33 protein-coding genes, 1 pseudogene and 1 riboswitch are annotated in these 40,512 nt (G+C 53.7%); of the genes and pseudogenes, 21 read left to right on the top strand and 13 right to left on the bottom strand.

Annotated features, from left to right (window positions below; all coding sequences use genetic code 11):
- Positions 1-340 precede the first annotated feature (340 nt).
- The 5 genes from leuL to leuD all read left to right on the top strand — a co-directional run bounded on the left by leuL (position 341) and on the right by leuD (position 5,201).
- A complete protein-coding gene (leuL, locus tag ACUU1M_RS05950) occupies positions 341-427 on the top strand; it encodes a leu operon leader peptide (protein WP_001300467.1) in 87 nt (28 codons plus the stop codon).
- A 92-nt stretch (positions 428-519) separates the two neighbouring features.
- Positions 520-2,091, top strand: coding sequence for a 2-isopropylmalate synthase (gene leuA, locus ACUU1M_RS05945; protein ID WP_000082854.1), 1,572 nt, complete (start codon positions 520-522; stop codon positions 2,089-2,091).
- A complete protein-coding gene (gene leuB / locus ACUU1M_RS05940; RefSeq protein ID WP_000042382.1) occupies positions 2,091-3,182 on the top strand; it encodes a 3-isopropylmalate dehydrogenase in 1,092 nt (363 codons plus the stop codon). The genes leuA and leuB overlap by 1 nt, the downstream gene beginning before the upstream one ends.
- 2 nt (positions 3,183-3,184) lie before the next feature.
- Positions 3,185-4,585, top strand: coding sequence for a 3-isopropylmalate dehydratase large subunit (leuC, locus tag ACUU1M_RS05935; protein ID WP_001140652.1), 1,401 nt, complete (start codon positions 3,185-3,187; stop codon positions 4,583-4,585).
- Positions 4,586-4,595: 10 nt separating this feature from the next.
- Positions 4,596-5,201, top strand: a complete 606-nt coding sequence (gene leuD / locus ACUU1M_RS05930; protein ID WP_000818230.1) for a 3-isopropylmalate dehydratase small subunit — start codon at positions 4,596-4,598, stop codon at positions 5,199-5,201.
- A gap of 48 nt (positions 5,202-5,249) precedes the next feature.
- Here the strand turns inward: leuD and setA are convergent, their stop codons facing one another.
- Together setA and sgrT are read right to left on the bottom strand one after the other, a co-directional pair.
- Positions 5,250-6,428, bottom strand: a complete 1,179-nt coding sequence (setA, locus tag ACUU1M_RS05925; RefSeq protein WP_152028851.1) for a sugar efflux transporter SetA — start codon at positions 6,426-6,428, stop codon at positions 5,250-5,252.
- Positions 6,429-6,529: 101 nt separating this feature from the next.
- Positions 6,530-6,661, bottom strand: a complete 132-nt coding sequence (gene sgrT, locus ACUU1M_RS05920; protein ID WP_001248770.1) for a glucose uptake inhibitor SgrT — start codon at positions 6,659-6,661, stop codon at positions 6,530-6,532.
- A gap of 88 nt (positions 6,662-6,749) precedes the next feature.
- Here sgrT and sgrR point away from each other — a divergent pair, with 88 nt between their 5' ends.
- The 4 genes from sgrR to thiQ all read left to right on the top strand — a co-directional run bounded on the left by sgrR (position 6,750) and on the right by thiQ (position 11,820).
- A complete protein-coding gene (sgrR, locus tag ACUU1M_RS05915; RefSeq protein WP_005072569.1) occupies positions 6,750-8,405 on the top strand; it encodes a DNA-binding transcriptional regulator SgrR in 1,656 nt (551 codons plus the stop codon).
- 33 nt (positions 8,406-8,438) lie between these two features.
- A riboswitch (TPP riboswitch) is annotated at positions 8,439-8,538 on the top strand.
- A gap of 30 nt (positions 8,539-8,568) precedes the next feature.
- Positions 8,569-9,552 (top strand): thiamine ABC transporter substrate binding subunit, encoded by a 984-nt coding sequence (thiB, locus tag ACUU1M_RS05910; protein ID WP_001295536.1) that lies wholly within the window; start codon positions 8,569-8,571, stop codon positions 9,550-9,552.
- A complete protein-coding gene (gene thiP, locus ACUU1M_RS05905; protein ID WP_152028852.1) occupies positions 9,528-11,138 on the top strand; it encodes a thiamine/thiamine pyrophosphate ABC transporter permease ThiP in 1,611 nt (536 codons plus the stop codon). Before thiB ends, thiP begins: the two co-directional genes overlap by 25 nt.
- On the top strand, positions 11,122-11,820 hold the full coding sequence (thiQ, locus tag ACUU1M_RS05900; RefSeq protein ID WP_000916316.1) for a thiamine ABC transporter ATP-binding protein ThiQ: 699 nt from the start codon (positions 11,122-11,124) through the stop codon (positions 11,818-11,820). The genes thiP and thiQ overlap by 17 nt, the downstream gene beginning before the upstream one ends.
- A gap of 113 nt (positions 11,821-11,933) precedes the next feature.
- On the opposite strand, the gene ACUU1M_RS05895 is transcribed toward thiQ, so the two are convergent.
- Positions 11,934-12,698, bottom strand: coding sequence for a DedA family protein (locus ACUU1M_RS05895; protein WP_001148403.1), 765 nt, complete (start codon positions 12,696-12,698; stop codon positions 11,934-11,936).
- 85 nt (positions 12,699-12,783) lie between these two features.
- Positions 12,784-13,662: an arabinose operon transcriptional regulator AraC gene (gene araC, locus ACUU1M_RS05890; protein WP_005072565.1), complete on the bottom strand. Its 879-nt coding sequence runs from the start codon at positions 13,660-13,662 to the stop codon at positions 12,784-12,786.
- Positions 13,663-14,000: 338 nt separating this feature from the next.
- Between araC and araB the strand changes: the two genes are divergently transcribed.
- The 6 genes from araB to rluA all read left to right on the top strand — a co-directional run bounded on the left by araB (position 14,001) and on the right by rluA (position 24,277).
- Complete coding sequence (gene araB / locus ACUU1M_RS05885) at positions 14,001-15,701, top strand: ribulokinase (RefSeq protein WP_000951782.1); 1,701 nt, start codon at positions 14,001-14,003, stop codon at positions 15,699-15,701.
- A 10-nt stretch (positions 15,702-15,711) separates the two neighbouring features.
- Positions 15,712-17,214, top strand: a complete 1,503-nt coding sequence (gene araA, locus ACUU1M_RS05880; protein ID WP_000151752.1) for an L-arabinose isomerase — start codon at positions 15,712-15,714, stop codon at positions 17,212-17,214.
- Positions 17,215-17,413: 199 nt separating this feature from the next.
- Positions 17,414-18,109 carry an L-ribulose-5-phosphate 4-epimerase gene (gene araD / locus ACUU1M_RS05875; protein WP_152028853.1) on the top strand — a complete coding sequence of 232 codons (696 nt, stop codon included), beginning with the start codon at positions 17,414-17,416 and terminating at the stop codon, positions 18,107-18,109.
- 74 nt (positions 18,110-18,183) lie between these two features.
- Positions 18,184-20,535 carry a DNA polymerase II gene (polB, locus tag ACUU1M_RS05870; protein ID WP_000035615.1) on the top strand — a complete coding sequence of 784 codons (2,352 nt, stop codon included), beginning with the start codon at positions 18,184-18,186 and terminating at the stop codon, positions 20,533-20,535.
- 164 nt (positions 20,536-20,699) lie between these two features.
- Positions 20,700-23,606: an RNA polymerase-associated protein RapA gene (gene rapA, locus ACUU1M_RS05865; RefSeq protein WP_001116996.1), complete on the top strand. Its 2,907-nt coding sequence runs from the start codon at positions 20,700-20,702 to the stop codon at positions 23,604-23,606.
- A gap of 11 nt (positions 23,607-23,617) precedes the next feature.
- Positions 23,618-24,277 (top strand): bifunctional tRNA pseudouridine(32) synthase/23S rRNA pseudouridine(746) synthase RluA, encoded by a 660-nt coding sequence (rluA, locus tag ACUU1M_RS05860; RefSeq protein ID WP_000525176.1) that lies wholly within the window; start codon positions 23,618-23,620, stop codon positions 24,275-24,277.
- A 116-nt stretch (positions 24,278-24,393) separates the two neighbouring features.
- On the opposite strand, the gene djlA is transcribed toward rluA, so the two are convergent.
- Complete coding sequence (djlA, locus tag ACUU1M_RS05855) at positions 24,394-25,209, bottom strand: co-chaperone DjlA (protein ID WP_001200573.1); 816 nt, start codon at positions 25,207-25,209, stop codon at positions 24,394-24,396.
- A gap of 254 nt (positions 25,210-25,463) precedes the next feature.
- Between djlA and lptD the strand changes: the two genes are divergently transcribed.
- Genes lptD through apaH form a run of 6 tightly spaced genes read left to right on the top strand, consistent with a single transcriptional unit; the run spans position 25,464 to position 32,193 of the window.
- Positions 25,464-27,818 (top strand): LPS assembly protein LptD, encoded by a 2,355-nt coding sequence (gene lptD, locus ACUU1M_RS05850; protein WP_000746138.1) that lies wholly within the window; start codon positions 25,464-25,466, stop codon positions 27,816-27,818.
- A 52-nt stretch (positions 27,819-27,870) separates the two neighbouring features.
- Complete coding sequence (gene surA, locus ACUU1M_RS05845) at positions 27,871-29,157, top strand: peptidylprolyl isomerase SurA (protein WP_000800457.1); 1,287 nt, start codon at positions 27,871-27,873, stop codon at positions 29,155-29,157.
- Positions 29,157-30,146 (top strand): 4-hydroxythreonine-4-phosphate dehydrogenase PdxA, encoded by a 990-nt coding sequence (gene pdxA, locus ACUU1M_RS05840; RefSeq protein ID WP_000241261.1) that lies wholly within the window; start codon positions 29,157-29,159, stop codon positions 30,144-30,146. The genes surA and pdxA overlap by 1 nt, the downstream gene beginning before the upstream one ends.
- Entirely contained in the window at positions 30,143-30,964 is an 822-nt protein-coding gene (gene rsmA / locus ACUU1M_RS05835) for a 16S rRNA (adenine(1518)-N(6)/adenine(1519)-N(6))-dimethyltransferase RsmA (protein WP_001065383.1), read from the top strand. Before pdxA ends, rsmA begins: the two co-directional genes overlap by 4 nt.
- Positions 30,965-30,966: 2 nt before the next feature.
- Positions 30,967-31,344 (top strand): Co2+/Mg2+ efflux protein ApaG, encoded by a 378-nt coding sequence (apaG, locus tag ACUU1M_RS05830; protein ID WP_000610901.1) that lies wholly within the window; start codon positions 30,967-30,969, stop codon positions 31,342-31,344.
- 6 nt (positions 31,345-31,350) lie between these two features.
- Complete coding sequence (gene apaH / locus ACUU1M_RS05825) at positions 31,351-32,193, top strand: bis(5'-nucleosyl)-tetraphosphatase (symmetrical) ApaH (RefSeq protein ID WP_000257186.1); 843 nt, start codon at positions 31,351-31,353, stop codon at positions 32,191-32,193.
- 77 nt (positions 32,194-32,270) lie between these two features.
- On the opposite strand, the gene folA is transcribed toward apaH, so the two are convergent.
- The 8 genes and pseudogenes from folA to ACUU1M_RS05785 form a co-directional block, all read right to left on the bottom strand.
- Positions 32,271-32,750, bottom strand: a complete 480-nt coding sequence (folA, locus tag ACUU1M_RS05820) for a type 3 dihydrofolate reductase (protein ID WP_000624376.1) — start codon at positions 32,748-32,750, stop codon at positions 32,271-32,273.
- 190 nt (positions 32,751-32,940) lie between these two features.
- Positions 32,941-34,803 (bottom strand): glutathione-regulated potassium-efflux system protein KefC, encoded by a 1,863-nt coding sequence (gene kefC, locus ACUU1M_RS05815; protein ID WP_000377186.1) that lies wholly within the window; start codon positions 34,801-34,803, stop codon positions 32,941-32,943.
- Complete coding sequence (gene kefF, locus ACUU1M_RS05810; protein ID WP_000600741.1) at positions 34,796-35,326, bottom strand: glutathione-regulated potassium-efflux system oxidoreductase KefF; 531 nt, start codon at positions 35,324-35,326, stop codon at positions 34,796-34,798. Before kefF ends, kefC begins: the two co-directional genes overlap by 8 nt.
- Positions 35,327-35,373: 47 nt before the next feature.
- A pseudogene (locus ACUU1M_RS05805) lies at positions 35,374-36,768 on the bottom strand (MFS transporter).
- Positions 36,769-36,826: 58 nt separating this feature from the next.
- Positions 36,827-37,114, bottom strand: coding sequence for a ferredoxin-like protein FixX (fixX, locus tag ACUU1M_RS05800; RefSeq protein WP_000203747.1), 288 nt, complete (start codon positions 37,112-37,114; stop codon positions 36,827-36,829).
- Positions 37,111-38,397, bottom strand: a complete 1,287-nt coding sequence (locus ACUU1M_RS05795; RefSeq protein ID WP_001287729.1) for an FAD-dependent oxidoreductase — start codon at positions 38,395-38,397, stop codon at positions 37,111-37,113. Before ACUU1M_RS05795 ends, fixX begins: the two co-directional genes overlap by 4 nt.
- A gap of 50 nt (positions 38,398-38,447) precedes the next feature.
- Positions 38,448-39,389 (bottom strand): electron transfer flavoprotein subunit alpha/FixB family protein, encoded by a 942-nt coding sequence (locus ACUU1M_RS05790; protein ID WP_001091480.1) that lies wholly within the window; start codon positions 39,387-39,389, stop codon positions 38,448-38,450.
- Between the two features lie 14 nt (positions 39,390-39,403).
- Complete coding sequence (locus tag ACUU1M_RS05785) at positions 39,404-40,174, bottom strand: electron transfer flavoprotein FixA (RefSeq protein WP_000692206.1); 771 nt, start codon at positions 40,172-40,174, stop codon at positions 39,404-39,406.
- Between the last annotated feature and the right edge of the window lie 338 nt (positions 40,175-40,512).

Here is a 40,512-nt window from a genome sequence, read left to right as displayed (position 1 = left end):
TTAATTGATCAATAATATTCACCAAATCAATATCAAAAAAAAATCGCAAAACATATAATTCAATACAAATCATCAGGATAGGTTTTGCAACGCGTGCATTTTGTCCCCTTTTTCCTCGTTGATTAGATACAAAAATTTATGCTGAAATATGTCAACCGATGAAAAGCGTCGGTAGTTAAGCAGAAATTAATATCGCTTACTTTAACCACCGTAGCACAATTAGCTAATTTTACGGATGCAGAACTCACGCTGGCGGGACGTTTTTATTGCGTCAGGGTTGACATCCGTTTTTGTATCCAGTAACTCTAAAAGCATATCGCATTCATCTGGAGCTGATTTAATGACTCACATCGTTCGCTTTATCGGTCTACTACTACTAAACGCATCTTCTTTGCGCGGTAGACGAGTGAGCGGCATCCAGCATTAAGCCAGCACGCAGTCAAACAAAAAACCCGCGCCATTGCGCGGGTTTTTTTATGCCCGAAGCGAGGCGCTCTAAAAGAGACAAGGACCCAAACCATGAGCCAGCAAGTCATTATTTTCGATACCACATTGCGCGACGGTGAACAGGCGTTACAGGCAAGCTTGAGTGTGAAAGAAAAACTGCAAATTGCGCTGGCCCTTGAGCGTATGGGTGTTGACGTGATGGAAGTCGGTTTCCCCGTCTCTTCGCCGGGCGATTTTGAATCGGTGCAAACCATCGCCCGCCAGGTTAAAAACAGCCGCGTATGTGCGTTAGCTCGCTGCGTGGAAAAAGATATCGACGTGGCGGCCGAATCCCTGAAAGTCGCCGAAGCCTTCCGTATTCATACCTTTATTGCTACCTCCCCAATGCACATCGCCACCAAGCTGCGCAGCACCCTGGACGAGGTGATCGAACGCGCTATCTATATGGTGAAACGTGCCCGTAATTACACCGATGATGTTGAATTTTCTTGCGAAGATGCCGGGCGTACACCCATTGCCGATCTGGCGCGAGTGGTCGAAGCGGCGATTAATGCCGGTGCCACCACCATCAACATTCCGGACACCGTGGGCTACACCATGCCGTTTGAGTTCGCCGGAATCATCAGCGGCCTGTATGAACGCGTACCTAACATCGACAAAGCCATTATTTCCGTACATACCCACGACGATTTAGGCCTGGCGGTCGGCAACTCACTGGCGGCGGTACATGCCGGTGCACGCCAGGTGGAAGGTGCAATGAACGGGATCGGCGAGCGTGCCGGTAACTGTTCGCTGGAAGAAGTCATCATGGCGATTAAAGTTCGTAAGGATATTCTCAACGTCCACACCGCCATTAATCACCAGGAGATATGGCGCACCAGCCAGTTAGTTAGCCAGATTTGTAATATGCCGATCCCGGCAAACAAAGCCATTGTTGGCAGCGGCGCATTCGCTCACTCCTCCGGTATCCACCAGGATGGCGTGCTGAAAAACCGCGAAAACTACGAAATCATGACACCAGAATCTATTGGTCTGAACCAAATCCAGCTGAATCTGACCTCTCGTTCGGGGCGTGCGGCGGTGAAACATCGCATGGATGAGATGGGGTATAAAGAAAGTGAATATAATTTAGACAATTTGTACGATGCTTTCCTGAAGCTGGCGGACAAAAAAGGTCAGGTGTTTGATTACGATCTGGAGGCGCTGGCCTTCATCGGTAAGCAGCAAGAAGAGTCGGAGCATTTCCGTCTGGATTACTTCAGCGTGCAGTCTGGCTCTAACGATATCGCCACCGCCGCCGTCAAACTGGCCTGTGGCGAAGAAGTCAAAGCAGAAGCCGCCAACGGTAACGGTCCGGTCGATGCCGTCTATCAGGCAATTAACCGCATCACTGACTATAACGTCGAACTGGTGAAATACAGCCTGACCGCCAAAGGTCACGGTAAAGATGCGCTGGGTCAGGTGGATATTGTCGCCAACTACAACGGTCGCCGCTTCCACGGCGTCGGCCTGGCCACCGATATTGTCGAGTCCTCCGCCAAAGCCATGGTGCACGTACTGAACAATATCTGGCGTGCCGCAGAAGTCGAAAAAGAGTTGCAACGCAAAGCTCAACACAACGAAAACAACAAGGAAACCGTGTGATGTCGAAGAATTACCATATTGCCGTATTGCCGGGAGACGGTATTGGTCCGGAAGTGATGACCCAGGCGCTGAAAGTGCTGAATGCCGTGCGCAACCGCTTTGCGATGCGCATCACCACCAGCCATTACGATGTAGGCGGCGCAGCCATTGATAACCACGGGCAACCACTGCCGCCTGCGACGGTTGAAGGTTGTGAGCAAGCCGATGCCGTGCTGTTTGGCTCGGTAGGCGGCCCGAAGTGGGAACATTTACCACCAGACCAGCAACCAGAACGCGGCGCGCTGCTGCCGCTGCGTAAGCACTTCAAATTATTCAGCAACCTGCGCCCGGCAAAACTGTATCAGGGGCTGGAAGCATTCTGTCCGCTGCGTGCAGACATTGCCGCTAACGGCTTCGACATCCTGTGCGTGCGCGAACTGACCGGCGGCATCTATTTCGGTCAGCCAAAAGGCCGCGAAGGTAGCGGACAATATGAAAAAGCGTTTGATACCGAGGTGTATCACCGTTTTGAGATCGAGCGTATTGCCCGCATCGCGTTTGAATCTGCTCGTAAACGTCGCCACAAAGTCACCTCAATCGACAAAGCTAACGTGCTGCAATCCTCTATTTTATGGCGTGAAATCATCAACGAGATCGCCACGGAATACCCGGATGTCGAACTGGCGCATATGTACATCGACAACGCCACCATGCAGCTGATTAAAGATCCATCACAGTTTGACGTTCTGCTGTGCTCCAACCTGTTTGGCGACATTCTGTCTGACGAGTGCGCAATGATCACTGGCTCGATGGGCATGTTGCCTTCCGCCAGCCTGAACGAGCAAGGTTTTGGACTGTATGAACCGGCGGGCGGCTCGGCACCAGATATCGCAGGCAAAAACATCGCCAACCCGATTGCACAAATCCTGTCGCTGGCACTGCTGCTGCGTTACAGCCTGGATGCCGATGATGCGGCTTCCGCCATTGAACGCGCCATTAACCGTGCATTAGAAGAAGGCATTCGCACCGGGGATTTAGCCCGTGGCGCTGCCGCCGTTAGTACCGATGAAATGGGCGATATCATTGCCCGCTATGTGGCAGAAGGGGTGTAATCATGGCTAAAACGTTATACGAAAAATTATTCGACGCTCACGTAGTGTACGAAGCCGAAAACGAAACCCCGCTGTTATATATCGACCGCCACCTGGTGCATGAAGTGACCTCACCGCAGGCGTTCGATGGTCTGCGCGCCCACGGTCGCCCGGTACGTCAGCCGGGCAAAACCTTCGCCACTATGGATCACAACGTCTCTACCCAGACCAAAGACATTAATGCCTGTGGTGAAATGGCGCGCATCCAGATGCAGGAGCTGATTAAAAACTGCAAAGAATTTGGCGTCGAGCTGTATGACCTGAATCACCCGTATCAGGGGATCGTCCACGTAATGGGGCCGGAACAGGGCGTCACCTTGCCGGGGATGACCATTGTCTGCGGCGACTCGCATACCGCCACCCACGGCGCGTTTGGCGCACTGGCCTTTGGTATCGGCACTTCCGAAGTTGAACACGTACTGGCAACACAAACCCTGAAACAGGGCCGTGCGAAGACCATGAAAATTGAAGTCCAGGGCAAAGCCGCGCCGGGCATTACCGCAAAAGATATCGTGCTGGCAATTATCGGTAAAACTGGCAGCGCAGGCGGCACCGGGCATGTGGTGGAGTTTTGCGGCGAAGCAATTCGTGATTTAAGCATGGAAGGTCGTATGACCCTGTGCAATATGGCGATCGAAATGGGCGCAAAAGCCGGTCTGGTTGCTCCTGACGAAACCACCTTTAACTATGTCAAAGGCCGTCTGCATGCGCCGAAAGGCAAAGATTTCGACGACGCCGTTGCCTACTGGAAAACCCTGCAAACCGACGAAGGCGCAACTTTCGATACCGTTGTCACTCTGCAAGCAGAAGAAATTTCACCGCAGGTCACCTGGGGCACCAATCCCGGCCAGGTGATTTCCGTGAACGACAATATTCCCGATCCGGCTTCGTTTGCCGATCCGGTTGAACGTGCGTCGGCAGAAAAAGCGCTGGCCTATATGGGGCTGAAACCGGGTATTCCGCTGACCGAAGTGGCTATCGACAAAGTGTTTATCGGTTCCTGTACCAACTCGCGCATTGAAGATTTACGCGCGGCAGCGGAGATCGCCAAAGGGCGAAAAGTCGCGCCAGGCGTGCAGGCACTGGTGGTTCCCGGCTCTGGCCCGGTAAAAGCCCAGGCGGAAGCGGAAGGTCTGGATAAAATATTTATTGAAGCCGGTTTTGAATGGCGCTTGCCTGGCTGCTCAATGTGTCTGGCGATGAACAACGACCGTCTGAATCCGGGCGAACGTTGTGCATCCACCAGCAACCGTAACTTTGAAGGCCGCCAGGGGCGCGGCGGGCGCACGCATCTGGTCAGCCCGGCAATGGCTGCCGCTGCTGCTGTGACCGGACATTTCGCCGACATTCGCAACATTAAATAAGGAGCACACCATGGCAGAGAAATTTATCAAACACACAGGCCTGGTGGTTCCGCTGGATGCCGCCAATGTCGATACCGATGCAATCATCCCGAAACAGTTTTTGCAGAAAGTGACCCGTACGGGTTTTGGCGCGCATCTGTTTAACGACTGGCGTTTTCTCGATGAAAAAGGCCAACAGCCAAACCCGGACTTCGTGCTGAACTTCCCGCAGTATCAGGGCGCTTCCATTTTGCTGGCACGAGAAAACTTCGGCTGTGGCTCCTCGCGTGAGCACGCGCCCTGGGCATTGACCGACTACGGTTTTAAAGTGGTGATTGCGCCGAGTTTTGCTGACATCTTCTACGGCAATAGCTTTAACAACCAGCTGCTGCCGGTGAAATTAAGCGATGCAGAAGTGGACGAACTGTTTGCGCTGGTGAAAGCCAATCCGGGGATCCATTTCGACGTGGATCTGGAAGCGCAAGAGGTGAAAGCGGGAGAGAAAACCTATCGCTTTACCATCGATGCCTTCCGCCGCCACTGCATGATGAATGGTCTGGACAGCATCGGCCTGACCCTGCAGCACGACGACGCTATTGCGTCTTATGAAGCAAAACAACCTGCGTTTATGAATTAGACCCCTTGCCCGGTCAAATGACCGGGCTTTCCGCTATCGTCCACGTCATCAAACGTCTTTAACCTTTGCGGTTAAAAATAATGCGACAACAGAAATAATCGCAATTACCCAGTAGACAGCAAAGTGCCCCCAACTTTGTGCAATTGCTCCCTGAATAACACCAGCCAGAATTACCCCGGTAGAGATAGTGTTGGTAAATAAGGTGGTAGCTGCCCCCGCTCTTCCAGGCATTAAATCCTGAAACCATAGCATCCCAATACCCGCAACAATGCCGATAAATACAGCGTTAAAAAGTTGCAGCGTCATCAACGCCATACGGCTATGAAAGAAAATCAATCCAGTGTAAAACAGCACTCCTGCCACCACTGCAATGACCATCATTCGCCGCTTACCATAACGTTTGACATAGTAGCCAGCCAGAATCATTGCTGGTATTTCCAGTCCAGCTGCCGTCCCCATCAGGAAACCCGCCAGTTTGTCTGGCAATCCTAAATCGCTACTGATCCACAACGGCATATCAATAATGTACATAGTGTTGCAGGTCCACATTAACGTCGAGGCGACAAATAACATCCGTACGTTACTATCCTGCCAGTCACCTTGCATTGATAAAGCATTTTCCGACGGCAGTTCTACCCGCGCCACAGACGGAAGCATAAATGCAATCAATACCAGACTGAGTGTGAATATCCCGGCGGCAATCGAAAACATCACTGTAAAGCCGTAATTCAACGCCAGCATAAAGGCCAGCGGTGGACCGATTACCCATGCCAGAGAAAGCTGCGCACGCATCACCGAGCTAAATATCACCACTTCTCGCGCCGAGTTATCCGCGTATTCCCGCGTCAGAGCAAATAACTGTGGCATTGCCGTATTGGCCAGAGATGCCAGAAGCACACCACAGGTGATAAGCGTCAGATAATGACGATTAAATGCAAACAGTAGCGCATTGCCAATAGCCATCAAACAGCAAAATATAATCAGTTTTCGCCGATCGCCCTGACTGTCAGAACGTTTTGCCAACCAGAGGCTTACGCCGATCCCAGCAATAGCATTCACCGTATAAAAGAGTCCGATCCAGAAAGGTTGCGCGCCAACCTCACGACTCAGAAATAAGCTCAATGTAGGAGCCTGTAGCGCCCCGGCCCCCCCCATCATAAAAGCGACCAGCATAAATGCCGCGTAAACACCGTTCATACGGCGAGCCATCGTCATTATCCAGATCATACGCTCCCTTTTTAGCGCGGCGAGAATAAAAAAAACCAGCAGGTATAATCTGCTGGCGGGTGATTTTACACCAATACTCAGTCACACATGATGCAGGCAAGTCAACTTTCAGAATTGCGGTCATCCCACTGCATCAGTCCTTCAAGCATGGTTAATCGTTGTGGGACGCTTAACCAACGCAACCAGCACAACTTCGCTGTCGCGGTAAAATAGTGCTGATAAAACTGACGCATGGGGCACCTCCTTGCTTCATCGTTAGGAATTATTGACTTAATATAGGGAAAATAAAATTGCTGTCTTTTGCGCAGGAGTTCCCCTTTTATGCCATCTGCTCGTCTGCAACAACAGTTCATCCGCCTGTGGCAATGCTGCGAGGGTAAATCGCAGGACACAACGCTCAACGAACTGGCAGCGTTATTGAGCTGCTCGCGTCGTCATATGCGTACCCTGCTCAACACCATGCAGGATCGCGGCTGGCTGACGTGGGAAGCGGAAGTCGGGCGCGGTAAACGCTCGCGTCTGACATTCCTCTATACCGGGCTGGCGCTTCAGCAACAGCGGGCGGAAGACCTGCTGGAGCAGGATCGTATCGACCAACTAGTGCAGTTGGTTGGCGACAAAGCGACTGTGCGGCAAATGCTGGTTTCTCATCTGGGCCGCAGCTTCCGCCAGGGGCGGCACATCCTGCGCGTGCTCTACTATCGTCCGTTGCGTAATCTGCTACCTGGCAGCGCATTGCGCCGTTCCGAAACCCATATTGCCCGGCAAATCTTCAGTTCGCTAACGCGCATAAATGAGGAAAATGGGGAACTGGAAGCAGACATCGCCCACCACTGGCAGCAAATATCACCGCTTCACTGGCGTTTCTTTTTGCGTCCAGGAGTCCATTTTCATCATGGTCGTGAACTGGAAATGGACGACGTGATCGCCTCTTTAAAACGAATCAATACGCTGCCGCTCTATTCGCATATTACGGACATTGTGTCGCCGACGCCCTGGACGCTGGATATCCATCTCACGCAGCCGGACCGCTGGTTGCCGTTACTGCTGGGGCAAGTTCCGGCGATGATCCTGCCGTGCGAATGGGAAACCCTCAGTAACTTTGCCAGCCATCCTATTGGCACCGGTCCGTATGCGGTGATTCGCAACAGCACCAATCAACTGAAAATTCAGGCATTCGATGACTTCTTCGGTTACCGGGCATTAATCGACGAAGTTAACGTCTGGGTTCTGCCGGAAATTGCCGACGAGCCAGCCGGTGGTCTGATGCTAAAAGGTCCACAGGGCGAGGAAAAAGAGATTGAAAGCCGCCTGGAGGAAGGTTGCTACTATTTACTGTTCGACAGCCGCACCCATCGCGGGGCGAATCAGCAAGTCAGGGACTGGGTAAGCTATGTGCTTTCTCCAACTAATCTGGTCTATTTCGCTGAGGAACAGTACCAGCAACTGTGGTTCCCAGCTTATGGACTGCTCCCCCGTTGGCACCATGCCCGCACCATAAAGAGCGAAAAACCGGCTGGCCTGGAAAGCCTCACCCTGACCTTTTATCAGGATCACAGTGAGCATCGGGTGATTGCCGGGATCATGCAGCAGATTCTGGCAAGTCACCAGGTCACGCTGGAAATCAAAGAGATCAGCTACGATCAGTGGCATGAAGGAGAGATCGAGAGCGATATCTGGCTTAATAGCGCCAACTTTACGCTGCCGCTGGATTTTTCGCTGTTCGCGCACTTGTGCGAGGTGCCGCTGCTCCAACACTGTATTCCGATCGACTGGCAAGCCGACGCCGCCCGCTGGCGCAATGGCGAAATGAACCTGGCGAACTGGTGCCAGCAACTGGTCGCCAGTAAAGCAATGGTGCCGCTTATCCACCACTGGCTGATCATTCAGGGACAACGCAGTATGCGCGGCCTGCGTATGAATACCCTCGGCTGGTTCGATTTTAAATCAGCGTGGTTTGCGCCACCGGATCCATGATTGCTGGTAGATAACAAAATCACTACACTAACGCCGTTCTCAACGGGGTGCCACGCAAACGCGTGCGCTGAGAAAATACCCGTCGAACCTGATCCGGATAACGCCGGCGAAGGGATTTGAGGCTCCTTCTCAAGTCCTTTGCCACTCTTTTTTGAGGTGCAAAGTGTTAAAAAAATGTCTTCCCCTGCTGTTGCTGTGCACAGCGCCCGTTTTCGCTAAACCCGTTCTGACTGTTTATACCTACGATTCCTTCGCCGCCGACTGGGGGCCTGGTCCAAAGATCAAAAAAGCTTTTGAAGCCGACTGTAACTGCGAACTGAAACTGGTGGCGCTGGAAGATGGCGTTTCGCTTCTCAACCGTCTACGGATGGAAGGCAAAAATAGTAAAGCCGATGTGGTGCTGGGGCTGGATAACAATCTGTTAGACGCCGCCAGTAAAACCGGACTATTTGCCAAAAGCGGTGTGGCAGCGGATGCCGTTAACGTTCCCGGCGGCTGGAATAATGACACTTTCGTCCCGTTTGATTACGGCTATTTCGCCTTCGTCTATGACAAGAACAAACTGAAAAACCCGCCGCAAAGCCTGAAAGAATTGGTTGAGAGCGATCAGAACTGGCGGGTGATTTATCAGGATCCGCGTACCAGCACGCCGGGGCTGGGTCTGCTGTTGTGGATGCAAAAAGTCTATGGCGATGACGCCCCACAAGCCTGGCAAAAACTGGCGAAGAAAACCGTCACGGTCACCAAAGGCTGGAGCGAAGCCTACGGCCTGTTTTTAAAAGGTGAAAGCGATCTGGTACTGAGTTACACCACCTCTCCGGCTTATCACATTCTCGAAGAGAAAAAAGATAACTACGCCGCCGCGAACTTTAGCGAAGGTCACTATCTGCAGGTGGAAGTCGCCGCCCGCACCGCTGCCAGCAAGCAGCCGGAGCTGGCGCAAAAATTCCTCCAGTTTATGGTTTCTCCTGCTTTTCAGAATGCGATCCCAACCGGTAACTGGATGTATCCGGTGGCAAATGTCACGCTGCCTGCCGGGTTTGAACAATTGACCAAACCGGCCACCACGCTGGAGTTCACACCAGCTGAAGTGGCGGCACAACGTCAGGCATGGATTAGCGAATGGCAACGCGCCGTCAGCCGTTAATTCCCGGCTGGTTAATTCCAGGTGTAAGCGCCGCCACGCTGGTGGTAGCGGTTGCGCTCGCGGCGTTTCTCGCCCTGTGGTGGAACGCGCCGCAGGGTAACTGGGTGGCAGTCTGGCAGGACAGCTACCTGTGGCATGTGGTGCGCTTCTCCTTCTGGCAGGCGTTTCTCTCGGCGCTACTCTCTGTCGTACCCGCGATATTCCTCGCCCGCGCCCTCTATCGCAGGCGCTTTCCGGGTCGGCTGGCGCTGTTGCGTCTGTGCGCAATGACCTTGATCCTCCCGGTGCTAGTTGCTGTTTTCGGCATTCTTAGCGTCTATGGTCGTCAGGGCTGGCTGGCATCGCTCTGCCAATCGCTCGGTCTGGAGTGGACCTTTTCGCCCTACGGCCTGCAAGGCATTTTGCTGGCGCACGTATTTTTTAATCTGCCGATGGCGAGCCGCTTATTACTCCAGGCACTGGAAAACATTCCCGGCGAACAACGTCAGCTTGCCGCCCAGCTTGGGATGCGCGGCTGGCATTTTTTCCGCTTCGTCGAATGGCCGTGGCTACGGCGACAAATCCCGCCGGTTGCCGCGCTTATCTTTATGCTCTGTTTCGCCAGCTTCGCCACCGTGCTATCGCTGGGCGGCGGTCCGCAGGCAACCACTATCGAGCTGGCTATTTATCAGGCGCTGAGTTACGACTACGATCCTGCCCGCGCGGCGATGCTGGCGCTGCTCCAGATGGTGTGTTGCCTTGGGCTGGTGCTGTTGAGTCAGCGACTAAGTAAGGCCATTGCGCCCGGCACCACGCTGCTGCAAGGCTGGCGCGATCCGGACGATCGTCTGCATAGCCGCATTTGCGACACGGTGTTAATAGTGCTGGCGCTGCTGCTGTTGCTGCCACCGTTGCTGGCGGTGATCGTCGATGGGGTAAATCGCCAGTTGCCGGAAGTGCTGGCACAACCGGTGCTGTGGCAGGCGCTGTGGACCTCGTTGCGTATTGCGCTGGCGGCAGGTGTATTGTGCGTAGTGCTGACCATGATGCTGCTATGGAGCAGTCGCGAACTGCGGGCGCGGCAGAAAATGCTGGCGGGTCAGGCGCTGGAGATGAGCGGCATGTTGATCCTCGCCATGCCGGGGATTGTGCTGGCTACCGGCTTCTTTTTACTGCTCAACAACACTATCGGCCTGCCACAATCTGCTGACGGCATTGTGATTTTCACCAATGCGTTAATGGCGATCCCTTATGCGCTGAAAGTACTGGAAAACCCGATGCGCGATATCACCGCCCGCTACAGTATGTTGTGTCAGTCGCTGGGCATTGAAGGCTGGTCGGGCTTAAAAGTGGTCGAGCTGCGCGCCCTGAAACGTCCACTGGCGCAGGCGCTGGCTTTTGCCTGCGTGCTGTCGATTGGTGATTTTGGCGTAGTGGCGTTGTTCGGTAACGATGATTTCCGTACCCTGCCGTTTTATCTCTACCAGCAAATTGGCTCCTATCGCAGCCAGGACGGCGCGGTCACCGCGTTAATTCTGCTACTACTCTGTTTTCTGCTGTTTACCGTGATTGAAAAACTACCGGGGCGAAATGTTAAAACTGACTGATATCACCTGGCTTTATCACCATTTGCCGATGCGTTTTAGCTTAACGGTAGAACGCGGCGGGCAGGTGGCAATCCTCGGGCCAAGCGGCGCGGGTAAAAGTACCCTGCTGAATTTGATTGCCGGTTTTCTGACGCCAGCCAGCGGTTCGCTGACTATCGATGGCGTTGATCACACCACGACGCCGCCGTCACGCCGTCCGGTGTCGATGCTGTTTCAGGAGAACAACCTGTTCAGCCACCTGACGGTCGCGCAGAACATCGGGCTGGGGCTAAATCCGGGGTTGAAACTGAACGCGGCACAGCAGGAGAAAATGCACGCGATTGCCCGTCAGATGGGGATTGATAATTTAATGGCGCGGTTACCGGGCGAGCTTTCCGGCGGTCAGCGACAGCGCGTGGCGTTAGCGCGTTGTCTGGTGCGCGAACAGCCGATTTTATTGCTCGATGAACCGTTCTCTGCGCTCGATCCGGCGTTACGTCAGGAGATGCTGACGCTGGTGAGCACGAGCTGCCAGCAGCAAAAAATGACGCTATTGATGGTGTCGCACAGTGTGGAAGATGCGGCGCGGATCGCCACACGCTCGGTGGTGGTCGCCGACGGGCGCATCGCCTGGCAGGGTAAGACTGAAGAATTGTTGAGCGGTAAGGCGAGTGCTTCGGCAATATTGGGGATTACGGGTTAGTATGCACTGTCAGATGCGGCGTGAACACCTTATCCGACCTACGGACAGTGCGTTTTGTAGGCCTGATAAGACGCGGTCAGCGTCGCATGAGGCAACCCGCACAAGACAATCCCCTAAACCCCAACCACTTTACGCAAAATATCGATATACACCGGCATCAACGGGTGGCGAATTAACACCACCAGCGCCACCACGCCGATGGCAGAAATCAACGGCGTCAGCCACAACAAACGGCCGCGCGACAAATAATGACTTAAACGATCGGTTGCTTTACCGCTGCGCCATAACCGCCAGCACAGCCAGCCACCAACCCACAAAAATACCGCCGTCGCCAGCAGCAACCATTTAAACTCGCCGCTCTGCATTCCGGCTGGAATATCGATCGCCGCGCCCGCCAGAATCCCAGGCAGGAAGTAAAACGGTGGCCACAGCAGGCAGCCGATAATATTCGGCGTAATGAATTTTGCCACCGGCAGATCCAGCATTCCCGCCACCATTGGCACCAGCGGACGCGTCGGGCCAACAAAGCGACCGACCAGAATGGTGAACATGCTGTGTTGATGCAACGCATGTTCAGTTTTATCGAGTAATGCTTTGTTTTTCTTCAGAAATGACCAGCGATGCAACGGCTTTTTAAAACGCCAGCCCAGCCAGAAGGAGATCCAGTCGCCCAGCAGACAACCGACAATCCCTGCCAGCCAGGCGTGCCAGAAACTTAACTCGCCGCTGCCAATCAGCGCTCCCAGCCCCGCCATCAGCACCGTACCGGGTAGAATCAAACCGACCAGCGCCAGCGACTCCAGAAAGGCCACCAACACCACCGCCATCAATGAATACACGGTAGATTGGGTAATAAAGTGTTCCAGCAATGCTTGCATAATGTGCCTGTCAAATGGACGAAGCAGGGATTCTGCAAACCCTATGCTACTCCGTCAAGCCGTCAATTGTCTGATTCGTTACCAATTATGACAACTTGACGGCTACATCATTCACTTTTTCTTCACAACCGGCACGGAACTCGCTCGGGCTGGCCCCGGTGCATTTTTTAAATACCCGCGAGAAATAGAGTTGATCGTCAAAACCAACATTGCGACCGACGGTGGCGATAGGCATCCGGGTGGTGCTCAAAAGCAGCTTCGCCTGGCTGATACGTTGGTCCTCGCGCCAGCTTAAGACGCTAATCCCTAACTGCTGGCGGAAAAGATGCGACAGACGCGACGGCGACAAGCAAACATGCTGTGCGACGCTGGCGATATCAAAATTGCTGTCTGCCAGGTGATCGCTGATGTACTGACAAGCCTCGCGTACACGATTATCCATCGGTGGATGGAGCGACTCGTTAATCGCTTCCATGCGCCGCAGTAACAATTGCTCAAGCAGATTTATCGCCAGCAGCTCCGAATAGCGCCCTTCCCCTTGCCCGGCGTTAATGATTTGCCCAAACAGGTCGCTGAAATGCGGCTGGTGCGCTTCATCCGGGCGAAAGAAACCCGTATTGGCAAATATTGACGGCCAGTTAAGCCATTCATGCCAGTAGGCGCGCGGACGAAAGTAAACCCACTGGTGATACCATTCGCGAGCCTCCGGATGACAACCGTAGTGATGAATCTCTCCTGGCGGGAACAGCAAAATATCACCCGGTCGGCAGACAAATTCTCGTCCCTGATTTTTCACCACCCCCTGACCGCGAATGGTGAGATTGAGAATATAACCTTTCATTCCCAGCGGTCGGTCGATAAAAAAATCGAGATAACCGTTGGCCTCAATCGGCGTTAAACCCGCCACCAGATGGGCATTAAACGAGTATCCCGGCAGCAGGGGATCATTTTGCGCTTCAGCCATACTTTTCATACTCCCGCCATTCAGAGAAGAAACCAATTGTCCATATTGCATCAGACATTGCCGTCACTGCGTCTTTTACTGGCTCTTCTCGCTAACCCAACCGGTAACCCCGCTTATTAAAAGCATTCTGTAACAAAGCGGGACCAAAGCCATGACAAAAACGCGTAACAAAAGTGTCTATAATCACGGCAGAAAAGTCCACATTGATTATTTGCACGGCGTCACACTTTGCTATGCCATAGCATTTTTATCCATAAGATTAGCGGATCCTACCTGACGCTTTTTATCGCAACTCTCTACTGTTTCTCCATACCCGTTTTTTTGGATGGAGTGAAACGATGGCGATTGCAATTGGCCTCGATTTTGGCAGTGATTCTGTGCGAGCTTTGGCGGTGGACTGCGCCAGCGGTGAAGAGATCGCCACCAGCGTAGAGTGGTATCCCCGTTGGCAAAAAGGGCAATTTTGTGATGCCCCGAATAACCAGTTCCGTCATCATCCGCGTGACTACATTGAGTCAATGGAAGCGGCACTGAAAACCGTGCTTGCAGAGCTTAGCGTCGAACAGCGCGCAGCTGTGGTCGGGATTGGCGTTGACAGTACCGGCTCGACGCCCGCACCGATTGATGCCGACGGTAACGTGCTGGCGCTGCGCCCGGAGTTTGCCGAAAACCCGAACGCGATGTTCGTATTGTGGAAAGACCACACTGCGGTTGAAGAAGCGGAAGAGATTACCCGTTTGTGCCACGCGCCGGGCAACGTTGACTACTCCCGCTATATTGGCGGTATTTATTCCAGCGAATGGTTCTGGGCAAAAATCCTGCATGTGACTCGCCAGGACAGCGCCGTGGCGCAATCTGCCGCATCGTGGATTGAGCTGTACGACTGGGTGCCAGCTCTGCTTTCCGGTACCACCCGCCCGCAGGATATTCGTCGCGGACGTTGCAGCGCCGGGCATAAATCTCTGTGGCACGAAAGCTGGGGCGGCTTGCCGCCAGCCAGTTTCTTTGATGAGCTGGACCCGATCCTCAATCGCCATTTGCCTTCCCCGCTGTTCACTGACACCTGGACTGCCGATATTCCGGTGGGCACCTTATGCCCGGAATGGGCGCAGCGTCTCGGCCTGCCTGAAAGCGTGGTGATTTCCGGCGGCGCGTTTGACTGCCATATGGGCGCAGTTGGCGCAGGCGCACAGCCTAACGCACTGGTAAAAGTTATCGGTACTTCCACCTGCGACATTCTGATTGCCGACAAACAGAGCGTTGGCGAGCGGGCAGTTAAAGGTATTTGCGGTCAGGTTGATGGCAGCGTGGTGCCTGGATTTATCGGTCTGGAAGCAGGCCAATCGGCGTTTGGTGATATCTACGCCTGGTTTGGTCGCGTACTCGGCTGGCCGCTGGAACAGCTTGCCGCCCAGCATCCGGAACTGAAAGCGCAAATCAACGCCAGCCAGAAACAACTGCTTCCGGCGCTGACCGAAGCATGGGCCAAAAATCCGTCTCTGGATCACCTGCCGGTGGTGCTCGACTGGTTTAACGGTCGTCGCACGCCAAACGCTAACCAACGCCTGAAAGGGGTGATTACCGATCTTAACCTCGCTACCGACACTCCGCTGCTGTTCGGCGGTTTGATTGCTGCCACCGCCTTTGGCGCACGCGCAATCATGGAGTGCTTTACCGATCAGGGGATCGCCGTCAATAACGTGATGGCGCTGGGCGGCATCGCGCGGAAAAACCAGGTCATTATGCAGGCCTGCTGCGACGTGCTGAATCGCCCGCTGCAAATTGTTGCCTCTGACCAGTGCTGTGCGCTCGGTGCGGCGATTTTTGCTGCCGTCGCCGCGAAAGTGCACGCAGACATCCCATCAGCCCAGCAAAAAATGGCCAGTGCGGTAGAGAAAACCCTGCAACCGCGCAGCGAACAGGCACAACGCTTTGAACAGCTTTATCGCCGCTATCAGCAATGGGCGATGAGCGCCGAACAACACTATCTTCCAACTTCCGCCCCGGCACAGGCTGCCCAGGCCGTTGCGACTCTATAAGGACACGATAATGACGATTTTTGATAATTATGAAGTGTGGTTTGTCATTGGCAGCCAGCATCTGTATGGCCCGGAAACCCTGCGTCAGGTCACCCAACATGCCGAGCACGTTGTTAATGCGCTGAATACGGAAGCGAAACTGCCCTGCAAACTGGTGTTGAAACCGCTGGGCACCACGCCGGATGAAATCACCGCTATTTGCCGCGACGCGAATTACGACGATCGTTGCGCTGGTCTGGTGGTGTGGCTGCACACCTTCTCCCCGGCCAAAATGTGGATCAACGGCCTGACCATGCTCAACAAACCGTTGCTGCAATTCCACACCCAGTTCAACGCGGCGCTGCCGTGGGACAGTATCGATATGGACTTTATGAACCTGAACCAGACTGCACATGGCGGTCGCGAGTTCGGCTTCATTGGCGCGCGTATGCGTCAGCAACATGCCGTCGTTACCGGTCACTGGCAGGATAAACAAGCCCATGAGCGTATCGGCTCCTGGATGCGTCAGGCGGTCTCTAAACAGGATACCCGTCATCTGAAAGTCTGCCGATTTGGCGATAACATGCGTGAAGTGGCGGTCACCGATGGCGATAAAGTTGCCGCACAGATCAAGTTCGGTTTCTCCGTCAATACCTGGGCGGTTGGCGATCTGGTGCAGGTGGTGAACTCCATCAGCGACGGCGATGTTAACACGCTGGTCGATGAGTACGAAAGCTGCTACACCATGACGCCTGCCACACAAATCCACGGCGAAAAACGACAGAACGTGCTGGAAGCGGCGCGTATTGAGCTGGGGATGAAGCGTTTCCTGGAACAAGGTGGCTTCCACGCGTTCACCACCACCTTTGAAGATTTGCACGGTCTGAAACAGCTTCCAGGTCTGCCCGTACAGCGTCTGATGCAGCAGGGTTACGGCTTTGCGGGCGAAGGCGACTGGAAAACCGCCGCTCTGCTTCGCATCATGAAGGTGATGTCAACCGGTCTGCAGGGCGGCACCTCCTTTATGGAGGACTACACCTATCACTTCGAGAAAGGTAATGACCTGGTGCTCGGCTCCCATATGCTGGAAGTCTGCCCGTCGATTGCCGTAGAAGAGAAACCGATCCTCGACGTTCAGCATCTCGGTATTGGTGGTAAGGACGATCCTGCCCGACTGATCTTCAATACCCAAACCGGTCCAGCGATTGTCGCCAGCCTGATTGATCTCGGCGATCGTTACCGTCTGCTGGTTAACTGTATCGACACGGTGAAAACACCGCACTCCCTGCCGAAACTGCCGGTGGCGAATGCACTGTGGAAAGCGCAACCGGATCTGCCAACTGCTTCCGAAGCGTGGATCCTCGCTGGTGGCGCGCACCATACCGTCTTCAGCCATGCGCTGAACCTCAACGATATGCGCCAGTTCGCCGAGATGCACGACATTGAAATCACGGTGATTGATAACGACACCCGCCTGCCAGCGTTTAAAGACGCACTGCGCTGGAACGAAGTGTATTACGGATTTCGTCGCTAAGTAGCCACATCAGGTATGTAACGCCTGATGCGACGCTGACGCGTCTTATCTGGCCTACACGCTGCGATTTTGTAGGCCGGATAAGCAAAGCGCATCCGGCATTCAACGCCTGATGCGACGCTGGCGCGTCTTATCAGGCCTACGCGCTGCGATTTTGTAGACCGGATAAGCGAAGAGCATCCGGCACGAAGGAGTCAACATGTTAGAAGATCTCAAACGCCAGGTATTAGAAGCCAACCTGGCGCTGCCAAAACACAACCTGGTCACGCTCACATGGGGCAACATCAGCGCCGTTGATCGCGAGCGCGGCGTCTTTGTGATCAAACCTTCCGGCGTCGATTACAGCGTCATGACCGCTGACGATATGGTCGTGGTTAGCATCGAAACCGGTGAAGTGGTTGAAGGTACGAAAAAGCCCTCCTCCGACACGCCAACTCACCGGCTGCTCTATCAGGCATTCCCCTCCATTGGCGGCATTGTGCATACGCACTCGCGCCACGCCACCATCTGGGCGCAGGCGGGTCAGTCGATTCCAGCAACCGGCACCACCCACGCCGACTATTTCTACGGCACCATTCCCTGCACCCGCAAAATGACCGACGCAGAAATCAACGGCGAATATGAGTGGGAAACCGGTAACGTCATCGTAGAAACCATTGAAAAACAGGGTATCGATGCAGCGCAAATGCCCGGCGTTCTGGTCCATTCCCACGGCCCGTTTGCATGGGGCAAAAATGCCGAAGATGCGGTGCATAACGCCATCGTGCTGGAAGAGGTCGCTTATATGGGGATATTCTGCCGTCAGTTAGCGCCGCAGTTACCGGATATGCAGCAAACGCTGCTGGATAAACACTATCTGCGTAAGCATGGCGCGAAGGCATATTACGGGCAGTAATGACTGTATAAAACCACAGCCAATCAAACGAAACCAAGCTATACTCAAGCCTGGTTTTTTGATGGATTTTCAGCGTGGCGCAGGCAGGTTTTATCTTAACCCGACACTGGCGGGACACCCCGCAAGGGACAGAAGTCTCCTTCTGGCTGGCGACGGACAACGGGCCGTTGCAGGTTACGCTTGCACCGCAAGAGTCCGTGGCGTTTATTCACGCCGATCAGGTTCCCCGCGCTCAGCATATTTTGCAGGGTGAACAAGGCTTTCGTCTGACACCGCTGGCGTTAAAGGATTTTCACCGCCAGCCGGTGTATGGCCTTTACTGTCGCGCCCATCGCCAATTGATGAATTACGAAAAGCGCCTGCGTGAAGGTGGCGTTACCGTCTACGAGGCCGATGTGCGCCCGCCAGAACGCTATCTGATGGAGCGGTTTATCACCTCACCGGTGTGGGTCGAGGGTGATATGCACAATGGCACTATCGTTAATGCCCGTCTGAAACCGCATCCCGACTATCGTCCGCCGCTCAAGTGGGTTTCTATAGATATTGAAACCACCCGCCACGGTGAGCTGTACTGCATCGGCCTGGAAGGCGGCGGGCAGCGCATCGTTTATATGCTGGGGCCGGAGAATGGCGACGCCTCCTCGCTTGATTTCGAACTGGAATACGTCGCCAGCCGCCCGCTGCTGCTGGAAAAACTCAACGCCTGGTTTGCAAACCACGATCCCGATGTGATCATCGGCTGGAACGTGGTGCAGTTCGATCTGCGAATGCTGCAAAAACATGCCGAGCGTTACCGTCTTCCGCTGCGTCTTGGGCGCGATAATAGCGAGCTGGAGTGGCGCGAGCACGGCTTTAAAAACGGCGTCTTTTTTGCCCAGGCTAAAGGTCGGCTAATTATCGACGGTATCGAGGCGCTGAAATCCGCGTTCTGGAATTTCTCTTCATTCTCGCTGGAAACTGTCGCTCAGGAGCTATTAGGCGAAGGAAAATCTATCGATAACCCGTGGGATCGAATGGACGAAATTGACCGCCGTTTCGCCGAAGATAAACCTGCGCTGGCAACTTATAACCTGAAAGATTGCGAGCTGGTGACGCAGATCTTCCACAAAACTGAAATCATGCCATTTTTACTCGAACGAGCAACGGTGAACGGCCTGCCGGTGGATCGGCACGGCGGTTCGGTGGCAGCGTTTGGTCATCTCTATTTTCCGCGAATGCATCGCGCTGGTTATGTCGCGCCTAATCTCGGCGAAGTGCCGCCGCACGCCAGCCCTGGCGGCTACGTGATGGATTCACGGCCAGGGCTTTATGATTCAGTGCTGGTGCTGGACTATAAAAGCCTGTACCCGTCGATCATCCGCACCTTTCTGATTGATCCCGTCGGGCTGGTTGAAGGCATGGCGCAACCTGATCCAGAGCACAGTACCGAAGGTTTTCTCGATGCCTGGTTCTCACGGGAGAAACATTGCCTGCCGGAGATTGTGACTAACATCTGGCACGGGCGCGATGAAGCCAAACGTCAGGGTAATAAGCCGCTTTCGCAGGCGCTGAAGATCATTATGAATGCCTTTTATGGCGTGCTCGGCACCACCGCCTGCCGCTTCTTCGATCCGCGCCTGGCATCGTCGATCACCATGCGTGGTCATCAGATCATGCGGCAGACCAAAGCATTGATTGAAGCGCAGGGCTACGACGTTATCTACGGAGATACCGACTCGACTTTTGTCTGGCTAAAAGGTGCACATTCGGAAGAAGAGGCGGCGAAAATCGGTCGTGCACTGGTGCAGCACGTTAACGCCTGGTGGGCGGAAACGCTGCAAAAACAACGGCTGACCAGCGCATTAGAACTGGAGTATGAAACTCATTTCTGCCGTTTTCTTATGCCAACCATTCGCGGAGCTGATACCGGCAGTAAAAAGCGCTACGCCGGGCTGATTCAGGAGGGCGACAAGCAGCGGATGGTGTTTAAAGGGCTGGAAACCGTGCGCACCGACTGGACGCCGCTGGCCCAGCAGTTTCAGCAGGAGCTGTACCTGCGTATCTTCCGCAACGAGCCATATCAGGAGTACGTCCGCCAAACCATCGACAAACTGATGGCGGGTGAACTGGATGCGCGGCTGGTTTACCGTAAACGCCTTCGCCGTCCGCTGAGCGAATATCAGCGTAATGTTCCGCCTCATGTACGCGCCGCTCGCCTTGCCGATGAAGAAAATCAAAAGCGCGGTCGCCCCTTGCAATATCAGAATCGCGGCACCATTAAGTACGTATGGACCACCAACGGCCCGGAGCCGCTGGACTACCAACGTTCACCACTGGATTACGAACACTATCTGACCCGCCAGCTACAACCCGTGGCGGAGGGAATACTCCCTTTTATTGAGGATAATTTTGCTACACTTATGACCGGGCAACTTGGGCTATTTTGAGCAAAAAAAAGAGTTCGCCAGATACCATTTTGATGCGTGACGAATGCTTTGCCATCCAGTACCATAGCGCCCTTTCCATTCCTGGACCTGAATAACACCACTACCTCATAAGCACGGTAGCGGGTGGTTATTGCCTGCAATTAAAGATATAGAGCCGAACACATATGCCTTTTACACTTGGTCAACGCTGGATCAGCGATACAGAAAGCGAATTGGGACTTGGAACCGTTGTCGCGGTGGATGCGCGAACTGTCACTTTACTTTTCCCATCTACTGGTGAAAACCGCCTGTACGCACGCAGTGATTCCCCCGTGACCCGCGTGATGTTCAACCCTGGTGATACCATTACCAGCCATGACGGCTGGCAGATGCAAGTCGAAGAAGTAAAAGAAGAAAATGGCTTGCTGACCTATATCGGTACTCGCCTGGATACTGAAGAGTCCGGCGTAGCCCTGCGTGAAGTTTTCCTTGATAGCAAACTGGTGTTCAGCAAACCGCAGGACCGTCTGTTTGCCGGGCAGATTGACCGTATGGACCGCTTTGCGCTGCGTTATCGCGCGCGTAAGTATTCCAGCGAACAGTTCCGTATGCCGTACAGCGGCCTGCGCGGTCAGCGTACCAGCCTGATCCCGCATCAGCTCAACATCGCTCATGATGTTGGTCGCCGCCACGCGCCGCGCGTCCTGCTGGCTGACGAAGTGGGTTTAGGGAAAACCATTGAAGCCGGGATGATCCTGCATCAGCAACTGCTCTCTGGCGCTGCTGAACGTGTGCTGATTATCGTCCCGGAAACCTTACAGCATCAGTGGCTGGTAGAAATGCTGCGCCGTTTCAACCTGCGCTTTGCTCTGTTTGATGATGAGCGTTATGCCGAAGCTCAGCACGATGCTTACAACCCGTTTGACACCGAACAGCTGGTGATTTGCTCGCTGGATTTTGCCCGTCGTAGCAAACAGCGCCTGGAACATCTCTGTGAAGCCGAATGGGACCTGCTGGTGGTCGATGAAGCGCATCACCTGGTGTGGAGCGAAGATGCGCCAAGCCGTGAATATCAGGCCATTGAACAACTGGCAGAGCACGTGCCGGGCGTTCTGCTGCTGACCGCGACCCCGGAACAGCTGGGGATGGAAAGCCACTTCGCCCGTCTGCGTCTGCTGGACCCGAACCGTTTCCACGATTTTGCGCAGTTCGTTGAAGAGCAGAAAAATTATCGTCCGGTTGCGGACGCCGTTGCCATGCTGCTGGCAGGTAACAAACTGAGCAATGACGAACTGAACATGCTCGGCGAGATGATCGGCGAGCAGGATATCGAGCCGCTGTTGCAGGCAGCAAACAGCGACAGCGAAGATGCCCAGAGCGCCCGTCAGGAGCTGGTTTCGATGCTGATGGATTGCCACGGCACCAGCCGCGTGCTGTTCCGTAACACGCGTAACGGTGTGAAAGGATTCCCGAAACGCGAGCTGCACACCATTAAGCTGCCGCTACCGACGCAGTATCAGACGGCTATTAAAGTCTCCGGCATTATGGGCGCACGTAAAAGTGCGGAAGATCGTGCTCGCGATATGCTCTACCCGGAGCGTATTTATCAGGAATTTGAAGGTGATAACGCCACCTGGTGGAACTTCGATCCGCGCGTTGAGTGGCTGATGGGCTACCTGACCAGCCATCGCTCTCAGAAAGTGCTGGTGATCTGCGCCAAAGCTGCCACTGCGCTGCAACTGGAGCAGGTACTGCGCGAACGTGAAGGTATTCGCGCTGCGGTGTTCCACGAAGGTATGTCGATTATCGAACGTGACCGCGCTGCCGCCTGGTTTGCCGAAGAAGACACCGGCGCACAGGTACTGCTGTGCTCAGAAATCGGTTCTGAAGGACGTAACTTTCAGTTCGCCAGCCACATGGTGATGTTTGACCTGCCATTCAACCCGGATCTACTGGAGCAGCGTATTGGTCGTCTGGATCGTATCGGCCAGGCGCACGATATTCAGATCCATGTGCCTTATCTGGAGAAAACCGCTCAGTCGGTGCTGGTGCGCTGGTATCACGAAGGTCTGGATGCATTTGAGCACACCTGCCCGACCGGACGCACTATTTACGATAGCGTATACAACGATCTGATTAACTATCTGGCTTCACCGGATCAAACCGAAGGCTTTGACGATCTGATCAAAAACTGCCGCGAGCAACATGAAGCGCTGAAAGCACAGCTGGAACAGGGTCGTGACCGCCTGCTGGAAATCCACTCCAACGGTGGCGAAAAAGCCCAGGCACTGGCAGAAAGCATTGAAGAGCAGGATGACGATACCAACCTGATCGCCTTCGCCATGAACCTGTTCGATATTATCGGTATCAATCAGGACGATCGCGGCGACAACATGATCGTGCTGACGCCGTCCGATCATATGCTGGTGCCGGACTTCCCTGGCCTGTCGGAAGATGGCATCACCATCACCTTTGATCGTGAAGTGGCGCTGGCGCGTGAAGATGCACAGTTTATTACCTGGGAGCATCCGCTGATCCGCAACGGTCTGGATCTGATCCTTTCTGGCGATACCGGTAGCAGCACGATTTCACTGTTAAAAAACAAAGCGTTGCCGGTAGGTACGCTGTTGGTGGAACTGATTTATGTGGTTGAAGCCCAGGCTCCGAAGCAGTTGCAGCTCAACCGCTTCCTGCCACCGACGCCGGTACGTATGCTGCTGGATAAAAACGGCAACAACCTGGCGGCGCAGGTAGAGTTTGAAACCTTTAACCGCCAGCTTAACGCGGTTAACCGTCACACCGGCAGCAAACTGGTTAACGCCGTGCAGCAGGATGTTCACGCTATCCTTCAACTGGGTGAAGCGCAGATCGAGAAATCTGCCCGTGCATTGATTGATGCAGCGCGTAACGAAGCCGACGAAAAACTGTCTGCCGAGCTGTCTCGTCTGGAAGCTCTGCGTGCAGTGAACCCGAACATTCGTGACGACGAACTGACCGCCATTGAGAGCAACCGTCAGCAGGTAATGGAAAGCCTGGATCAGGCAGGTTGGCGTCTGGATGCCCTGCGTTTGATCGTTGTAACGCATCAGTAACGGAGCCGAAAATGGGGATGGAAAACTACAATCCACCGCAGGAACCCTGGTTGGTTATCCTGTATCAGGATGACCATATTATGGTGGTCAACAAGCCGAGCGGTTTGTTGTCAGTGCCGGGTCGTCTGGAAGAGCACAAAGACAGCGTGATGACGCGCATTCAGCGTGATTATCCGCAGGCAGAATCGGTGCATCGTCTGGATATGGCTACCAGCGGCGTGATTGTAGTGGCGCTGACCAAAGCCGCGGAGCGGGAGTTAAAACGCCAGTTCCGCGAGCGCGAGCCGAAAAAGCAGTATGTGGCCCGCGTCTGGGGGCATCCATCCCCCGCAGAAGGTCTGGTGGATCTGCCGCTGATTTGCGACTGGCCAAACCGCCCGAAACAGAAAGTCTGTTACGAAACGGGTAAACCTGCGCAGACGGAATATGAAGTGGTGGAGTATGCGGCGGATAACACGGCAAGAGTGGTGTTAAAACCGATTACCGGGCGTTCGCATCAATTGCGTGTGCATATGCTGGCGCTGGGGCATCCGATTCTCGGCGATCGTTTTTATGCATCACCAGAAGCGAGAGCGATGGCACCGCGTTTGTTGCTACATGCAGAGATGTTGACGATTACCCATCCGGCGTATGGCAATAGTATGACGTTTAAAGCGCCAGCGGATTTTTAATCGTCACGCTGGCGCAGTTCGGTAGGCGGATAAGGCGTTCACGCCGCATCCGGCAATTGTGCGCCGATTGCCTGATGCGACGCGGGCCGCGTCTTATCAGGCCTACAGTTTAAAACTTATTTAAACCCTTTCTGCTGCTTTATCAGCTCATATGCCTGCTGAATTTCCTGCGCTTTCTGCTTCGCCATCTCCATCATCTCAGGCGGCAAACCTTTCGCCACCAGCTTATCGGGATGGTGTTCACTCATCAGCTTACGGTAGGCACGTTTGATGGTGGTCGCATCATCCGTCGGCTTCACGCCCAGCACATTACAGGCATCTTCCAGCGTCGGGCCACGCTGCGCTTGCTGCCAGTTACCACCGCCAGATTGCTGCTGATAACCGCCGCCAAACTGTGCACCGCCCTGCATCATGCGCAAAAACTGGTCAAACTGGGCGCGGGAGATCCCTAATTCTTCAGCAATGACATACAGCACCGCCCGTTCATTCGGGTGCAGTGAACCATCAGCAAACGCCGCCTGAATCTGGATCTCCAGAAACATACGAATTAAGTCAAAACGACCAAAGCAGACACTGCGAAACTGGCGCATCTTTTCGCGCAGCGGGTAATTATCTGATTTTCCCACCCGGAACGCGTTTTGCGCCGCAGTACGGGAAGCGCCATGAAGGTTCATTCGGTCCATCAACTGGCTGGCGATATGAATATCAGCCTCCGTGACGCGACCTTTGGATTTGGTTAAATGCCCCATCACTTCAAAAGTGGTGGCAAAAAACAGCGCCTGACGCTCACGCTGGTTGGCGAACCACGCCATTTTACGGCTACGGGCTTTATCAAACATATGGCCAATTAACAGGCCTAACACTACGCCCCAAAAGCCGCCGCCCATCAGTAAGGCCACGGCCACGCCAATGATTTTTCCCCAATACTGCATATATTCCCCAAATCGACACACGGATATCAGGGCTATCTCCCACAATATAAAGGTGCTTTTACCGTTTTCCGGCTGCGGTCAATTGTGGGACATCGCCTATAATTTGCATTATCATACCTGTCATTCAATGCCGTGCCTAACACCACTGACGCTATTCGGACAGGATTAACACTAGCGTAGAGATGACGAGTACGTTAGTCTCTGACCGTTTGTCACGCGCAACGTTACCGATGATGGAACAATAAAATCAACGTATGAAAAAACGTATCCCCACTCTCCTGGCCACCATGATTGCCACCGCCCTTTATAGTCAACAGGGACTGGCAGCCGACCTCGCCTCACAGTGCATGTTGGGCGTGCCAAGCTATGACCGTCCTCTGGTACAGGGCGATACCAATGACTTACCCGTGACTATCAATGCTGACCACGCGAAAGGGGACTACCCGGATGACGCCGTGTTTACTGGCAGCGTGGATATCATGCAGGGTAACAGCCGTCTGCAGGCCGACGAAGTGCAGCTCCATCAAAAAGAGGCACTAGGACAACCGGAGCCGGTACGTACCGTTGATGCGCTCGGTAATGTCCATTACGACGATAACCAGGTGATCCTCAAAGGGCCGAAAGGCTGGGCGAATCTGAACACCAAAGATACCAACGTCTGGGAAGGTGATTACCAGATGGTGGGTCGCCAGGGTCGCGGTAAAGCGGACCTGATGAAACAACGTGGCGAAAACCGCTATACCATTCTGGATAACGGTAGCTTTACCTCCTGTCTGCCGGGTTCTGACACCTGGAGCGTGGTAGGTAGCGAAATTATTCATGACCGCGAAGAACAAGTTGCGGAGATCTGGAACGCCCGCTTTAAGGTGGGTCCGGTACCGATCTTTTATAGCCCCTATTTGCAGTTGCCGGTGGGTGACAAACGTCGCTCTGGTTTCTTGATCCCGAACGCCAAGTACACCACCACCAACTACTTTGAGTTCTACCTGCCATATTACTGGAACATCGCGCCAAATATGGATGCCACCATCACGCCGCATTATATGCATCGTCGTGGCAACATCATGTGGGAGAACGAATTCCGCTACCTCTCCCAGGCGGGCGCTGGCTTGATGGAACTGGACTATCTGCCTTCAGATAAAGTCTATGAAGATGAACACCCGAACGATGACAGTTCACGTCGTTGGTTATTCTACTGGAACCACTCCGGGGTCATGGATCAGGTGTGGCGTTTCAACGTCGACTACACCAAGGTCAGCGATCCTAGCTACTTCAATGATTTCGATAACAAGTACGGTTCCAGTACTGACGGCTACGCAACGCAAAAATTCAGCGTTGGCTATGCGGTGCAAAACTTCAATGCCACCGTTTCAACCAAGCAGTTCCAGGTTTTCAGCGAACAGAACACCAGTAGCTACTCGGCAGAGCCGCAGTTAGACGTTAATTACTACCAGAATGATGTTGGTCCGTTTGATACGCGTATTTACGGCCAGGCAGTGCACTTTGTTAACACCAGAGACGACATGCCTGAAGCAACCCGTGTTCACCTGGAACCGACCATCAATTTGCCGCTCTCTAATAACTGGGGCAGCATCAATACCGAAGCGAAGTTTCTGGCAACCCATTATCAGCAAACCAATCTTGACTGGTATAACTCCAGAAACACGACCAAGCTGGACGAATCCGTTAACCGCGTAATGCCGCAATTCAAAGTTGACGGCAAAATGGTCTTTGAACGCGATATGGAAATGCTGGCTCCGGGTTATACCCAAACGCTGGAACCGCGCGCGCAGTATTTGTACGTGCCGTATCGCGATCAGAGCGACATCTATAACTACGACTCGTCTCTGCTGCAATCTGACTACTCTGGCCTGTTCCGGGACCGGACTTACGGCGGTCTTGACCGTATTGCCTCCGCTAACCAGGTGACGACCGGTGTCACATCTCGCATATATGATGATGCTGCCGTTGAACGTTTTAATATTTCCGTTGGTCAAATCTACTATTTCACGGAGTCTCGCACTGGCGATGACAACATAACATGGGAGAATGACGACAAAACGGGCTCACTGGTGTGGGCAGGCGACACCTACTGGCGTATCTCCGAGCGTTGGGGATTGCGTGGCGGGATTCAGTACGATACACGTCTGGATAACGTAGCGACCAGTAACTCCAGCATTGAATACCGTCGGGATGAAGACCGTCTGGTACAGCTGAATTACCATTACGCCAGCCCGGAATATATTCAGGCTACACTGCCTAAGTACTATTCCACTGCTGAGCAATATAAGAATGGTATTTCGCAGGTAGGTGCTGTCGCCAGCAGGCCAATTGCCGATCGTTGGTCCATTGTTGGGGCCTACTACTACGACACCAATGCGAACAAGCAAGCCGACTCTATGTTAGGTGTGCAATACAGCTCCTGCTGCTATGCAATTCGCGTCGGTTACGAGCGGAAGCTGAACGGTTGGGATAACGATAAACAACATGCGGTATATGACAACGCAATCGGCTTTAACATCGAACTTCGCGGCCTGAGCTCCAACTACGGTCTGGGTACGCAAGAGATGCTGCGTTCGAACATTCTGCCGTATCAAAACACTTTGTGATTTGTTGATTTACCACGTAATCCGCAGTGCGGTTAATTGAAATGGAAAAAGTATGAAGAACTGGAAAACGCTGCTTCTCGGTATCGCCATGATCGCGAATACCAGTTTCGCTGCCCCCCAGGTAGTCGATAAAGTCGCAGCCGTCGTCAATAACGGCGTCGTGCTGGAAAGCGACGTTGATGGATTAATGCAGTCGGTAAAACTGAACGCTGCGCAGGCAAGGCAGCAGCTTCCTGATGACGCGACGCTGCGCCACCAAATCATGGAACGTTTGATCATGGATCAAATCATCCTGCAGATGGGGCAGAAAATGGGAGTGAAAATCTCCGATGAGCAGCTGGATCAGGCGATTGCTAACATCGCGAAACAGAACAACATGACGCTGGATCAGATGCGCAGCCGTCTGGCTTACGATGGTCTGAACTACAACACTTATCGTAACCAGATCCGCAAAGAGATGATTATCTCTGAAGTGCGTAACAACGAGGTGCGTCGTCGCATCACCATCCTGCCGCAGGAAGTCGAATCCCTGGCGCAGCAGGTGGGTAACCAAAACGACGCCAGCACTGAGCTGAACCTGAGCCACATCCTGATCCCGCTGCCGGAAAACCCGACCTCTGATCAGGTGAACGAAGCGGAAAGCCAGGCGCGCGCCATTGTCGATCAGGCGCGTAACGGCGCTGATTTCGGTAAGCTGGCGATTGCTCATTCTGCCGACCAGCAGGCGCTGAACGGCGGCCAGATGGGGTGGGGCCGTATTCAGGAGTTGCCGGGGATCTTCGCCCAGGCATTAAGCACCGCGAAGAAAGGCGACATTGTTGGCCCGATTCGTTCCGGCGTTGGCTTCCATATTCTGAAAGTTAACGACCTGCGCGGCGAAAGCAAAAATATCTCGGTGACCGAAGTTCATGCTCGCCATATTCTGCTGAAACCGTCGCCGATCATGACTGACGAACAGGCCCGCGTGAAACTGGAGCAAATTGCTGCTGATATCAAGAGTGGTAAAACGACTTTTGCTGCCGCAGCGAAAGAGTTCTCGCAGGATCCAGGTTCTGCTAACCAGGGCGGTGATCTCGGCTGGGCTACACCAGATATTTTCGATCCAGCCTTCCGTGACGCCCTGACCCGCCTGAACAAAGGTCAAATGAGTGCACCGGTTCACTCTTCATTCGGCTGGCATTTAATCGAACTGCTGGATACCCGTAATGTCGATAAAACCGACGCTGCGCAGAAAGATCGTGCATACCGCATGCTGATGAACCGTAAGTTCTCGGAAGAAGCAGCAAGCTGGATGCAGGAACAACGTGCCAGCGCCTACGTTAAAATCCTGAGCAACTAATGGTTAAAACCCAACGTGTTGTGATCACTCCCGGCGAGCCCGCCGGGATTGGCCCGGACTTAGTTGTCCAGCTTGCACAGCGTGAGTGGCCGGTCGAACTGGTTGTTTGTGCCGATGCCACTCTCCTTACCGACCGGGCAGCGATGCTCGGTTTGCCGCTCACCCTCCGCCCTTATTCCCCCAACTCCCCTGCACAACCGCAAACTACGGGCACATTAACGCTACTTCCTGTCGCGCTACGTGAATCTGTCACTGCGGGGCAGTTAGCGATTGAAAATGGGCATTACGTGGTGGAGACGCTGGCGCGAGCGTGTGATGGCTGTCTGAACGGTGAATTTGCTGCGCTGATCACAGGCCCCGTGCATAAAGGCGTCATTAACGACGCAAGCATTCCGTTTACCGGTCATACCGAGTTTTTCGAAGAGCGTTCGCAGGCGAAAAAAGTGGTGATGATGCTGGCGACCGAAGAACTTCGCGTGGCGCTGGCAACGACGCATTTACCGCTGCGCGATATCGCAGATGCTATCACCCCTGCACTTTTGCACGAAGTGATTGCTATTTTGCATCACGATTTGCGTACAAAATTTGGTATTGCCGAACCGCGCATTCTGGTCTGCGGGCTGAATCCGCACGCGGGCGAAGGCGGTCATATGGGTACGGAAGAGATAGACACCATTATTCCGGTGCTCGACGAGCTGCGGGCGCAGGGGATGAAACTCAACGGGCCGCTGCCTGCCGATACCCTGTTTCAGCCGAAATATCTCGATAACGCCGACGCCGTGCTGGCGATGTACCACGATCAGGGTCTTCCCGTGCTAAAATACCAGGGCTTCGGGCGCGGTGTGAACATTACGCTGGGCCTGCCCTTTATTCGCACATCAGTGGACCACGGCACCGCGCTTGAACTGGCGGGACGTGGCGAAGCCGATGTCGGCAGTTTTATTACGGCGCTTAATCTCGCCATCAAAATGATTGTTAACACCCAATGAATAATCGAGTCCACCAGGGCCACTTAGCCCGTAAACGCTTCGGGCAAAACTTTCTCAACGATCAGTTCGTGATCGACAGCATTGTTTCTGCCATTAACCCGCAAAAGGGCCAAGCAATGGTCGAAATCGGCCCCGGTCTGGCGGCATTGACCGAGCCGGTCGGCGAACGTCTGGACCAGCTGACGGTCATCGAACTTGACCGCGATCTGGCGGCACGTCTGCAAACGCATCCATTCTTAGGCCCGAAACTGACGATTTATCAGCAGGATGCGATGACCTTTAACTTTGGCGAACTGGCCGAGAAAATGGGTCAGCCGCTGCGTGTTTTCGGCAACCTGCCTTATAACATCTCCACGCCGTTGATGTTCCATCTGTTTAGCTATACTGATGCCATTGCCGACATGCACTTTATGTTGCAAAAAGAGGTGGTGAATCGTCTGGTTGCAGGACCGAACAGCAAAGCGTATGGTCGATTAAGCGTCATGGCGCAATACTATTGCAACGTGATCCCGGTACTGGAAGTTCCGCCGTCAGCCTTTACACCACCACCCAAAGTGGATTCCGCCGTCGTGCGCCTGGTCCCTCATGCAACGATGCCTCACCCGGTTAAAGATGTTCGCGTGTTGAGCCGCATCACCACCGAAGCCTTTAACCAGCGTCGTAAAACCATTCGTAACAGCCTCGGCAACCTGTTTAGCGTCGAGGTGTTAACCGGAATGGGGATCGACCCGGCGATGCGAGCGGAAAATATCTCTGTCGCGCAATATTGCCAGATGGCGAACTATCTGGCGGAGAACACGCCTTTGCAGGAGAGTTAACGATGATCAATTCGCCCCGAGTGTGTATTCAGGTTCAAAGCGTCTACATTGAGGCACAATCTTCACCTGATAATGAACGTTACGTTTTTGCTTATACCGTAACCATACGCAATCTGGGGCGAGCGCCAGTGCAGTTGTTGGGGCGTTACTGGCTGATCACCAATGGCAATGGCCGTGAAACCGAAGTCCAGGGCGAAGGAGTGGTTGGCGTCCAGCCACTTATCGCGCCTGGCGAAGAGTACCAGTACACCAGCGGTGCAATCATTGAAACCCCGCTGGGCACCATGCAGGGTCACTACGAAATGATCGATGAAAATGGCGTCCCTTTCAGCATCGATATTCCCGTATTCCGACTCGCCGTTCCCACACTCATTCATTAAAAGAATATGGCGACATACCTTATTGGCGACGTTCATGGTTGTTACGATGAACTGATCGCATTGCTGCATAAAGTAGAATTTACCCCCGGGAAAGATACCCTCTGGCTGACGGGCGATCTGGTCGCGCGCGGCCCGGGTTCGCTGGATGTTCTGCGCTATGTGAAATCCTTAGGCGACAGCGTACGTCTGGTGCTGGGCAATCACGATCTGCATCTGCTGGCGGTATTTGCCGGGATCAGCCGCAATAAACCGAAAGATCGCCTGACACCGCTGCTGGAAGCGCCGGATGCCGACGAGCTGCTTAACTGGCTGCGTCGCCAGCCTCTGCTGCAAATCGACGAAGAGAAAAAGCTGGTGATGGCCCACGCAGGGATTACGCCGCAGTGGGATCTGCAGACCGCCAAAGAGTGCGCGCGCGATGTAGAAGCGGTGCTGTCGAGTGACTCCTATCCCTTCTTTCTTGACGCTATGTACGGCGATATGCCAAATAACTGGTCACCGGAATTGCGGGGGCTGGGAAGACTGCGTTTTATCACCAACGCCTTTACCCGTATGCGTTTTTGCTTCCCGAACGGTCAACTGGATATGTACAGCAAAGAATCGCCGGAAGAAGCCCCTGCCCCACTGAAACCGTGGTTTGCGATTCCTGGCCCTGTCGCTGAAGAATACAGCATCGCCTTTGGTCACTGGGCATCGCTGGAAGGCAAAGGTACGCCGGAAGGTATTTACGCGCTGGATACCGGCTGCTGCTGGGGTGGGTCATTAACCTGCCTGCGCTGGGAAGATAAACAGTATTTTGTCCAGCCGTCGAACCGGCATAAGGATTTGGGCGAAGCGGCGGCGTCTTAAACACAGCCTGATACAGGAAGGCCGGATAAGACGCGACCGGCGTCGCATCCGGCACTAGCCGTAAATTCTATACAAACTTACCGCCGCTCCAGAATCTCAAAGCAATAGCTGTGAGAGTTCTGCGCATCGGCGTCGTGGAATTCGCTGAATACCGATTCCCAGTCATCCGGCTCGTAATCCGGGAAATGGGTGTCGCCTTCCACTTCTGCGTCGATATGCGTCAGATACAGTTTTTGCGCTTTTGGCAGGAACTGCTCATAAACGCGACCGCCGCCAATCACCATGATTTCTGGTACGTAACCACACGCCGCAATGGCTTCATCCACCGATTTCACCCACGTTACGCGATCGTCCGTACCCGGTTGACTGCTGAGGATAATATTTTTGCGTCCTGGCAACGGACGACCGATTGATTCCCAAGTATGGCGGCCCATAATCACGGGTTTATTTAAGGTGTTGCGTTTAAACCAGGCGAGATCGGCAGGCAGGTTCCACGGCATGGCGTTTTCCATGCCGATAACGCGATCTACCGCTAACGCCGCAATCAGACTGATCATTGAGATTTCCCGATAAAAAAATTGTCGCCACTATACGTAAAGCGTAAACCGTCGTCGACTGGTGCGAGGATGATGTTGAGGAAAATTTTATATTCTGCTGACGAGTCCACGCTCTCCCCCTGGACTCGCCGCATTACAATGAAACAAAAACAAACAGTTAGCTGTAAAGTGTGATTTACGTCACTCTTTATTAAGATGAGGGTTTCGTTTCCGGTTCATCCGCCATGTTGCCGGTATGTTTACCTTCTTCTGTTCCCTGCCAGCCATGTCGTTGAATTAATGACAGATGTTCGCGGTCCTCGGTGATGATCTCACTTAACATCGCGCTGGTGCGTTTATAGACCGCCGCGCGGGCTTTGGTGTCATTCTCAACCATTGCCATCTCTTCCACCATCTGAATATTAAAGCGGCGGAACACATCGGCACGTTCTCGCGCTTCATACGGCCCCAGACCTAAACTTTCCAGCGCCAGACGCCCGGTTTTCAGCGCACCTTCAAAGGTTTCACGCTCCGGCTTTTCAACGCCTGCCTGACGCAAACGAATGTAGTGATCGACATCGCGGGCGCGGGCAATAATCTGCAAATGCGGGAAATGTTCTTTCACCATCTCCGTCAGTTGCAGGTTGGTTTGCGGATCGTCAATAGCGTTAATCAGCACTTCCGCTTTCGCCGCTCCGGCAGATTCCAGTAAATCCATCCGCGTGGCATCGCCATAAAACACTTTCATACCAAATTTACGCAGCGTTTCGATATGGTCCGGATCGTGATCGAGCACCACCATTTTCACCCCGCTGGAGAGCAGTAAACGTCCGGTAATCTGTCCAAAACGACCGAATCCGGCGATAATCACGCGCGGCTGTTCTTCATCGATCTCATCGGCTTCACGCGCCTCCTCCGTAGAAGATTGCTCAAGGCGATTGAGGATCACCAGCAGAATCGGCGTTGCTGCCATCGACAGCGCCACCGCCAGGGTCAGCGATTTCGCCCACTCCGGCTCCAGCACATTCGCCATCTGCGCCGCACCAAATACCACAAAGGCAAACTCACTGCCCTGCCCTAACAACACCGCAAACCAGCGACGCTGTTTATTTGGCACCTGCAACGGTCGGGCAATCAGCCACAGCATGGCGATTTTGATGATGAGGAAACCGAGCAGCAAAATGACAATGCGCAATGGGTTTTCAATCAGCGTGCCAAAGTCTATCGACATGCCAACACCGATGAAAAACAGCCCCAACAGCAAACCTTTAAACGGTTCGATATCGCTTTCCAACGCATGACGGTATTCCGAGCTTGCCAGCAGTACGCCCGCCAGAAACGCGCCCATCGCCATCGACAAGCCGACCTCTTCCAGCAGCAAACCAAAGCCAAACACAAGGAATAACGCCACGGCACTAAACACTTCCCGCAAGCCAGAGCGGGCAACAAAACGCAGCGCCGGACGCGTAACATAGCGCCCCAGCAATACCACCAGTACCAGCGCACCCGCCACTTTTAACGCCGAGAGAGCAAATGCGCCCATCGTCGTCGAGGCACTGCTCGCCGCCAGTAGCGGGATCATCGCCACCAGCGGGATTGCCGCGATATCCTGGAACAGCAGCACCGCAAAGGCACTGCGGCCCATTTGCGTCACCATCAGATTGCGTTCATTCATCGCCTGCATGGCAATCGCCGTTGATGAGAGCGCCAGCGTCATACCGATCAATTCCGCGACCTGCCAGCGCAGCCCAAGTAACATACAGAACAGCCCCAGCAGGCCACCGCAAATCACCATCTGCAATGCGCCACCGCCGAACACTGCCGCACGCAGCTTCCACAGCCTTTGTGGATCGAGTTCGAGGCCGATAATAAACAGCATCAGCACCACCCCAATCTCGGCAAAGTGCAGAATAGATTCGGCATCGGTCACCAGTCGCAGCCCCCACGGGCCAATAATGCAGCCGGCGATCAGGTAGCCAAGTACCGATCCCAGACCAAGACGTACCGCAATGGGTACAATCAGCGCCGCCGATCCGAGGTAGATCAGCGCCTGAACCAGCGTATGACTATCCATGATGGGCCTCCTGCCATTCCAGCAGACGTTGCTTATAGTGGCGCGCCTGCCCTTCGAGGGTTTCGTCGTCACAAATAAAGGTGCAGTGCATGGCAAACGGTGGCAGCCAGTTCAGCCCGCAGTAGATTGCCGTCGCCTGTAGCGGCTGCGACAGCACATCAAAGCCCGGATGCGCACCAATTTCAAAATGGCTTTCCCCGCCGCCGGTCGTCACCGCCCACAGCAAATGTTTGCCATGCAGCGCCGTGCCGCCGTGACCGTAAGCCCAGCCGTGCGACAAAACTTTATCGATCCAAAGTTTAAGAAGCGGAGGAATGCTGTACCACTGCATCGGGCGCTGCCAGACGATCAGATCGGCGCGAGAGAGCGCCTCCTGCTCGGCGGCAATATCGATATTGAAGTCAGGATAGAGTTGATAAAGAGAGCGAATTTCGACGCCTTCCAGCGTCCTTGCCTGTTCAAGCATCCGTTTATTCGCATGGGAATGATGCGGATACGGATGCGCATAAATGATGAGGATCATAGTTATTAGCCCGCGTGTTTACGCCTTTGTTTTCCCACAAAGTGTAGTCATATATTCACGCGGCTTATAGTCAATAATATTGATTCAGAAAAGAGAGAAATCTGAACAAATAATCCCATTCTCTGCCCGCGGATCGTCATATTGCTGGTCTGCGCCAGTGACATTCCTCGAGTCTCCGGGGCAAACGCTACGGAAATCAACAAGCCAAACAGCGAGATACCCGCCCCCATTAGCATCGTGTTACTGATACCGTAATTATTGATAAATATCGGCAGTGCCTAGGTCGAAACAATGGTGCCAATACGACTTAAGGACATAATCACGCCCACGGCAGAGGCGCGGATATCCGTCGGGAAGAGTTCATTAGGATAGAGCCACTGCAAATTACCCGGCCCGCCAGAGAAAAAGGCATACACCGCAAAGGCCATCACTACCAGCCAGATCCCCATATCCGGGATTAGCCCCAAAACCGCCAGCGCCAGCGTCATCATGGCAAAGCTGCCAATCAACAATGGACGCCGTCCGGCAGTGTTTAGCCACAGCATCGGCGGAATACAGCCGAGCATAAAGAACAGGCTAATCACCACATTCCCTAGTGCCGCGTTTTTGCCAACCCCCAATCCCAACGAACCAACGATTTGCGGGCCAAAGGTGTAAATGGCGAACATTGGGATCACCTGGCAGGTCCAGATGGCGGCAACAAACAGAACAAAAGGAAAATGGCGGCGATTAAACAGATCGCGAAAACGGGTTTGCTGCGGCTGCTCTTCATCGAAAGCCACCGGTTCGCCAAACAGTTTTATCATCATCTCTTCGCACTCTTTTACTCGCCCTTTGCGTAATAACCAGCGGGGAGATTCTGGCAGTTCGAATCGACCAATCAAAATCAACAAACAAGGGATCGCCGCGCTACCCAGCATCCAGCGCCAACCACCTTCCACATCATAAAGCCAGTAGCCGACCAGATCGGCGCAGGTCGCGCCGACATACCACATCGCGGCAATAAAGCTGATGGAAAACGCCCGCTGACGGGTACTGGAGAACTCGGTGATCATCGAAGTGGCGATGGGATAATCTGCACCGATGACAATGCCGATGAGTACCCGCATCACCAACAGTTCGACGGGGGATGAAACACACATCGTCGCCACCGATATCACGCCGATGGCGATGATATCAATGAGGAACATTTTGCGCCGTCCGACTTTATCGGAGATATAGCCAAACAGCGATGTGCCAACGAACAGCCCGGCGAGCGTTCCCGCGCCCAGCAAGCTAATCCAGTCAGCGTCCAGTTTCAGCGCCGGAGTCAGTTGCTCCAGCGCCACGCCAATCATTACCAGTACATAACCATCCAGAAACGGACCACCGCTTCCCCACAGCAAAATGCGGCGGTGAATAGAGGAGAATTTGAGATCGTCAAAGTTTCTGGACGGTTGCATGGGTTATTCCTGTTTTTTTGCAATGAGAGTCAGTACGGCGTTACGTATCAAACCAACATCAGCCGTAACGGAACTCCACACCAAAGGTGCCGCGCGGGTATTCCCACTGTTCCAGCGCCGACCCCAGCCCCAGAATGCGACAGGTGCCGCACTCCAGACATCCGGCGTAATCGAAGCGCACACTGCCGTCATCCTGCTTCTTGTACAGACCTGCGGGGCACGCTTTCACCAGCAGCTCCAGCACCTGTTTATCAGCATCGGCCTTCACAACAATGTGCGGATGCTCTTCATCGACATTGAATTTATTGACGCCCAGTTTGACGTCCACATTGACGGGAGAAGTCATAAAACGGTCACTCCTTTCATGCCATCCTTGATCAGATTGATGAAGCCCACTTTCTTGCCGTGGCGGAGGATTTTCTTGCGCATCAGTTCCGGCGCACTGCCGTCAATGGTGAACAGGTCACGCGCCACGCCCACCGCCAGTTCCGAGTAGCCGCTAAACATGCGTGGGTTATCAAGGAACGCCGGTAGTTTCTGGTACATGCGCATATCGCGCAGCGGGCCACTCTCCAGATGCTGACGATATTCCGCGAGTTTTTGCTTACTGAAATCGTCGCTTTTCATCGCTGAAAGCACGGTTTTTGCTGCAGCTTCCCCGGCGGCAATCGCCAGATCCATACCGCGAATGGTAAAACCGAGGTTCATACACATTCCGGCGGCATCACCGGCAATCAATACGCCGTCACCGACCAGCTCCGGCAGCATGTTGATGCCTGCTTCCGGCACTACGTGAGCGGAATATTCCACCAGCTTGCCGCCCGCGATCAGCGGTGCAACGGCCGGATGCTGTTTGAAATCTTCCAGCATTTGCGGCACCGATTTTTTCGCGTCATGCAGATGATGCAGACCACAAACCAGCCCCAGCGACAGGGTATTTTCATTGGTATAAAGGAAGCCGCCGCCCATCAGGCCATCGGTGGGTGATCCCGCAAACAGACAAGCCGCGCCCTGATTACCCTGCAACTGAAAACGGTCTTCGATTACCGACTTCGGTAACTCGATCAGTTCCTTCACGCCAACCGCCACATCCGTCGGTTTAACGCGTTTTGCCATCCCCAACTTTTCGGCAAGGATGGAGTTCACCCCATCAGCAAGGAGCACCGTTTTCGCTTCAATCACATCGCCATCGGCTTCTACACCGACGACTTTGCCATCGCGCTGTACGAGGTTATCGACGCGGATCCCGGTAATTAACTGCGCGCCCGCTTCTTCGGCCTGCTCCATCAACCAGGCATCAAATTTACTGCGCAAAACGGAGTAAGAACGCTGGGATGGCGAGGTTTCGTCACCGTTGCAGTAGTCCATAGTCATCGCTGACTTTTCCGTCATAAACGCGAGTTTTTCATGGGTGATCAGGCGTTCTACGGGGGCGGAATCGGCGAACCCTGGAATAATGTGTTCCAGACTGTGGGCATAGAGACGCCCGCCAGTAACGTTCTTGGCACCTGCGGAATTGCCACGCTCGATAACTAACACTTGCGCCCCTTCGCGGGCGAGCACCAGTGCGGCAACCGAACCGGCAAGCCCTGCACCGACGATGATGGCGTCAAAGATATCTTCGGACATAAGAGCTCCCTGTCAGCGGCAGAGCCGTAATGCAGCCCTGCCAGAGTGGATCAACGCGCTAAAGCTGCGGTCAGTGCCGGAAGGATCTTCACGGCATCGCCAACAATGCCGTAATCCGCGTACTGGAAGATCGGCGCATTTTTATCTTTATTGATGGCGAAAATGGTTTGCGACGCGTTAGCGCCAACCATGTGCTGGATCTGCCCGGAGATCCCCACCGCCAGGTACAGTTCAGGTTTCAGCATCAGGTTGGAGATACCGACATAGCGTTCGTGCTCCATCCATTTTTCGTTTTCTGCCACCGGACGAGAACAGGCCAACTCCGCACCTATCGCCTTGCAAAGCTGTTCTGCCAGCGCAATGTTCTCTTTGCTGCCAATGCCGCGACCGACGCTGACCACCAGACGGGCTTTGTCGAGATCGACGCTGTTGCTCTGGCGCGCCTGGGTTGCCGTGCGGGTAATCGCCACAGCCGGAGCCTGCCACTCCACGGTGTGCGTTTCGCCGGTGCGTGACGCGTCTGGCTGAGCCGCATCGAACGTGCCGCTGCTGATGGTCAGTACCGCATACGGCGTGGCAATGCGTTCTTCGCCAATCGCCAGACCGCCGTAAACCATGTGTTTCACTGTTGCTTTACCGTCCTGTACGCTGACGGTGCTGGCATCGTTAGACACCGCCGCTTTAAGGCGATAACCCAGTTTTGCCGCCAGTAATTTGCCGCGACGGGTGTTTGGCAACAGCACCAGACCGTCAGCGCCGTGCTGGCGAATAGTGTCAGCCATGACACCGGCGTAATCTTCGATCATCCGATCGTCCGGTTTGCCGTTTAATTTCCAGACATGATTAGCGCCGAGCTGGATTGCCTGTGCGCCGTCGGCATCATTGAGGACAAAGGCATTGATTTGATTAGCTAAAGCCTGCGCACCGTTCATCAGTTCCGGCAGACGAGAGGGGGTATCGCTGAATACCCAGACTTGAGAAAACGTGTTCATAGCATCCCCTGTAATTAAATGACTTTGCGAAGATTTTCAGCAAATGCGGCGATCTGTTCTTCGCCGTCGCCTTCAATCACGATGCGCTGACGCTCGCGCTGTTTCGGCGCGGCAACCTGTTGTTCAGACCAAGCGTCCACGGCGTTAAAACCAATATCCGCCGCCGACCATACCTGGACTGGCTTTTTCGCCGCGCCGAGAATGGCTTTCATCGAAGGAATTTGTGGGGAGTTGATATCAGTGGAAACAGCAACAACCGCAGGCAGCGGAATGCTTAAGGTTTCGGTTTCATCTTCCAGTTCGCGCTCAACGGTGAGGGTATCTGCCGTCAGGGAGATAATTTTGCTGACACCGTTAACTGCCGGAATATTGAGGATTTCGCCCACCAGCAGACCAACCTGCTGGGCATAAAGGTCGGAAGAACCATCGCCACAGAGGATCAGATCAAAGCCTGCTTTCTGGGCGGCTGCAGCCAGTGCGCTCGCCGTTTGTTGCGGCAGTGCCTGCTCGAACTGGTCATCAATCACCACAATCAGTTCATCCGGGCCGCGCGATAGCACATCTTTACGCCCTTTGGCGTTGGTCAGGGCTTTACCGCCCACACTTAAGGCTGTCACCTGCGCCTCTGCTGCCTGTTGCTTTAGCTGGCAAGCCGCTTCAATAGCGTTGAGATCGTATTGGCTTATTTTGGCATCGGCTTTGCTGAAGTCTAATGAACCATCAGCATTATTGACCGCAATATCCTGTTCATCAGGCACGCACTTATAGCAAGTAATAATCTTCATTGCATCTCCAGAAATCATGAAGGAAACGTCGTTCATATCGGTGGTGTTAATTACAGATATCACGCCCTTTAATTTGGAAATAAAACTTTAATCACCAATATTGAAAATGTCACACGCAGATAAATCCAACTTTCAATATTGTTAAGTTCCTCACCAATATTGAAAACATGGCGTAGCAAAAAGAAATTTTCAATATTGTTTTATAGATCACCAATATTGAAAGTCAGATGCTATTTTTTACCCACAAAAGAACATAACAAACTGATTAATAACCAAAATTAACGAAAAACATCCTCTATTCACTCGAAACAAAAATGTGACACCAATCACAGAATACA

Source organism: Shigella sp. SIG6 (genome assembly GCF_053555815.1).
The sequence above is the reverse complement of the archived record's forward strand: the minus strand, read 5'-3'. Positions and strand labels throughout refer to the sequence as shown.

Coding starts and splice junctions, on each gene's coding strand:
- leuB (WP_000042382.1), top strand. CDS start 2,091: ATGTCGAAGAATTACCATATTGCCGTATTGCCGGGAGACGGTATTGGT.
- fixX (WP_000203747.1), bottom strand. CDS start 37,114: ATGACTTCTCCCGTCAATGTGGACGTCAAACTGGGCGTCAATAAATTC.
- araA (WP_000151752.1), top strand. CDS start 15,712: ATGACGATTTTTGATAATTATGAAGTGTGGTTTGTCATTGGCAGCCAG.
- folA (WP_000624376.1), bottom strand. CDS start 32,750: ATGATCAGTCTGATTGCGGCGTTAGCGGTAGATCGCGTTATCGGCATG.
- rsmA (WP_001065383.1), top strand. CDS start 30,143: ATGAATAATCGAGTCCACCAGGGCCACTTAGCCCGTAAACGCTTCGGG.
- thiP (WP_152028852.1), top strand. CDS start 9,528: ATGGCAACGCGCCGTCAGCCGTTAATTCCCGGCTGGTTAATTCCAGGT.
- araB (WP_000951782.1), top strand. CDS start 14,001: ATGGCGATTGCAATTGGCCTCGATTTTGGCAGTGATTCTGTGCGAGCT.
- araC (WP_005072565.1), bottom strand. CDS start 13,662: ATGGCTGAAGCGCAAAATGATCCCCTGCTGCCGGGATACTCGTTTAAT.
- leuL (WP_001300467.1), top strand. CDS start 341: ATGACTCACATCGTTCGCTTTATCGGTCTACTACTACTAAACGCATCT.
- pdxA (WP_000241261.1), top strand. CDS start 29,157: ATGGTTAAAACCCAACGTGTTGTGATCACTCCCGGCGAGCCCGCCGGG.
- ACUU1M_RS05895 (WP_001148403.1), bottom strand. CDS start 12,698: ATGCAAGCATTGCTGGAACACTTTATTACCCAATCTACCGTGTATTCA.
- setA (WP_152028851.1), bottom strand. CDS start 6,428: ATGATCTGGATAATGACGATGGCTCGCCGTATGAACGGTGTTTACGCG.
- apaH (WP_000257186.1), top strand. CDS start 31,351: ATGGCGACATACCTTATTGGCGACGTTCATGGTTGTTACGATGAACTG.
- rapA (WP_001116996.1), top strand. CDS start 20,700: ATGCCTTTTACACTTGGTCAACGCTGGATCAGCGATACAGAAAGCGAA.
- ACUU1M_RS05790 (WP_001091480.1), bottom strand. CDS start 39,389: ATGAACACGTTTTCTCAAGTCTGGGTATTCAGCGATACCCCCTCTCGT.
- sgrT (WP_001248770.1), bottom strand. CDS start 6,661: ATGCGTCAGTTTTATCAGCACTATTTTACCGCGACAGCGAAGTTGTGC.
- ACUU1M_RS05785 (WP_000692206.1), bottom strand. CDS start 40,174: ATGAAGATTATTACTTGCTATAAGTGCGTGCCTGATGAACAGGATATT.
- apaG (WP_000610901.1), top strand. CDS start 30,967: ATGATCAATTCGCCCCGAGTGTGTATTCAGGTTCAAAGCGTCTACATT.
- araD (WP_152028853.1), top strand. CDS start 17,414: ATGTTAGAAGATCTCAAACGCCAGGTATTAGAAGCCAACCTGGCGCTG.
- leuC (WP_001140652.1), top strand. CDS start 3,185: ATGGCTAAAACGTTATACGAAAAATTATTCGACGCTCACGTAGTGTAC.
- thiQ (WP_000916316.1), top strand. CDS start 11,122: ATGTTAAAACTGACTGATATCACCTGGCTTTATCACCATTTGCCGATG.
- leuD (WP_000818230.1), top strand. CDS start 4,596: ATGGCAGAGAAATTTATCAAACACACAGGCCTGGTGGTTCCGCTGGAT.
- rluA (WP_000525176.1), top strand. CDS start 23,618: ATGGGGATGGAAAACTACAATCCACCGCAGGAACCCTGGTTGGTTATC.
- sgrR (WP_005072569.1), top strand. CDS start 6,750: ATGCCATCTGCTCGTCTGCAACAACAGTTCATCCGCCTGTGGCAATGC.
- ACUU1M_RS05795 (WP_001287729.1), bottom strand. CDS start 38,397: ATGTCCGAAGATATCTTTGACGCCATCATCGTCGGTGCAGGGCTTGCC.
- kefF (WP_000600741.1), bottom strand. CDS start 35,326: ATGATCCTCATCATTTATGCGCATCCGTATCCGCATCATTCCCATGCG.
- leuA (WP_000082854.1), top strand. CDS start 520: ATGAGCCAGCAAGTCATTATTTTCGATACCACATTGCGCGACGGTGAA.
- lptD (WP_000746138.1), top strand. CDS start 25,464: ATGAAAAAACGTATCCCCACTCTCCTGGCCACCATGATTGCCACCGCC.
- kefC (WP_000377186.1), bottom strand. CDS start 34,803: ATGGATAGTCATACGCTGGTTCAGGCGCTGATCTACCTCGGATCGGCG.
- djlA (WP_001200573.1), bottom strand. CDS start 25,209: ATGCAGTATTGGGGAAAAATCATTGGCGTGGCCGTGGCCTTACTGATG.
- surA (WP_000800457.1), top strand. CDS start 27,871: ATGAAGAACTGGAAAACGCTGCTTCTCGGTATCGCCATGATCGCGAAT.